The following is a 57,671-nucleotide window of genomic DNA, read 5'->3' as shown; positions in this document are numbered from 1 at the left end:
ACTGCCAAGTCTTTCATTCATATTTAAGCGATCGATTTGATCCATTTCCACTAAGCTTAGTTGAAAATCAAATATCTCTGCATTTTCTTTGATTCTTTCTGGATGAACAGACTTAGGAATTATAATATTTCCATGTTGCAGATGCCAGCGTAAAATAACTTGAACAGGGGTTTTCTCATGCTTTTTCGCAATATAATTAAGTGTCGGTTCATTTACTAACCGACCTTTGGCAATCGGCGACCATGCTTCCACTTTGATATCTTTTTTCTTGCAATATTCTCTTACGCTCTCTTGGGAAAGCCTTGGATGTAATTCAATCTGGTTAACAGTTGGCTTCTCATTTGCATTTGCAAGTAAATGTTCTAAATGATGTTCATGAAAATTACTTACACCAATAGCTCTAACTAATCCTTCTTTATATAATTTCTCAAGTGCTTTCCATGTTTCCACATATTTATCTTTTCCTGGCCAATGAATTAAATATAAATCTAGGTAGTCTAAGTCTAATTTTTTCAAACTCGTTTCAAATGCTCTTAAAGTGGAATCATATCCTTGATCATCATTCCATACTTTAGTAGTAACAAATAACTCATCTCTTTGGATAGCGCTTTCTTTTATCGCTCTGCCTACTCCTTCTTCATTCTTATAAATGGCAGCAGTATCAATAGAACGATAACCAAGATCCAAAGCAGTTTTTACTGTTTGGAATACGGTGTCTCCCTCTTCTACTTTAAAGACACCAATCCCTAATTGTGGTATTTCTACTCCATTATGTAGCGTCACTTTCTGTTCGATGCTATTGACCAAACAAAACACCTCCAAAAATCAGAATTATCCATATAATAACACTTATTTGAATACTTCTCTATAAATATGAATTATTCCTTTTAAAAAATTGCCTGCTTCCTAATATATTTTTATTTTAAAATATATAGAACGATTTTCTCCCACCACTTCCATGGCACAATATGCTTGAAAAAGATTGTACCTTTTGTTCCTTTTCCAACTACATAACGTAATCTTGGATGTTTTTTCTTTGCAATAGAAACTACCTTTTCAGCTACCAACCTTGGATCTCCATTTTTTTTGCTGCTATTATGTAAATATGTATCGAGCTGTTTCATATACGAATAATAAGGTGAAGAAGACAAGGTAGATTTTTCAGCAATTTGCTTCCCTGTTGTCCAAATATTTGTTTGAAAAGAACCAGGCTCTACTAGAACGACTGGAATAGAAAATGGAGCTAACTCCAATCTTAAGGCCTCACTCCATCCTTCTAGTGCAAATTTAGAGGAAACATATGGGGATAAGCCTGGAAATCCAATTTCGCCACTTATGCTGCTTATATTAATAATCATTCCTCTCCGCTGCTTTCTCATAAACGGAAGAACACATTGCGTTACACGAATCGCTCCAAAAAAATTCGTATCCAGCTGACGTTGATATTCTTCGATTGATATCTCCTCTGAAAAACCGGCTCCTGCATAGCCGGCATTATTTATCAGTAAGTCAATCTGGCCTATTCTCTGTACATATAAACTTAAGTTTTCTACTGATTGCTCAGAAGTAATATCTAAAGAAACTATGTCTATATTAGAGATTATCCCCATTTTTGTTGCTTCTTCTACCAACTGCCTACTTTTATTCCTATCTCTCATCGATGCTATAACTGTATAGTTCGCTTTTGCAAATTCTATTGTCATCCATTTCCCAAATCCACTATTTGCTCCTGTTATGAGGACTACTTTTTTCTCCACTTTTTCCCCTTTTCCTGCCACATATTCTCATCTTCACATGGACATTATATTGACTGTTGTTCTTATTAACGCTTCTTTTCTATATTAAAACTTTTTGATTCACAGAGTGGATTGGACTTGATCTTCCCCTCCTAATAAGGAATCTCCTTTCTTCTCGATAATCGTATTATTAGTTCCTGTAATGTCCATTGTAATATATAGAACTTGTTTATGGGATTCTGTTCTCTTCCTATAAGCCATATCTTTCTCGAATAATAATAATTTCATCATTAACAGTGGCTCTCCTTCTTATTTGGACATTTTGCTATTACTTTATTATATATAGAATTGGACACAATATTAGGATAGAGCTATGAAAAAGCACTCAATTTCCTGGAGAAAATTATTAAATTAATGAAAATATTGTAAAAAAGTAATGTAGTTTTCTTAAAAGTTTGTAAACCAAATATTAAGTTTTTGTAAATTTCTTTTCAAAATACTATGCTATTCGACAACTTTCCTATAAAATATGTAAGGCTTAGTCATAATTTGTTATATATTAATGGAGGTAACCATAATGGTTTTTAAAAAACAAGATAAGTTTGCTGTTATGTTAAAAAATATCGCTTCAAATTTAAAAGAAGGAGCAGACTTTTTTGCTGACTATAAGCTAACAAATGTTAGCGATTTAAAAACTTTTTCTGAAACAATGAAGGAAATTGAAACAAAAGGTGATACATATGTTCATGAAGTTATCACAGAATTAAATAAAGCCTTTATTACGCCGATTGAAAGAGAAGACATTCTAGCTCTTACAATGAGTATGGATGATGTTTTAGATGGTCTTGAGAGTACTTCTGCACTTTTCGAAATGTACAATATCATTAGTGCAGATGAATATATGCTGCGTTTTGTGGAAGAAATCAAAAACTGTGCAGTAGAAATTGATAAAGCAGTAGATTTACTTACAACTAAAAAATTACCTAAAATTAGAGAATATGCAATTAGAATTAAAGATCACGAATCAAAATGTGATGGCATTTTACGACAATCGATTAAAAACCTTTTCTCTGTAGAAAAAGATCCGATTCGTATTATCCAATATAAAGAAGTGTATGAAAATCTTGAGGATATCGCTGATTACTGTCAAAGTGTTGCCAACACACTTGAAAGTATCATTATGAAGAACGCATAAGGAGTCTTTTTCCAATGAATACATTATTAATACTTACAATTTTAATCGTTGTCTTTGCCTTAGCATTTGATTTTATTAATGGCTTTCATGATACAGCCAATTCCATTGCTACTGCAGTATCAACAAAAGCACTAAAACCAAAGCACGCCATTATTATGGCAGCATGTATGAACTTTATTGGTGCGATGACCTTTACTGGTGTGGCAAAGACAATTACAAAAGGAATCGTAGATCCTTTTCAATTAACAAATGGTTCTCTCGTTATCCTTGCAGCATTGATTTCTGCTATCATCTGGAATTTAGTTACTTGGTATTTTGGAATACCGAGTAGTTCTTCCCATGCAATTATTGGATCAATCGCTGGAGCAGCAATTGCTTCTTCTGGTTTCTCCTCCCTTAATTATACTGGGTTTATTAAAATCATTGAGGCATTGATTCTTTCGCCTATCATCGCCTTTATTGTTGGTTTTACTATTTACTCCATTTTTAAATTCTTTTTTAGGGATTTAAATTTAACAAAAACAAATAGACGTTTTCGCTATTTCCAAATATTCACAGCAGCATTGCAGTCTTATACACATGGTACAAATGATGCTCAAAAAGCCATGGGGATTATTACGATGGCTTTATTAGCTAATAATTATGTTTCAACTGGTGAGGTGCCATTTTGGGTACAATTTGCCTGTGCTACTGCAATGGGACTAGGGACTTCTGTAGGTGGCTGGAGAATTATCAAAACCGTTGGTGGAAATATTATGAAAATTCGACCAGTAAATGGGGTAGCAGCTGATTTATCAGGAGCAATGATCATTTTCGGATCGACCTTAATTCACCTTCCAGTTAGTACAACCCATGTTATCTCTTCTTCTATTCTCGGTGTTGGTTCTGCGCATCGCTTAAAAGGAGTTAAATGGGGAACAGCACAACGAATGATTATTACATGGGTTATTACATTGCCAATTTCAGCAAGTATCGCTGCAATTTGTTACTATATCCTGCATTTCTTTTTTTAAGTAAAAAATTATCATATACGGCTTAATAAATGGCCATAAGAAACATCTTCACCTAATTGGGTAAAGATGTTTTTCTTATTTAAAGCGACCCTTTAAAAGTTAAAAAGTGCTGGAAGAGAACTGATATCTAAGAAAAAAAAGCCACTTTTAGTTACTTTAAATAGTTCGTAGCTTTTTGTGTGTATTTTATGATGAGCTTGTGCACATTCTTTGATTGAACACCTTTTTTTCTTGCAGCCGAGCAGTTTTTGGCTTTCATTCTCTTTATGAACACCACTTTTTCTTACAGCCGAGCTCTTTCTGGCTTTCATTCTCTTTATGAACACCACTTTTTCTTACAGCCGAGCTCTTTCTGGCTTTCATTCCCTTTATGAACACCTTTTTTTCTTGCAGCCGAGCAGTTTTTGGCTTTCATTCCCTCTATGAACACCACTTTTTCTTGCAGCCGAGCTCTTTCTGGCTTTCATTCCCTTTATGAACACCACTTTTTCTTACAGCCGAGCAGTTTTTGGCTTTCATTCCCTTTATGAACACCACTTTTTCTTGCAGCCGAGCTCTTTCTGGCTTTCATTCTCTTTATGAACACCACTTTTTCTTGCAGCCAAGCTCTTTCTGGCTCTCATTCCCTCTATGAACACCACTTTTTCTTGCAGCCGAGCTCTTTCTGGCTTTCATTCCCTTTATGAACACCACTTTTTCTTGCAGCCAAGCTCTTTTTGGCTTTCATTCCCTCTATGAACACCACTTTTTCTTGCAGCCGAGCTCTTTCTGGCTTTCATTCCCTTTATGAACACCACTTTTTCTTGCAGCCGAGCAGTTTTTGGCTTTCATTCCCTCTATGAACACCACTTTTTCTTACAGCCGAGCAGTTTTTGGCTTTCATTCCCTCTATGAACACCACTTTTTCTTACAGCCGAGCTCTTTCTGGCTTTCATTCCCTTTATGAACACCACTTTTTCTTGCAGCCGAGCAGTTTTTGGCTTTCATTCCCTCTATGAACACCACTTTTTCTTACAGCCGAGCTCTTTCTGGCTTTCATTCTCTTTATGAACACCTTTTTTTCTTGCAGCCGAGCAGTTTTTGGCTTTCATTCCCTCTATGAACACCTTTTTTTCTTGCAGCCGAGCTCTTTCTGGCTTTCATTCCCTTTATGAACACCACTTTTTCTTGCAGCCGAGCTCTTTCTGGCTTTCATTCCCTTTATGAACACCTTTTTTCTTGCAGCAAATAAATGCTCGCAATCTTCTGTTATTTTATTTCGCTAAATCACCAGTTTATAGAATTTAATAGCAAAAGTAGTACTTTTTCCTATCTTACTTCTAACTTCCATATTCCCAATTGCTCGATCAATTTTCATCCTGCTTGTCCGATTAAGTTCTTCTATGTTCGCGTTTTTAAACATATGTATAAGATGAGTGGACAAGGAATAGATAGGATGATGTTTAGTGATAGAAAAAATAGCGGCGATATTTGTAGGGAGCTTATTAATAGGCATTGGGGTAAATAGATTTTTAGTCCCTCATCATCTGTTAGATGGGGGTATAATTGGAATCGGCCTTATTCTTCACTATCACTACGAGATTCCCACAGGTCTGTCTATGATTCTTTTAAGCATTCCATTATATATTGTGGTGTGGTTTTATAATAGAAAATACTTTATTTATGGCATAATTGGCTTCCTTGCTTCCTCCATCTCTATTGATTTCCTATCTTTTTTACGTGATTTATTTTCACTGAAGCTTGTATTAAGTGCCATTTTAGGTGGAGTGATTATCGGCATAGGGATTGGCGTAATGCTTCGATTTGAGACCAGCACTGGAGGGACTGATCTCCTTGCCCAAGTCCTATCAAAGATCCTTTCTATTCAGGTAGGCTTCATCATTTTTCTAATAGATGGGATCGTTTTAGCCAGCGGCTACAAAATAGTTGGGCCGACAACTTTTTTAGCTTCTTTCTTAACTATTTTCTGTGTGGCTGTGTTTACAACTTTATTATCTAAAAACTCCCCTATAAAATAAGGAGAGGTAGCTATTACCTCTCCTTCCACTTGCCTTTAAAAGCGACTCTTTCACTCTTTATCTTGTTCTGGTACTAATACTTGGCCCACTTTCCCCATCTTTAATAAGGTTTGCATAATGGTTTTAGAAAGTTGGCTAGTTTGATATGGTTTTACGAGATAATCCAGCGCTCCTAATGATAATCCCTTTTCTTTCTCATCTAATGCAGATGATACGATAACCGGAATATTTCTGAGTTTTTCTGATTTTTTGATATGATTCAAGATGTTCCAACCATCAAAATTTTCATCTTCAAGCATGATATCAAGCACCAATGCATCTGGCGGATTCTTTTCTAGCATTCGAATTGCCTCTTGACCATTTTTATAATACACGACTTGGAAGCCGTTATCTTGCAATTCATGAACGATTAATTCCCCCAAGCTAATATCATCTTCTATGACCATGATCGAGTAAGTATGCTTATTTTCTTTAGATGCTTCATCTGAAGTCTCCATTTTATGGACAAGGGGAAAAATAAGTATAAACGTACTTCCCTTCCCATAATCTGATTCTACTACCACTTGGCCATCATGGGCATTCATAATTTCTTGAACAATAGAAAGTCCAAGGCCAGTACCACCAATCTTTCTTCGGTCCGTATTATCGACTCGATAAAACTTCGTAAATAATTTATTGATCTCTGCTTCTGGGATTCCTAAGCCTTCATCTTTAAAAGATACTCGCAGCTGATTATTCTCTTTATAGACATTAATCTCTATTGTCCCTCCATCAGGGGAATACTTAATAGCATTACTTAAAAGATTCGTCAGCACTTGTTCAATCTTCGCTTTATCACCAATAATCATGGTTTCCTCTATCAATTGGTTTATTTCGATTCGATGGGAACTAGTATTAATAGATAGCTTTTCCTTGACTCTCTCTACTATTGGCATTAGATCAATGTATTTCTTCTCATAGGTTTGCTTTCCTGCTTCCATTCGTTGAATGTCTAAGAAATCATTTATTAAGGAAGTGAGCCTCTTCGCTTCACCATATATCGTTTGTAAGTATTTCCTCTGCTTATCCACTTTTAACTCTCGATTAATCATTAATTCTGTAAATCCAAGGATGCTTGCTAACGGTGTTCGCAGCTCATGACTTACTGTGCTTACGAACTCAGACTTCATTCTATCCACTTCATATTCTTTTGTTATATCCCTATAAACAAGGATTGTTCCGAACTTAGTGTTTCCTCTAAAAAGTTCCTCCGCATAAATATTAACTACTCGTCCATCTTTCATGAAAGCACTATAAGAATCCGTCTGTTTTTCCTTAATGGATGCTTCTATATACTGGAGCAATCCTTCCTCATCCATAAAATGAGCTGTTAATGGATGCTTCCATTCATCCCATCCACAGCCAGGATAAAATATTGCTTCCTTCGTGTCCCCAATCATTTCTTCAAGCTTTTCATTCACAAATATTATTTCACCTATTCCACATACTACCTGGATACCCTCTTGAATGGTATTTAAGATATCGTAGTTTAATACACGATCATTTTCTGTTTGCTCAAATAATTCAATTTTATCTAAAGAAATACTAATTTGTTTTGCCAACGCAATAAATTCTTCCTTATCAAACACCGAGAAAGGATCACTAAAACGACTCAGCATCATTACCGCAGCAATTTCATCCTCCGAATTATAGACAGGAATATACAGATCATGTGTAAATCCTTTTTCAAGGTGATAGCCTTTTTCAGCCAATACCATTTCTCTTGTAATAATAAATGGGTCTTTCTCCTTTTTTAGTCGATCAAGCACTCCTTGCCATACATAATTTTTAAATTGCTCTGCTCCTTCTTCGACAATTCCGTAGGATGCATATGCTTGATCCTTTAATAGTAAGATAATTCCTCTGTCTGCCTGTAGAATTGCTGCTAGATGGGTAATAATACTCTCTAACACTTCATTTTTATCTAATGAATTCGAAATACTATTAATTAATTTATTTCTTCGCTTTAATGATTCCCTATTTGCTCTAACTGTCTCTAAGACCTCTTCTAATTCTATTTGTTGTGCATGAAGTTCATCCTGCTGTGCAAGTAATTCCTCATTTTGCGCCAATAAGTTTTGTTCTTTATCTTGAACACTTTGATACATTTGATAAAAAGCAACAGAAAGTTTCCCTATCTCATCAGCTCGCTTCGTGTCTACCTTTATCTGTGCATCATTTCCTTTCGCAATTTCATTTGCCGCAACTGATAAATCGGCTAACGGTTTGCCAATTTTGTTAAATCCAGCCCGTCCTATAAAATAAATAACCATCATAATGAAAATAATATAAACAAGAAAACAGATTTGAAAAATGATGATATTTTTATTGAGTTCATTTACCTTATCATTCAGCTCATTTGTCATCGAGTGTAAATAGTTATTTAACGAACCCTTTATATGATTTATTCGATCTGTTCCCCCATCATCTGAGATTTTTACCACTTTGTCGACTTCTCCTTCATCAAAGTAGTTTAGTGCTTTGGGGAGAATATCTTGAAAATAATAAGAATGAAAATTCACTAATTCTTCTACTAACACTGCATCTTCATCTGTTGTAGCAATAGCTTTTAGCCGTTGAATCAGTTTATTAGTCTTAGCATCCATTTTTAAAGCGGATGATCGCATCTCAGGATTATTAAACGCGAAGTATCCTCTTGCTTCTGAAAGAGCAGTTTCTAGCTTATCTTGTAACTCTCTAGTGATGGATATTTTTTCAAGGATCACTTCTCTTTCTTCTGCATAGCGATTATTCAATTGCTTTTGACTAAGTGCAAGAAAGGCACAGCCAATAAGGAAAAGCAAACTGAAAAAAAACAGTAAAGCTACAAACTGTCTTGATATGCTTTTACCAAAATAATCTTTAATCTTCATTCAATATTTCTCCCACTGTGTCTAATAAAGCAAGCGGACTAAATGGCTTTGCCATAAAGTAATCTGCTCCTGCTCCCTTAATTTCATGTTGCTCACTCGCTTGGCTTTTGGCAGAGAGCATCATAATTTTAAGATGCTCTCTCTCTTTATCTGCTCTTACTTTTTCAATGACTTCTAAGCCTGTAATAATTGGCATCATATAATCAAGGATCAGTAAATCATATTGGTTCTCATGAATTAACTGCAATGCCTCTTCCCCATCTTGCGCTTCATCAACAATATACTCATCTTCCAATGTATCAACTATTAACATTCTTAATACTTCTTCATCTTCTGCTAATAAAATTCTTTTCACCTTTTAATCCCCCAAATTTATTTCTGAAAAGGCATCCTTTAAGAGGTAATATGAAGCCCTTAGGCGTTCATGGTAAGCTGGCATCTCCCATTCCTCCCACGTATACCATTTAGTATCAGCAGCTAGGATTTCATTATATCTATTAAGCTTGGGAAAGGAAGATATTATTTCCTTCTCTCTTTCCATTACTGCTGCGATTTGGATTCCCTTAGCCTGTACACTTTCCTCTAATCCCTTTTGCCACAAATCAGCCATTATCTCCTTCCGGCTTGGATCTTTAATATTCAATAAGGCCCAAGGTATCCGGACTTCAATCGTTTTTTTATCCTTGCTCACGCTTATATCGGTTAAGCTATTAAATTCTTTACTAGCAGGATTTCCATTGCCAAACAGAAGTTGTCCAGTTATATAAGATTGAAATGGTATTTTAGTATCTGGTAGCTCTAATTCCTTATTTAAGGTCAGCCGAATAGGATGAAATACTCCATTATCCTTTTTCTTTGCATAAGCTTCTTCCCTGATCATATGCAAGATAGATCCATAATGATAATGGAAAGAATCATAATAACTATCCACTAATATTTGCGAATTGTGTTCATTCGCTATTTTGACAAGAAAGTCAGCGCCAAATGTTGATTTAATTGTTTCGTTTTTAAGTGAAATCGTTTGTTGGCCTTGCTTCTCAATTGTATTTAACAATAGATAGGTTGTATCTGTTTGTAAGTCTATTGGCTGTTGATAATCAATTCTTAAATTGACCTGCTGTTCATCACTAGTTACATAAATAGATTTTATTCCCTTTTGTGTCATTCTATCTTCATATAAAGGAGAAATGCCGAGTTTTTCCCAGTCCTTTTTCTTTCCATCTATATAAATGGGTGACTCATATTTTCCAGGATCAAAGCTAAGTAAGCCAAAATGCTGTTCATTTGTTTGCAGATTGGACCAATATGGTCTTCTATCAGGATTATCATAATCCATCGTATTCCATGTTCGCTTGAACCATTCATCCTGCCAAGCAAATAGTAGCCCACCTGCATAATTTTCATCGACAATCATTTGAAACATTTCTTTATCGAAATTTCCTTGTTCTTGTTCAGAAAGAAATCCTTGTGTCATTCCATTTACATTCTCATGCGTTTTTCCTCTCGCTGCAGGTACACCAAATTCAGCAATTAGAACTGGCATATCATGCGCTTCTCTTAACTCCTGTAAATAAGCTCCATAATTACTTTGCTTCCCTTGTTTATTTATATAGCTTTTATACGCAGGCTCATAGTTTAAGAAATCTGGATAATACGGATAGACATGGTAGGAAGCAAGGAATCCTGCATGAAAATTCTCTGTTGTCTTTATATGATTGGGATTTACGATAGCCATATCTTCTTTTGGATTCGGCTCATAACGATGTTTAAGCAAGTCCGTTGTTACCCAATTGGTAAAGCTCATTGTATGCTGCCAGTCATATTTATCAACCTCATATTTCACCGTTTCATCCATCTTCTGCGCAAGCCAACTTTCAAAAGGAGAAGCATCTTTTGTTTCAAAGTAAGTGCCATCATAAGAAGCTATGCGTTTATGTTTCTCGTTTGTATTCTTTACTACCTCTGGATCCCATTCGATTCCGATCATAATGCCCAATACATATTTGGATATATCATATGTATACTCACCGGAAGCATGGCCAGGGGCAGCAGCTATAGATGCATTCCCATGAATGATATCTATCATATTCTTCAACTCTCGATCAAAATCATTATCCACTTCCTTCGCGTAAGCATCCTGTTTGTCTAGGAGAGTCTCTTCATTAATCCATGCACCATGAAAAAGATATAAAGGCTCCTCTGCCAACTGATTATACTCATACAATGCTTGATAGAAAGCGGGTGGATGCAAGGTATACACCCTAATTGCATTGGCATGCAAGGCGCCAATATCTTTAAACCAGCGAAAATACTCATCCTTCGTTATCGCCGTTTCTCCTGGAAAACTTCCTGGCTTTGCAATCCCCATATTAACTCCTTTAACAAGGAGATTTGTCCACTTATTATCTTTTAACACTTGAATATACGTATCATCTGTTTTCGTATTTATCTTCAAATGATTCACAGTTGTTATTTCCGCATTCGTACTAGCATGATCTTCGGCATGTAAACCGTTCTTTAAAATCCCTTTCATAATAGGTACATAACTGTTCCAATAAAAGGAGTGGCGATAAGTAATAGAACTTTTCCACATATCTAACCCGACTGTTTTATAAATAGCTGGTACCTCTGCTTCATCTGCATAGTCACCCGCAAAATAATAAGATGTGTATTGTTTATTCTTGTATTGAATGACTGCTGGAAACTGCCTAGGTAAGCCATATTCTGATAAGACTGCTTTCCCTTTTTTATTTACTGGGAGTGTATATGTAGCAAGAATATCAGTTTTATCCTTTGCAGCAACAATATCAAACCAATAACCATAATTCGATATAATAGGTTGATTGAACAAACCCTTTCCTTTATCGGTAGTCGAAAATTGAACCGCTCCGCTATTAAGTTCTTGATCTGACAATACAATGAGATGATCATCGCTATTAATCAAGATTAACCCTGATCCTTTAAATGACCACTTGTCATCATAGATGCGCTCATATCTTTCTTTGACCCATATAGGAATTTCCTCACTTTCCATGTCAGAAAAATATCTGCCAATCCAGCCACTCCATGAAAGTTGGAGAAGATTTGTTATTTTTTCACGAGCTTGATCACTAGTTGGATCTGCAAAGGTATTAAATTCAGCAATCAATGTTTTATTGGTGTTTTGAAGCAAAGCTGACTCTACCCTTTCAACATCTTCTAACGCTAATCCGCCTTCCATATGCTTCGAATTTATTCTGGAAGCATCTTTCTTATCGATTCCATATTGATCTGTCATATATATCACATCATAGGAAGATAAATCTTTTGGCAAATGGGTTAATTGCTTGTGTTTTTCCTTTAGGGGATTAAATCCGACATAATCACGTTGTTTGCTATAAGGAGCATGGTTAGTTTTCACATATTTTTGATTATTCAAGACCCATATCAATCCCGCATGTTCCCGATAGGAGGAATCCGACACTGTTTTATCCATAATTAAGACATTTAATTCCTTTGAATGCTTTAACTGCCAAAGCCAAAAAGGACTTGTTAAAAGTCCTACAACAAAGAGAATAAGTAAAAAGAAAATAATCGATTTATTCCATTTCATTCGGATACTCCTTTACGGCTCATTTCCCCCCAACTCTTATCTCTTCTTATTAATTGCCAAATGCCCTCGCATCGCCAAAAAACAGTTAACGGGCGGTACCAAAAAGATTCTGTCAACGAATAGAAGAACAATGAAATGATATGGGAAACCTTCGGATATTTTCGTAAACTCCATTCTTCTAATAACACTGCTGCCATTGAAAAAATAGAGCCATAAATACAGGAAAGTAATAGAATTAAGATAGCAAATTCTAAATATACGCCTCCAAAAAACAAGGCAATAATCGTATAAACATATCCTAAAAATTCAATGATGGGGCCAAAAAACTCAATTAGCCAGAAGTATGGAAAAGATATGAGCCCGATATTTCCATATTTCGGGTTAAGCGTTAGCTTTCTATGATTCCAAAGACTTTCATATAATCCACGATGCCACCTTCTTCTCTGTCTTCTTAAATATTTTATTTCTTCCGGAACTTCTGTCCAGCAGACTGGGTCTGGCACATAAACAATTTTCTTTTTTTCCTTTGTCTCTTTTAATAAACGATGGATTCGTACAACGAGTTCCATATCTTCGCCGACTGTATTTGTTTGATAGCCTCCAGCCTTTAGGACCCATTTTTTTGAAAAAACACCAAAAGCTCCAGAAATAATTAATAATAAATTATGTCTACTTAATCCAATTCTCCCCATCAAAAAAGCTCTTAAGTATTCGATTATTTGCATAATAACCAAGGGATGGCGAGACAATCCTATCTCGAGGACTTGTCCGTTCTTAATCTTACATCCATTAGCAATGCGTATACTTCCACTTGATGCTATCACTTCTTCATCACTATCCATAATAGGCTTCATTACCTTTAAAAAAGCATCTCTTTCTAAGACTGAATCTCCATCTAATGAACAAATATAAGGAAAATGAGAAAAGTTCAGTCCTGCATTTAAAGCATCTGCTTTTCCGCCATTTTCTTTATCGATTAAATATAATTTTGGCAGCAGCTTTGATTGGTAAATGCCTTTAATAGGCTTTGTCGTAAGTTGTTTCCTGACAACCTTTTCTATATGAACCATCTCATACTGTTCCATCATTTTCTGCAGTGTTTGGTCTATTGATCCATCATTGACAACAATAATTTCGAATTGAGGATAATTAATGCTCAACAAGGACCGTACACTTGGAATGATTCCAGCTTCTTCATTATAAGCTGGAACAATGATAGATACAGGTTTCGTATACCATTCATTTGAAACATCATCAAATGTATCTTCTCTATTTAATTTATATTCCTTTCGAAGCTGAAGCATGGAAATGAAAAGAATAACAGTATAAAACAATATAATGATTATCATATAAACAGCAATAAACGAGGCAAAGATTTGTACAGCAATTGACCACCATTGATAAACCATGCTAATAAACTCCTTTATTTAACCATTCCCTGGCCATATCCTGAGCAAACTTATCCTCTGATTCGTTAATGACTTCTAATAAAATCTCTCTGCCTTTTTTAAAGCTTAGGATGGATTCAGCTGCTTGAGATCGCACCCACCAAGAAGAATCATGAAGAAGCTTTACTAACAAAGGAATATATTTATCGAGGCTACTTCTAGATCCTAATAGTTTGGCAACCATCATTCTTTCCTGCCAAACTTCAGACTCTGCCAAGAGAACGTAATCTTCCATATTTCTCACATAGCCTATTGCAGCTATTGCCTTCAAAGCCCTTAATCTAATCTCTTCCTCATACTTTGCGAAAACATCCTCTAAAAACTGAATGTACTCTACCTTCTTTTTCATGCTTATTACGTCTAAAGTTGCTAATTGTAACGCTTCTCGACAATAATAAAAAGGTTGAATAAGTTTCCTAAAACTCTCAGGCTTTAATCGGAGCAGTATACTACGGTAATTCTTTTCCGTAAGCTCTTCATCCTTATTTATAAGGCTCCAAATGTTATCATATTGAAAGGCTGCTAAAATCCGATAGATTTGGATTTTCTCTTCTTTATGACAATTTCTTTTAGATAATCGACTAATCACCTGGTGTGTCATTTCCTTCATATGAAAATCTTCTATTTTATAAAGTACATTCATCCGTTTACTCCAATATCTAGACTTTATTTCTTTCCGATATTTATCTTTCAAGTAAAAGTCAGCAAGTTCGTGAAGCCGTTCTTCCTCCTGTTCCCCTTCTATTCTCTCAGAAAAATCAGTGAGAACCTGTTCAATTGCCTGCTTGTCTATTCTTGATTGCATTATATCCTTCACTCTTTCCTTCCCCTCCCGAAGATAGGAAAAAATTGGTCCAACCAGCTGCTTTTTTCGCTCATTAATATGGTTATTTTGTCTATTCTCTATTACTTTCCTAATGACTAAATAAGTTAATAAGCATAATAAAGTAGCAAATAAGATGATACTAACAATTTGTAATACTCTTACCTCTTGTTCCAAATTAAATCATCCTCATAATTAACCTTGTTATTCTTGCCTGTAACTCTTTAATACTGAATGGTTTTGTAACATAATCATCTGCACCTAACCGTAATGCTTCCGCAATATCTTGTTCACTTTTTCTGCCAGTCAACATTAAAATATGAGCATTATGCTGATAAGACGTCTTTTTAACAATTTGCAGGAGCTCTAGGCCATCCATTACAGGCATCATTCCATCCAAGATGAGAAAATGCATCCCATTCTCTTGTAATCGCTTGGATTCTAAAAATTGAATCCCATCTTCATATTCTGCGACATTTATGGTAAGGTTATTTATCTCGATGGAATCTAATATATTTTTTAAAATGGAACGAATGAAAGAATCATCATCAACAATCGAAATATTTAATAATTTTTTATTCGCTGCTTCCTTTCTTTTATTGGTGCTTCGAATGCAAGCACGTCCATCTTCCTTGGCTAAATAAAGCGCCTCATCTGCCTTCTCAAGTGCTTTATTTAATGGTATATCATTTGAAATGACTTCAAATACACCAGCAGAAAAGGTCAAAGAAAATTTGCCACCACTTTCTTCGAATTCTATTCCTGAAAAACGCTTCAGCATTCTATTTAATACATCGATAACTTCAGATTCTCCCGCTCGTTGAAAAAGAATGACAAACTCTTCTCCACCAAAACGAAAAAGAGTATCTGTAGTTCGAATATTTATTTTCAAGAATTGGGCAAAAGCTTTTAATACCTTATCCCCTGCAACGTGACCATATGTATCATTGACTCGTTTAAAATAATCAATATCTACAATAGCAATCGTACCAGAAGTTTTTGTCCGAACTGTATCACTAATAAAACGAGTATACGAATCCTTTAAAAACTTGCGATTATATACTTCTGTTAATTCATCAATTAATACAGACTGGTCAAAGATTTTCTTTCGCTCGATATGTCTCTCAATTCGAATCAGAAATTCTTCCATATCGAGTGGCTTTTCCATATAATCATCTGCGCCCTTCTTATATGCAGCTATTCTCTTTTCTCTTGAAGTATCAATACTGCATATAACCTTTGGAACAAATGAGTGTTTTGTATGCATCTGAATATCATCTAAGATATCTAAACCAGTTTTAAATGGCAGGTTAATATCAATAATGATACAATCTGGCTGCATTCTGTAAAATTGCTCAATCGCCTTCTCCGCATTAGAATTTGCCATTACCATCCAGCCTTTACGTTCCAGCATTTCCTTTAAAAAAATCAATAAAGAAACATCATCATCAATTAGCTGAATAAGCGGTACGTCAATATCTCTAAAATCAGGAATTTTATTAATCTCTTCGTGAAAATGCTCGTATTCCTCACAAATATCAAGTAACTCGCTTAAAAAGTTCTTTAATTCAGATTGAATCCAGTCTCCTTCTCTCTCTTCCACCTTTGCCATTAACCCTGAAACTAAATGGAATAACAAATCCAAGTCTAATGTACCAGAAGTACCTTTAATCGTATGCAATAACCGATAGACTTCCTCATTTTTTATGGTCTCTGTTGCTTGTTTATTTAATAATTCATTTAACTGTTGTGTCATCCTCGTAATAAATATTGCTTTATATTTATCCAACACTAAATTCCTCCCGCTTCTTTAACCACACCATTTAAGACTGTTTTGATATTTTTCCCGACATATAAAAATTAATCATAAACTTTTCATCCTAATTATTAGGAAAACCAAAAGATTGCACACAAAAAAACAGACCATTAAACTGGTCTGATTGCTACAATAAATATAACATTTCGATAAATGTGTATAATTAAATTATATTCTTCTTCATTATGAAATTTTTCTTTTATATTATATAAAAGGAAAAAAGAATATAATAGTGAAACATTTCCTAATTTCTACTTTTATTACTTATTAATTTTCCTTCTTCATTCTGCGATTTTTGCGATCGCAGCTTTCCATTGCTGCCAAAATTGTCCCTCTAAATTGATTTTGTTCCAATGCAGTAATTGCTTCAATTGTCGCTCCACCAGGTGTGCATACTTCATCTTTCAATATTCCTGGATGCTTACCTGTTTCTAAGACCATTTTTGCTGCTCCTAAAACAGATTGTGCAGCTAACTTGTAAGCTTTCTCTCTCGGTATTCCACTGCGAACGCCGCCATCTGCCAATGCTTCAATAAACATATAGACATAGGCTGGAGAAGAACCACTAATCGCTGGAATATAGTCCATTAAGTTTTCTTCCACAACTTCTACTTGCCCAAATGCTGCAAACATTTCTATTATAAAAGCAATTTCTGGCTCTGTAACTCTTTCATTTGCACAAAATACCGTCATCCCTTCGCCGACAAGAGAAGGAGTATTTGGCATGGAGCGGATAACCTTTGCATTTTTTGATAACTGTGATTCTATGTATGCCATCTCTATTCCAGCTGCCACTGTAACAATGATTGTTTCATTCTTCACATAGGAGAGAATTTCTTGTAAGACCTCTCCATATAAATGTGGTTTTACTGCAACAATAAGTACATCTGCGAAGCTTGCTACTTTTTTATTATCTAATGTCGTTTCTATATGAAAGGTTTCCCTTACCATTTGCGCGCTTTCCACAGACTTTGTACTAGCCAAAATATCTTCTCTACTCAAAAAAGAAGACTGCAGCATTCCATTTACCATTGCTTGAGCCATTTTTCCACAGCCAATGAAACCAACTTTTCTTTTTTCCACTCTGATCTTCCTCTCATGTTTGTCCTTTTACTCTTACATAGTATGAGAAGAAAATCAACCAATCCATCTAAGCTATTGAGTGTTTAGAATGATTAGCACATCATTTTCGGACCATTTTTTCTTTGATAATACTGCTTAATTTGATCAATTCTGATTGCTTCTTCCATGCATAAATTCCCTTTATCTGCATGAAAAGATATTAAACTAATACCATATTCGATTAAGGAAACAAGAATAATCTCCATTTCCATTCCATCCAGCTTCAAACTACTGTCATTACTGGTTGTTACTTTTTCCTTTACCATTTCTAAAATGAATAGAATTCCTCTGGATGCATTTCGTATACTAAAATCCAATGCTTCTTTTATTAATAAAAGATTTTCCTCGGTTACGTATATTTGCTCCTTCACTTTAAGCCTCCTAATTCACTTGAAATTCTACCCTTATCTCGAACAGTCTTTTACCTTTATATAATCTGGAAGAAAAATCTCATCTGGTGTTTTGGAAAAAATACTAGATATCTGTACTGCTTGCTCATAAGATAATCCTCGTTTACCATTTTCTATTTGCCAATAATAAGACTTTGTAATTCCTAACTTATCAGCCATCATCTGATAGGTATAGCCATATTGCTTTCTTATGATACGCAGCTTATTCCGATGCATTTTTTACACCTCATCTTCCCCATTCTCATTTTTTTCCTTATTAAAATTATACGGTAAACAAGTGGTTTACTTCAATATATAATTCCGAATTTGTTAACAAAAATTCATTATTTACTGTTAGCTAAACGTTAACTTATAATAGAAGTAACGAAATTAGGAGCTGGTTTAGATGAATTTTCCAGAAAGATTGAGACAATTGCGGAAATCTGCCAACATTTCTCAACAAACGCTTGGGAATGCAATGAATGTAACAAAAGTATCTATCTCAGGATACGAAACAGGTAATCGAAAACCTGATACAGATACCTTACAAAAATTAGCAGATTATTTTGATGTAAGCACTGATTACCTCCTAGGTAGATCAGAAGCAAAGGAAACTCGAGCTAGCTATCATAGTAAAGTATCGGATAATAGTATGACGAGTGAAGAAGCAGAGCTGCTAACTCAATTGCAGAAATACCCGACCCTATATAACCATCTTATTAGCAACCCAGAAAAGGCCGTTTCACAGCTATATAGACTCTGGCGTTTCTTAGAGGACGAAAAGCAAAATAAATAAGAGCTTATTAACTTAACAAATTTCTTATAAGAGCGTATAATATACATAATTCTTATAAGAAAGGTTGGTTTTGATGACTAATCTGCTTAAAACAATTCCAGTACCATTAGTCCGAACAAATCAATGGACTATTTTTCTATCTGTATTACTTAGTTTAGTTTTTCAGCAATACTGGATCATGCTAATTCCACTTATCGCAGGACTCTGTGGATTATTATTTCAATGGAATCCTATTATGAAAGCAGCGAGTATCTTTCTAAAAAAACCCATGAAGGAATATCATCAAGAGGATTGGGATCAGCAGCAATTTAACCAGATAATTGCTGTAGTATGCTTGGCAATAGGTTCCCTTTCCTTTTTCTTAGATTGGAATGTTCTTGGCTATATCTTTTCTATTATAGTTGGGCTTTCTTCGATTATTGCCATACTAGGTTTTTGTATTGGTTGCTTTATCCGGTTTCAATGGAAAAAATATCAGTATAAGCGGAGCTTATAATATAAAGGGGATTCAATCAAATTCGATTGAATCCCCGATTTTTATAAGCTTCTTTCTATTATTTGCATTTCGATCATTTGTTTAAACGCTTCTAAAGTAAAACCTTTTGACTGCTCTTCTCCATATTTTCTCACATTTACAGCATTTTGTTCCTTTTCTTTATCCCCTAATACAAGCAAATAGGGAATCTTTTGCATTTGTCCTGCCCGGATTTTATACCCTAACTTTTCATTGCTGTCGTCTATCTTTACTCTTACTCCTGCTTCTTTTAAAACCGCTTGAACTTCTAGACAATAATCTAGATGAACATTGGATACCGGAATAATTTCCACCTGCACTGGTGCAAGCCAAATAGGAAAGGCACCTGCAAAATGTTCAATTAATATGCCAAAGAATCGATCAAGCGACCCATAGATAGCACGGTGAATAACAACTGGACAGACTTTTTCATTGTTTTCGTTGATATAGGCTAAGTTAAAGAGCTTTGGCATTTGAAAATCAAGCTGAATTGTTGCACATTGATGGCTTCTTTTTAAAGCATCCTTTATATGAAAATCAATTTTCGGACCATAAAATGCGCCATCACCTTCATTAAGAATATAATCTATTTTTAGCTGTTCTAAAACATTTCTTAATGCTCCCTCTGCTAATTCCCAAATGTCATCCCCATCCAATGAATCTTCTGGTCTAGTAGACAGCTCTACAGTGTATGCAAATCCAAAAGTACGGTAAACTTTATCGATTAACTGAAAAATGCTTTTAATCTCTGCTTCTATTTGATCTTCTCTTACAAACAGATGGGCATCATCCTGGCAAAATGTACGAACACGTAACATTCCGTTTAGTGCACCACTATATTCATGACGATGTACCTGCCCAAATTCCGATAAGCGAATCGGCAAATCGCGATAGGAATAGAGACTATTTTTGAAGATAAGCATATGTCCTGGACAATTCATTGGCTTTAACGCAAACTTTTGTTCATCCACTTCGGAAAAGTACATGTTTTCATGATAATGATCCCAGTGGCCTGATTGCTTCCACATTCGCTCATTCATCATTAAAGGAGTTCTTACTTCTTCATAATCCGCCTCGCCTTGAAGCTCTCTCGAAAATTGCTCTAATTCATTGCGAATGATTTGTCCTTTCGGTAAATAAAACGGCATGCCAGGCGCTTCTTCTGAGAACATAAACAGCTCTAATTGCTTTCCTAGCTTCCGATGGTCTCGTTTGGCTGCTTCTTCGATCATTTCTAAGTAATCTGCTAATTGCTGATGACTAGAAAAGGCAACACCGTACACACGTTGCAATACTTCCCTCTCACTGTCCCCTCTCCAGTAGGCACCAGATACACGCATTAATTTAAAAGCTTTAATAAAACCAGTCGAAGGAAGATGAGTGCCACGGCATAAATCAATAAACTCTCCCTGCTGATAAAGGGAAATCGATTCATTGCTTGGTATAGTCTCTAAGAGCTCCAATTTAAATATCTCTTCTTTCTCTTCAAAAAGCTGTTGCGCTTCCTCGAACGATACTTCTTTGCGAGTAAAAGGAAGGTTTTCCTTGATAATTTTCTTCATCTCTTTTTCAATGGCTTGCAAATCATGGGAAGTTAAACTGTGAGCAAGCTTCATATCATAATAAAAACCATCCTCTACCACTGGTCCAATTGCTAACTGTACATTGGGATACAATCGTTTGATTGCTTGTGCCATGACGTGGGCGCTGGAATGGCGCATAATCGATACCCCTTCATCCGAATCTATTGTGATGATTGCTAAATGTACATCCTCTTCTATTTGATGACTCATATCTACAAACCATTCGTCATTGATCTTTGCTCCAACTGCTTTCTTCTTTAAGCTCACACTAATAGACTCCGCAATTTCCGCGACTGTGCTTCCTTTTGGATATTCCTTCATACTCCCATCCGCTAATACTACCTTAATCATTTTGTTCACTCCTTATAATTTTTGGTAACAAAAAAAACACTCGTCCCTACTGAAAGGGACGAGTGTTTTAACCCGTGGTTCCACCCAAATTCCCATAAAAAAACACAGTGGTTTTCTTATGGCTTGGTGCAGTAACGCTGCATACACGATATTGACTACTTCTCGTTCACCAATATAGCTCAAAGGTGGTAAATTATTTTCCTTTGCTAGGAAGTTCACACCTATTCTTCCCTCTCTGATAACAGTAAAAATAATTCATGTCCTTTTCATCGCCTATTATGAAATTGTAAAAACAAAAAACGCACTCATCCCTAATGAAAGGGACGAGTGCGTTTACCCGTGGTTCCACCCAAATTCCCATGAAAAATACACAGTGTTTTTCATGGCTTGGTACAATAACGTTTGCATCTACGGTATTGGATACTATAAATTCCCCAATACGGCTCAAAGGTGGTAAGATACTTATTCTGCGTTAGGAAGTTTTCAGCAATTCTTCCCTCTCTGGAAACCGAAATAGTAGCTCATGTCCTTATCAAAGCTTTTTATAATCAATTTTTTAAATATTCTATTACAAAGTGTAAAATTATGCAACCTTATTTTTTATTTTATTTATCTCTTTATGCTTTCCTCTTTCGTTTACAGGACTTTTTGAAGCGAGAAAAATCGCTATATGACAAATGTCATATAGCGAGCATGACATGTATGTCTGCCAATTTAATTGGTACATATTTATACTATAGATATCCATTAAGAGAAGGGAAATTAAAAATGAATATAAAAAACTTAAAACAATTAAGAACTGCTGTAGCACCATTTGAGAAATCCACTGTAAGTATTAGCATCTTGCAGCTTACCAACACTATTTTGCCCTTTGTTTTACTTTGGTTTGCTGCATATAAAAGCTTAAGTATTTCTTATCTGTTAACCCTTGTGTTCGCAATTGCCGCCGCAGGATTTTTAGTAAGGATTTTTATCATTTTTCACGATTGCTGTCACTTTTCTTTCTTTAAAAACCGTAAAGCCAACAAGGTTTTAGGAACGATTACTGGTATCTTAACCTTATTCCCCTATAGCAAATGGCAGCATAGCCATTCTATTCACCACGCAACAAGCAGTAACCTGGATAAACGAGGAGTCGGCGATTTATGGATGATGACGATAGAAGAGTACGAAAATGCCTCTTTAATGGTAAAAATCCAATATCGTTTGTACCGTAATCCGTTCATCATGTTTATACTAGGACCAATTTATGAATTTCTTTTAGCAAACCGCTTCAACCGTAAAGGAGCCAGATCGAAGGAAAGACTAAATACGTATATAACGAATATGGCGATTGTATTATTGGCTGTGCTTCTTGGCAGTACACTTGGCTGGTCATCTTTCTTGCTTGTACAGCTGCCGATTTTTCTTATATCCGGCTCTGTTGGCGTTTGGCTGTTTTATGTACAGCATACTTTTGAAGACACGTACTTTGAGGAAGATAAAAATTGGGATTATGTAAAGGCTGCTGTAGAAGGAAGCTCCTTCTATCACCTTCCAAAATGGATGCAGTGGCTGACTGGCAATATCGGCTATCACCATGTTCATCATTTAAGTCCAAGGGTTCCTAATTACAATTTAGAGCAGGTCCATAAACAGACAGAGCCTCTGCAAAATGTTCCAACGATAACATTTGCAAGCAGTCTTCGATCTTTAAAGTTCCGTTTATGGGATGAAAAAGACAAAAAATTTATCAGCTTTTATGAATGGAAGAAGCAAAAGAAATCCCTTGCCATGTCTGCAAGATCAGAAATGCAATAAATAAAAGCTTCTATCAGCCGGGTCCACTATAGATTCCGTTTGCATTAAGCAACTATCTGAGCAGCAATTAGGCCATTAATTGCTGCTCCATTATGTTAAAATGAATAAATAACAGTCAATAAAACGAGGTTAGAAACTGATGATGAAAAGATTAGAGGTTTTAAAAAAAAGCACGGGGATCTCTCCTTATATTTGGACATTGCTTACCATTTTGCCATTTTATTTCATATTCCATGCCTCTTCTGCAGTTGATGTAATATCAGGCATCATCCTTACCATTTTATTTTTTATTTTTTATAGAATTGCTTATCTGTCAAAAGGCTGGACAATCTATTTATGGCCGTCCTTATTAATCGGAATCTCTACCTTTGCTATTTATACATACAGCTATGTGTATTTTTCCTTTTTTCTTTCCTATTTTATTGGCAATATTAAAAAGCGGATTCCTTTTTTTATCCTTTATTTTATCCACTTGGCAGTTACTACATTTGCCATTTACTTCAAAATTATAATAGGCGATGCCTTGCTGATAAAGCAGCTGCCTTTTGTACTGATCATCTGGTTCGGCGTAATTCTATTGCCATTGAATATTCAGAACCGCAAAGAGAAAGATCAGCTACAGGAACAACTAGAAGATGCGAATAAACGTATTTCACATTTAGTTAAACTCGAAGAAAGACAGCGAATTGCCAGAGATCTTCATGATACTCTCGGCCAAAAGCTATCTCTTATTGGCTTAAAAAGTGATTTAGCAAGAAAACTTATCTATAAAGATCCGGAACAAGCCCGCATAGAACTGAAAGATATTCAGCATACTTCACGATCAGCGCTGAACGAAGTCCGAAAAATGGTCTCTGAAATGCGCGGCATACGATTAAAAGACGAGCTTCTTCTTGTCCAAAAAATATTAGGTGCGGCAGAGATAAGCCTGACATGCGATATAGCTTCCAATCTAAGAATTTCATCGATTGCAGAAAATATTATCAGCATGTGCCTAAAAGAGGCTGTTACTAATGTGGTTCGACATAGTAATGCCACCGCTTGCTCTATAAGCATCAACCAGAATAAAAAAGAAACAGTCATGGAAATTAAAGATAATGGAAGCACTCCTTTTCAAGAAGAAAATATGCACAAAGGAAACGGACTAGCGGGCATGAGAGAAAGATTAGATTTTATCAATGGTACTTTAGAAATTAGTGCCGAGGAGGGAACGATCGTAAAAATTGCGGTTCCACGGGATGGAAAAATAATAGAAAAGGAGGAATTAATATGATCCGCATTGTCATTGCCGAAGACCAGCGCCTGCTTTTAGGTGCTTTAGGTTCATTGCTTGATTTAGAAGACGATATCACGGTTGTCGGCAAAGCAAACAATGGAGAAGAAGCTATTCAGCTAGTCAAGGAAAAGAATCCAGATATTTGTATAATGGATATTGAAATGCCTGCTAAAACGGGTTTAGAAGCAGCGGAAGAACTTATGAGCCACCCTTGCAAAGTCATTATCTTAACTACTTTTGCAAGATCTGGTTATTTCCAGCGCGCATTGAAGGCTGGCGTATCTGCCTATTTGCTCAAGGACAGTCCTAGCGACGATTTAGCCAATAGCATCCGCAGTGTAATGGAAGGAAAAAGAATTTACGCACCAGAATTGGTTGATGATGTTTACAAAGAAGAAAATCCTCTTACTGAACGGGAAAAAGAAGTTCTGATGCTTGTTGCGAACGGCAAAAACACAAAAGAAATCGCCCAAGAGCTCTCCATTAAAACAGGCACTGTAAGAAACTATATCAGCATGATACTTGATAAACTCGAAGTAAAAAACCGCATAGAAGCTATCACTAGATTTAAGGAAAAAGGATGGTTTAAATAGAAAAGGACTGGCTTTCCAGTCCTTTTCTATTTAAAGTAGATTTCTATCCATAGCCAATTTACCGAGCAAGAAACTTAGGCAGCTGATCTTCACGTTTATCGAGCATAATCTGTTCTGGCTTGATGCCCTGTTCATGCAATACTTCAATGTTCTGCATCAAGAAGTCGTCGCTGCCAACAACATAGAATAGACCATCCCTGTCTGCAGCTAAATTTTTCACTTCTTCATAATAATCATTACGGTTATCGACAAACTGGGCTTCAAACTTTTTGTCAGGTACAGATGTAAAAATATCTGTAAATAAAAAGGCTTTTGATGAATCAATATTCAAAGAATGAATGTGAGTGACGTTGTCAGCGCGTTCCAAATAATCCAGTACAATCGGTCTAAAAGTTGCCAGCCCAACACCTGAGGATAGCAGATAAACATTTTTGTTTTCTCTTTTAAGCGGTAAGTTTGAATGTGTTTTAAAGATTGCGACTTCATTGCCTACTTCAAGATTTCTTAAAATCGATTTAAATTCTGAGCATTGCTCTCTAATGCGCGTTGTTATGCCGATTACATTTTCCTGTGGTAAAGAAGAGATAGACATATGACGAATCAAACTGCGATTTGGTTTGTCTCCGGCATTGAAACCTCTCAAAGCGAAATGTGTGTGGGAACCTTCTTCCCATGTAAAGTCTTGCGGACGGTCAAGCAAGTAAGTTTTAACCTCTGGGTTTTCCTCAACAATCTTATTTATTTTCGTCCAGTATATTTGCATGCTATATTCTCCTCTACATTATCGGTATCGTACTATCTACTATACAACAAATGATAATTATTCTCAATTATAAAGAGAACTTTTATAAAGAAAAACAAAAATCCTTACCCGATTGTCATAAATAGGACCGGATAAGGATTGGTAAGATGAGAACATTATTAATTTTTCACTGCATGTATATAGTGAATGGTTTCAAATGCTTGCAGGTTATCATCCCGATCAGAAAAAAACTGCTGTTGAATTTCTTGTGGTGATAGATGTTCATAAATTAATAACTGCTCATTAGCAAGTAAATCTTCTAATTCTGCAAGAGAAGCAGCAAACTTCATTGGTTCTCCGGCAGCTTGTGCCATCTGGACCATATTTTGCACACGATTAAAAATACCAGGTTCTGTAAACAAACCCTCATCGGCAAAATCAAAAATAATTGAACTTCCTTTTGAAAGGTCTTTAAAGAAGGCATGCAGCAACTGTTGAAGCACATCTTTTGTTAAATAATAAGATACCCCAAGTAAACTAAAAACTGTTTTCTTAGACAGGTCCAATCCTGCCGCAGCTAGTTTTTCTAACGAAAGCTCTTTCGTGAAATCCATTGCTACAAACTTTAAATGGGAAGGAATTTCATAGCCTGCTTGCTCTAACCGTTCTATCTTAAATTTTTGTGTGGATGGGTGGTCAACTTCATATACAGTAACATTTGGTAATGTATCATGACGCCAAGCAAAAGTATCTAAACCTGCACCCATAATGACATATTGTTCCGCCCCGTGCTGGCATTCGTTCCGTACAACATTTTCTGCGTAGGCCGCTCTAGCAAGTGGTGTTGGTGATAGTTGAATTTGTGTAACCCACTTTAATATTGCGTCCTGATCACCTTTAAATTTTTCAGCCATTTCAGAACTAAAAAAAGTAATGCCATTAGACATATTTGCTGCAATGGCTTGATATTCTTCTGGTGATAAGAAATCTTGCGCTATATAATCATTGAATATAATCGGGCAGTCCTCTTTCACATGATATGCTCGACTAAATGCTGAAACTAAAGAAGTTAAACTTGATTCATTATTCTTCATCGCTAACACCCCAAAAAAAAAAGATTCCCCCCGGCCAGGAGAATCTTATTATATCAGCAATGTTTATTATTGTGAATTATAGCACAAATTGATTTTTTTGTCAAATATTTCAACTTGTTTTATAACTACTTTCCAGAAAATACCTTTAAAACAAAAGAAGTAAATAAAAGTGCGCATCTCATATACTACTTGGATTTAGACACTTCTTTTAGTACTGACCTCTCATTCCCAACGCAGACAAGGACTTTTCCAAACAATAGAGTTTTGTTTAGCACTTTTTTATACGCCGTTTTATTCCTAACTCTCAAAACTATCCCATTAGCTTCCCGGCTTTTTCTCCCCAATAATTACAACATCTGCTTCAAAATTATGCATTCCAATAACGGTTATATTATCTTTAAAGGAAACATGCGCTTCTGCAAATCTTCTTTGCTCTAAATCTATTATGGTGAATTCATAGTTTTCTAATAGCTTATTTAATTTCAAGGTAGTGTTAACCGGCATATAAATAGCTATCTTATTTAAGCCTGCAGTACTCGCAACCCTAATTTCTTCTGTATTTTTTAACACAATATCCAATGGCTGCAGATCATGGAGACTAAATAATTTAAATATTTTTTTTGCAAAAGCATAATCCCACGCACCTTCAAATTTCACTGCGTCTCTCCAATCAAAAGGCTTATCAAATGCCTCACCAACTAAGCCAAATCCTTTCCCTTTCTTGTGCCAGCTCCATATACCATGGGCTCCGTATGTAATCCCTGCTTCTGCTCCTGATAATAAACTTTGCCACGCTGCCTTTCTCACATCAAATCTAGTAAATCTTCCGTATAAATTTCTGCTATAACCCATTTGCTCGTAACATGGTTCTGAATTAATAGAAGGTCTTTTTACCGGCTTATTACTAAACTCTTCTGCGAGCTGGTAAGACATACTTTGAAACTGAATATTATGACCAGATTGAAACATATAAAAATCCAAATTATCACTATATAGTAGCTCATCAGGTATTTCCATTAGTCTCCCTCTAACATGTAAAGTAGTTAAACATTGAGGGCTTAACTTTTTAATGGTATTTAAGGCTAAAGAATAATAGGTAATAGTAAGTTCAGTGGGAAAATCAGTATCCCCACTTACTAAATAAATAGGATTATACTTAGAAAATTTTCCATCGACGTATGTTACGTAATCTTCGACTACATCTAAAGGCATATTATTCACACTACTAATTTCTGACCCCCAAGTTTCTGGTACATAGTTACACCATAATAAAACCAATGCAGGAACAAATCCTTTCTCAACTGCCATTTGCACCATTTTTTCAGCTCGCTCAAAGTATGCTTCATTTCTCTTGGAAAAGTCGAATGATCCATCTTTTTTATATTCGAATGGCTTCATATTTAACTCAGTTTCACTCGCATCCCACTGTTGAAGAATATTAATTTGAAGTACATTAAACCCTTGAGTCTTTCTAAGCTCAAGATAATCATTCCACTCTTCTAAAGCTGCATTAGTAAAGGCACTCCAAACCGTATCTGCCAGATAAAAAAACTTTTCCCCATTGGTTGTTTCCAAGCATTTTTTATTCTCCGCAACTCTTAATTTAAACAATTGATTCCCCTCCAAATTAAATAGTAAAGAGAAAATAGTTTCATTACTATTTTCTCTCTCGACTTTGTTAAATCGCAATTCTATTACCCTACTAAATCCATTTTATATGATTATAGATTACTCTCACTGGTTACTGCAGACTTCTCTTTCGCTGGTTTAGTACTCACTTTTTTGGAATAGCCAAATAAGAAAGTTAGTACAAAAGCGGTTACTAGAGCTGCAAGCAACGAAACAGCAAAGCCATAAAATTCAGAACTGATTCCGTCTGGATCAATAAACATCGGTATCCCAAAAACTCCCCCTGATGCAAATCCTCCATACATCTTTGCACTAAAGAAGCCAGCAATTGCACCACCAACGCCACCGCCGATACACGCCATAATAAACGGCTTCTTCAGTGGTAAGTTAACTCCATAGATGGCAGGCTCTGTAATTCCTAAAAATCCTGAGATGGTGGCAGTGGTTGATAACGATTTCATTTTTGTTTCTTTTGTTCTTAAGGAAACAGCTAAAGCTGCTCCAGTTTGAGCAAATACAGTACAATACAGTAATGCATTTATAGGATCAAATCCTAATGTAGTGATATTATTGATAAATATTGCGATAAAGGCCCAATGCAGTCCAAACATTACTGCAATTTGCCAAATTCCCGCTAATAGTAATCCCGCAATAACAGGGCTTAATGAGTATACAACCATCGCTCCCTTAGCTAATAATTCACTTGCATATACAGAAACTGGTCCAATTATAATAAAAGATAATGGAACAATTATGACAGTAATAAATAAAGGAACAAATATCAATTGCAATGATTTAGGAATTACTTTCAGCAGCACTTTTTCTAATTTAGCTGTTAAAAACGAAGCTAGTATGATCGGAATAACCGATTGCGTATAATTCATAAGGATAACGGGAATCTGAAGAAAACTTAATGCTTCCCCTGCATTATAGATTTCAATCATTGTCGGATAAACAAGAGCTGCACCAATAGTTGCTGTAATATAAGAATTCGTTTTAAACACTTTACCAGCTGAAAAACCCAACAGGATAGGCATAAAATAGAAGAATGCATCAGATGCGGCGAATAAGATCTTATATACTCCCATTTCTTCATCTATCCATCCAACCACCGTCAGCGCTACCAAAAATCCTTTTAGAATCCCAGCAGCTGCCATCGCTCCCATTACAGGCATAAATATACCAGAAATAAGGGACACAAATTTGCTAAACAAACCTTTTTTTTCTTCCGATTCTTCCGTAGCCTCTACATTTTGAGAAGTTCCTCCCCCAATTAAATTGACCACTTCTGCATATACAATAGGAACTTGATCACCAATCACTACCTGGTATTGCCCTCCGCTAATAACCACGGTCATAACACCATCCATATCTTTGATGACTTCAGTATTTGCAAGTGATTGATCCTTTAGATTAAATCTTAACCGTGTTACACAGTGTATAACACTATTGATATTTTCTTTCCCGCCCACCTCTTGAACAATCTTCTTAGCAAGTGCTCCATAATTCATTTTTTGGCCTCCAATCAACATTATCCTAACTAGTTAATTAAATAACATGCATTTAAAAATTGGGGATACAACAAGAACCTCAAATAGATTGTAAGAGCATTCACCTCCCTTACATAAATTAAAAGCGTATTCATTTACAAACTTATTAGATTAAGAGAGTGTGCACCGCTTTCATCCATTCCGCATAATACCGCTCGCTCGTTTCTCTATCCATTTTCGGGCTATAAATACGTTTTTCATTATTTAACTGAGATATTTCTTCAACTGATTTCCACATATTCATTCCAAGACCACCAAGATAAACAGAACCTAGTGCTGACAGCTCAGAAACATGTGAAACAATGACTTTGACTCCTAATAAGTCAGAAAGAAACTGCATTAGAAATTCGTTTGCTGTTGCACCGCCATCCACCCTTAACTCTTTTACCACTACGTTTGTTTCCTTATATATTAATTGAATAATATCTTTTACTTGGTAAACGATACTTTCTAACCCCGCTCTTACTAGATGTGACTTGTTTGTGTTTCTGCTCATCCCAGTAATTCCTGCCTTTGTATTGGGACTCCAATACGGTGCACCTAATCCTACAAAAGCAGGAACTAAGTATACTCCTTCATTATTATCTAGTGTATCTGCCAATATCTCGGCTTCTTCAAAAGTTGTGAATAGAGTAAGATCCTCTTTCATCCAGCGGATAATATCACCGGTTGTATTAATAATCCCCTCTAAAGCATAGTGAACATTGCCATTGAATCCCCAAGCTATTGAAGTAACTAACCCTTCTTTTGCTTGAACATATTCATTTGTATACACCATTACAGAAGTACCTGTGCCAAAAGTAGCTTTTGCCATCCCTTTATTAAAACACCGCTGCGCAAATAAAGCTGCTTGTGAATCGCCTATTACTCCCGCTATCGGCACCTTATGTATTAATAGTTCACTGTCCTCGACCATTCCAAATATGCAATCAGAAAAATTTACTTCAGGGAGCATTTCCTTTGGTATTTCAAAAATCCTCAGTAATTCATCATCCCAACATAAAGAGTGAATATTAAATAAAAGTGTTCTACTTGCATTCGTTACATCTGTGGCGTGAACCCTTCCATTTGTCAATTTCCAAATTAACCAGCTATCAATTGTCCCAAGCAGAAGCTCTCCCTTTTCTGCTCTTTTTTTGAGACCTGGGACATTTTCTAAGATCCATTTTGCTTTCGTTGCCGAGAAATATGGATCTATCTTAAGTCCTGTCTTCACATAAACCTTTTCTTCACAGCCCTTTGCTTTCAAAGAAGAGCACATAGACGTCGTTCTTCTGCACTGCCACACAATCGCGTTATATACCGGTTCACTCGTATATTTATCCCAAATAACAAGAGTCTCACGCTGATTCGTTATTGTAAGGGTCTTCATTTTTCCCATTAAAGATTTATTTGAATCAACAATACTATTTATTACTTTCTTCACATTATCATATATCTCAATCGGGTCATGTTCCACCCAACCCGACTGAGGATATAGCTGCTTATGACTTGTCGTTTCTTTTGCAATGATAGAACCCTTTTCATCAACAAGTAATGCTTTTGTGCCAGAAGTACTTTGATCTATTGCTAGGATGTAACTATCGCTCATCGCTATCTCCTCCTATTGACCAAGTAATTCTCTAGTGATACTTGAAATATTCTCAGGACTAATTCCATAATGTTGAAACACTTCTTTCGTGGTTCCTGCTACTGCTGGTTCATCTGGAATTCCTATTATTTTCACGGGAACAGGACATTTATTGGAAGTCACTTCTGAAACCGCAGAACCAAGCCCGCCATATACGCTGTGTTCTTCGATTGTAATGATGTATCCCGTTTCTTTAGCTGCCTTGATAATCGCTTCTTCATCTAGTGGTTTTATCGTGTGCATATTTAGGACCCTGCAGCTAATCCCTTCTTCCTTTAGCAAAAAGGCAGTATCAAGCGCAACACGTACCGTCTCACCAGAAGCAATAATCGTTAAATCATCACCCTCATGCATCGTAACAGATTTGCCAATTTGAAAGTCGTACTCTTCACTTTGATAAGAGTCTTCTACTGGATTTCTACCAATTCTCATATAAACAGGTGTATCATAATCCACTAATGCTTCAATCATTTTTTTCGTTTCATGACGATCAGCCGGCATCATAACATGTAAGCCTGGTATCGCTCTTGTCACCGCTAAATCTTGGACAGAGTGGTGAGACATTCCAAGCGCTCCATAGCTGATACCACCGCTGATTCCAATTAGTTTCACATTTGTTCTTGAGTAAGCTATGTCCACTTTAACCTGTTCTATACTACGCATACTGAGAAAACAAGCTGGAGAAGCAACAAATGGTATTTTTCCAGAAGCAGCCAATCCTGCTGAAATCCCTACCAAGTTTTGTTCAGCAATTCCTACTTCCACTAACTGTTCTGGTAATGCATCTGCAAAAGGAACCATTGAAGCCGAACCTCTAGAATCACTTGTTAAAACGAGAATGTCCTTATTGTCCATTGCTAAATCTAATAAAGTATCGCTTACCACTGTCCGGTTTGCAATTTTATTGCCAGTATTTTTTTTCAGTATGACGTTATTCATGCTAATACCTCCAAACGCTTAGAAAGTTCCTTCATTGCCAGTTCATATTCTTCTTGAGATGGAACATGATGATGCCAGCCAGCCTCATTTTCAGCGAAAGAAATTCCTTTTCCCTTAATTGTATTTGCGAGTATAATAGTAGGCTTCCCTTCTGTCTTCGGGATTGAATGAAAGACTTGCACTAATTCAGCTATATCATTGCCATCTACTTCGATAACGTCCCAGCCAAAGCTCTCCCACTTTTTATCAAGAGGTTCATTGCTCATTACATCATCTGTACTGCCCGTAATCTGCAATCGATTTCGATCCACTATTCCTACTAAATTATCAAGCTTATATTGCGATGCTGCCATAGCGGCTTCCCACACAGAGCCTTCCGCGAGCTCTCCATCACCCATTAATGTAAAAACTCGATAATCCTTATGATCCATTTTGGCCGCTAATGCCATTCCTACGGATATGGATAAACCATGTCCTAATGCACCGGTATTCATTTCTACGCCCGGAACTTTATTGTTTGGATGCCCGATAAGCCTTGTATTGAATTTAGAAAATGTCTTTAATTCTTCTTTCGGAAAGTAGCCTTTATCCGCTAAAACAGCCCAATAGGATTCAACAGCATGACCTTTACTCTGAATATACCGATCTCGTTCTTCCCAGTTTGGATTAGCCGGATCATTCTTCATTACCTCATAGTAAAGAACAGTTAAGATATCTGTATTGGATAAGGATGAACCGGTGTGTCCAGTGCCAGCCTCATAAACCATATCAATCACTGCCATTCTAATTTCTGCGGCTTTTCGTTCTAATTTTTTTATATCTATCATAATTATCTCCTCCATTGCATCAATAATTTATGTCACTGCCTCGCAGCCATGCGCGAATTTCCTCTTCAGTCGGATCAACTGGGTCGGGAGTCAATCCAGGAATATACTGACATGCTTCATAGATTATTGGTATTACATTGGCATGAATGCCTGTAGAATGGTGAATATATGGTCCCTTCACTAATTTTTCTTCCCAAAGCGGCCAATCATTTACTTCAACCCACACGTAGGAGCCTCTTGAATACGGTCCTTCTATCCCTCTTGCCTTTCCTAAAAAGATGGAATATTCCCCATTATCACCATCAAAACGAGCAATGGTCATTTCGCCACCTTTTATCTCTCCTTCATGTGTACCAGGTGAATGGTCATCAAATAAAAAGTGTTTATTCAATTGCGGTTTTTCTTCCACACTTAAAGAAACCGGGAAATTACCACAATGGAATAACAGTTCTCCATTTGGATTTTCGGGATGCCTAATCGTAATATCCGCAAAAAAGGTTGGCAAAGTATTTAGTGTTGCTGCTTGCACCATGATCGAAGTAATCGCGCCATGAATATCGGTTTCACAAGTAACAGGTATTTGCTCATCTGTCAAAATCGCATTTGCAAGGCAGGGCATAATTCCAATAATGTCTTGCAAAGTGGACCAGCATTGAATAGCAATAGCAGAACTGCCTGTTTCTTCCGCATATTGTTTCATACCAACTTTTAGTGCAGCAATCCGACGAACATCTTCTTCCTTAACCGTACTCCAATCAAGTGATTTTTTAATATAAGCTACTGCTTGCTCAAGTTCAGCGCCGCCCTCTTTTTCAATCTTAAGTGTTTTCTGTTTAATCTGATCTAAGGTTATCGGGTATATTTGAATTCCAAATTTCTCTAACAATTCTCCTTCATTACAAATGACCGACCAAAAATCAGAAGGTCTTGTGGAGATTTGAAGGATTCGAAGTTTCCTAAAATGCTTAACAACATTTGCAGCCCCTATAAAGTTCTTAAAACCTCTCGCAAAAACTTCAGAGTCAACACTACTGTTTGTTATGTAAGTAAATTTGATCTTAAACCTGCGCAATACCTTTCCTGTCGCAAAAATTCCACATTGCGTATCCCGTAGCCTCATTCCATTTTCCAAAGGAGCTTCATCTCTAGGACCCCAGATTAATACAGGCTTATCGATAGCCTTAGCAATTTTAGCAACAAGATCTTCGGTACCGAAATTACAATGGGGAAAGAATAATGCATCAACATCTTCCCTTTTAAATCGTTGAATGATTGCCTGTTCATCTGCACGATTATATAGTAATCCTTCTTCATTGATTCCTTCTAAATCTACAATCTCCATATCCAGGCCGAAACTTCTTATCTTCTCTTTTATTAGTTCTTTATATTTGTAAGCATCCTCTTTACTAAACACAAATCTCCGTGTTGGCGCAAAACCTAATTTAAACTTTTCCATGATATTCCCCCAATTGGCATTCACTACTAAACTTTCTAAACTATCCTAAACTTTTCTAAACCGTTATAAACTATACAAATACATAATCAGTTTTGAATTATTTCTCGGTATTAGATTAACCCCAAACTAAATTAAAGTCAATAATTTTATATAAACTTTATTTATTTTTTATCATTTTGAAAACGTTATTTTTAGTTAAGTTTAGTGAATTCATGTAAAAAACCTTAATAAAATAAGCATTATAGTAATCATTTAGTAGTTTACTAGTTTGACACAACTAAACTTTTTAACTAAACTAATATATATACTCACTGGAAAATTTTTATTTACTTATATAGGGTGGAGGATTTAAATGAAGATAGATGATATTGCACAAATAGCGGAGGTATCCAAATCAGCTGTTTCTTTGGCGTTAAACGGAAAACCGGGTGTTAGTCAAGAAACGAGAGAAAAAATATTAAAAATCGCAAAGGAAAATGGCTATAACCCAAGAACTTTTTCAAAAGGGAAAAATACTTCTCCAACTAAAATATTTCGTTTTGTAGCATGTACCCATACTGGTATCGTTACTGAACAATATCAGTCGCAGTCTTTTTTTATGGAATTAATCAATAATATTGACCAGTCTATCTCATCAAAAGGATATTCCTTAATCATCTCATCTATAAATATAGATTCGCTTGAGCAAGAAATAACGAATCTTGAAATGCAGCAACAATCTTCTGGTATATTGCTGTTAGGAACGAACCTGACTGAAGAACAGATTAAAACAGTATCAAAGCTGCAGCCAAATCTAGTTGTTTTAGATACTTGTTTTGAAACCTTGGATATTAACTTCATTGTGATGAATAATATCATTGGAGCTTACCAAGCGGGGGAATATTTAATTGAATTAGGTCATAAGGTAATTGGATATGCAGAATCGGTTTCACGCATGTATAATTTTGATGCGAGGAGAAAAGGATTTCAAAAAATAATGAGTGAAAATGGATTAACTATTAAACCTGAACATATTTTCAAAATGTCTCCAACCGATCTTTCTGCGCAAGACGATTTCAAACAAAATATAATGGAGTTAAAAGATAACCTACCATCCGCTATATTTTGTGAATGTGATTACATGGCAATTAGTATCATTAAGTCACTCAATGAATTAAATATCCATGTACCGAAAGACATATCCATCATTGGATTTGATAATATTGTTGAATCTCAAATTGTCAGCCCAGAACTCACAACTATTCATGTCAAGAAAGACAAGATTGCATCACTAGCTGTTGAGAAGCTTATTCGAGAAATAGATGAAAACGAAGAAGATAAAATGAAAATATTTATAGATACAGAATTAGTGAAACGGAAATCTTGTGTAAAAGTTTCAAATCACAAAACGATACTAACCTAATAACTAAAAGCAGAATCTAATTAGACTCTGCTTTTAGTATATTTACGAATATCAAACTCCAGAATACGAAGAAAATCCTCCATCAATCGGCAGTGTCATGCCTGTTATAAAGCTTGATGCTTTGTCACTGGCTAAAAATAATAATCCACCAACTAACTCTTCGGGTTCTCCGAATCGATCCATTGGCGTATTATGCAATATATTTTCCGCTCTTGGCGAAGGGCTTCCATCTTCTTTATATAATAAAGATTCATTTTGCTTCGTTACAAAAAATCCCGGTGCAATCGCATTAACTCGAATACCTGCTTTTGCAAAATAAACAGATAACCATTGTGTGAAATTGTTTATCGCCGCCTTTGCCCCACTATATGCCGGTATTTTAGTTAATGGTGTGTAGGCATTCATCGATGAAATATTTATAATGCACCCACCCTCTCTCTCAGTCATCGCTTTAGCGAAAACTTGAGATGGTAGAAATGTTCCAAGAAAATTAAGTTCAAAAACAGATTCAACACCTTCTGATTCGAGATCAAAGAACGTCTTATATTCTGGATGATTTCTTGCTTTTTCCCTATCAAAAAATTCATCATCTGTGGTTCCAAGAGGATGATTTCCTCCCGCATTATTAACGAGAATATCACATGCTCCTAACTTATTCTCTATTAACTCTCTTGCCTTCTCCAGTGAATCTCGTTGGAGAACATTTGCCGCTACTCCTAATGCCTCTCCACCTTCCTCTATAATCTCTCTCGCAACCTGATCAGCGGTATCCTGATTACGACCAAGAATAGCAACTTTAGCCCCACATCTTGCTAACGCTTTCGAAAAGTATGAACCTAATACTCCATTACCACCTGTTACTACAGCAACTTTATTTGATAAATTGACTTGTAATGGAATATCCACATTTAATTCCCCCTAAATCTTTCTATTTTTATTTTCCGCTTCCCATAATCCGAGGAGGTAAGCAGCTCCTAGCGCACGGTCATATAAACCATAGCCGGGTTTCCCTGTTTCTCCCCAGATCATTCTGCCATGATCTGGACGAATCGGCCCTGAGTAATTAAACTCTTTTAATGCATGTATTACTTCATACATATCAATAGAACCATACTCTGTCATATGGGCAGATTCCTGAAATGATCTGTTCCCTGTCAACTTAATATTTCGGGCATGTACAAAGTGAACTCGCCCCTTGTTACCAAAGTATCGAAGCATTTGAGGGAAATCATTAGCTGGTTCCGCCCCCAGAGAACCGCTGCACATCGTTAAGCCGTTAAAAGGGCTGTCAATAATAGAAAGTAAGCGTTCTAGATTAGCTTTATTTGTAATAATCCGCGGTAACCCAAAAATATTCCAAGGGGGATCATCTGGATGAATCGCCATCTTTACATTTGCTTCCTCAGCTACTGGAATTATTGCTTTTAAAAAATACTCAAGGTTTTCCCATAATTTTTCTTCCTTAACATTCTTATAATGATCAAAAAGCTTATATAAATCATCTTCCTTATAACTCGAATCCCAACCCGGCAGTGACAATTCTCCAATCAAAGGATCCATCTGTTCAACTACTTCTTCTTCAAAAATTAATGCTGTCGAACCATCTGGCAGAACATAGTCTAGGGATGAACGCGTCCAATCAAATATTGGCATGAAATTATAGCAGACTACCTCGATTCCAGCCTTTCCTATATTCCGGATTGTTTCTTTATAATTTTCAATATATTGATCACGGGTAGGCAGTCCAATTTTTATATCTTCATGAACAGGGACGCTTTCAATGACGGAGATATACAGTCCTACTTTTTCCACTGCATTCTTCAATTCTATTATTTTCTCTAAAGACCAGACTTCCCCTACAGGAATATCATAGATTGCCGTCACAATTCCTTTCATGCCAGGAATCTGTCGAATGTACTCTAATGGTATGGAATCATTTTTCCCGTACCAGCGAAAACTCATTTCCATTTTTGTTACCCCCTATTAGTACAATTGCAAAGAATTTACTAATATTTATATTGGTTAATCATTCATCCTATACATCATTTAAAAATAGTTTTTTATTCTTATCATCACATTTTCTTACTAGATTGCAATTGTTAGTCTACCAATCTTATTATTTGTTTGGAGATAATACGTTTTCCCCTTCATTACTGATGAAAAATTGATATAATGCACCATAAAGATTGGCATCGTTTTGAAATTTGCAGGCAACAACTTTCGGCGTTGCCATATGAAACGGATTCATTTTTTTTATTTCTTCAATAGCCCACTTTATCCTTTGCAGCAACACTGGCTGAGCACTGATCCCTCCACCAATTGCGACAACCTCTGGATCCAAAATATAGGATAAATTTAATATTTGTGTAGCTAAGTGGAGACAGTATTCATCAAAAATTGCTGCTGCTTCTGGATCCTTATTATTAATGTAATTGAACACAGCTACCCCATCTGTTATATCTTCGATTTTCTTTATTGCAGCAATTCTTTTTACCATTTCCACCGCAGAACAAATTAGCCCAAAATAAGTTGCTTCTTTTGTTTGCAGATTTAGCCCATTCATAACATAACTTATTTCCCCAGCAGACAAGTGCACACCGCGATGAACCTTTCCATCGATAATAATCCCGCCTCCTACGCCGCTTCCGAGCACAAGTACGACCGAGTCTTTATAGTCCTTTACACTTCCAAGCCACAACTCAGCTAAAGCAGCACACTTTGCATCATTTTCTATTGAAACTTTTATTCCATATTTCTCTTCTATTCTTCTTTTTAAATTTACCTCATGCAAAAAAGGAAAGGAACCACCATAATAAACGATTCCAGTATCAGTATCGATGGTTCCTGGACAACTGATCGCAATTCCTTTTATAGACGATAAATCGTGCTCTTCAATAAGAGTAAAAAGCACATTTTCAAAATCTATTAAATTTGTTTTGGGTGTAGTCATTTTTGCTTTTTTTATAATCTGTGCTGCTGAATTCATAAGTGCATACTTAACAAACGTTCCTCCAATATCTATAACTAAATACATAAACTATCTCCTTTAAAATAAATAGATTCTAAAGTGACATACAAACCAAAACAGTAAACATTAGTCCTTATAATGAAAATTAGGAATAGCTGTCCAGCGCCTTCTTAATTCATGTGCAATAGACTTCGGCTTGCGATCACGCGTGAAAATTCCTTTCTTATTTCCTTGAACACGAATAATCCCTTGAGTCGTTGCAAAATCCGCAAAGTTCCAAACCTGCTCTCCAATGAACTGATCAAACTCATCAAACACCTCATGGTTCGCGCGATAGAATTCTATCTGATATTCTTCTGTAAACATAATTGGTTCAACATCATGTAATCCGGCGACTGTATCTGCCCCATATTCTGTCATCATAAAAGGTGTATTAGGACATCTTTCAAGCCACCCATTTAATTCAGCACGTAACTTTTCTTTTGCCGACAGTAAATCCCCACCATCTACATACCAGCCGTAATAACGATTAAAGGCAAGTATATCTACCAATTCTGCCACTTTGTCTTTTTTAGGGGTAGACTCAATTTGAGTCACAATAGTTATCGGACGTTTCTGTGGATCAAGATCTCTTGTTAGATCAACCAATGGCTTGAAGTATTCATATGCGCCTTCCTCCTCTGATGCAGGTTCATTAGCGATATTCCACATTACAACGGAAGGATGATTCTTGTCTCTTTCAATTAACTCTTTAATCACCTGTTTATGATGTTCGAACGTTTTTAATTCTTTCCAAGTATTCCGAAGGTTTCCGCCACTATGTAGTACCATCATATTTAGATGCAGCCCTACTGCTGGTACTTCATCTATAACAACAAATCCTTCTTTATCTGCAAGACGCATAACTTCCTCTGAATATGGATAATGAGCTGTGCGAAAAGAGTTAGCTCCAGACCACTTCATGAGATTGAAATCTAATACATTAGAAGCCTCATCAAACCCTCGGCCATGAATGGGAGTATCCTCATGTTTACCATAGCCTTTAAAATAGAATGGCTTATTATTAATAAGGAACTTTCCATCTTTTATCTCGACTGTTCTTACTCCAAATGGCTGCTCATAAACATCCAGTATTTCATTTTGATCTTGCAATTCGATTCTGAGTTTATATAAGTATGCATTTAATGGTTCCCAAAGCTTTACGTTTGGGATTAAAATGGTATTCGAAATCCCTTCTGAGGAACCCACAACCTTACCTGATTCATCTATTACCTTTGCGATAATATTGGATGAGCCAGCCATATCAATTGAATAGTGAACCTTTCCATCTAATTCCGTTAGAATTGTTATATCTCTGACGTACGTTTTCGGTGTAGTATATATTTTTACTGGCCGATGTAGACCTGCATAGTTGAAAAAATCAAAATTAGGCTGATTTCGGATTATATGTCTATCTAGTGCAGTCTCTTTTTTTGTCACAAACCCAACTGGTAAGGTAGTTTCATCTACAATGTTATTAACTGCAACTGTCAATCGATTCTTACCTTTTTGAAGATAGCTATTAATTTCTGCTTCAAATGGTAAAAAGCCGCCTTTATGTTGAATAACAAGTACACCATTTACATACACATTTGCTAAATGCGTAGCAGAACCAAATCGCAACACAATTCTTTCTTCCATCAATATATTAGGTACAGTTAATTCGCGCTCATACCATACCCAGCCAACATGATCACGAATAGCTGCTTTTACCCCCATATCATTGTATGATCCTGGCACAGCCATACTAATAGGGTTGTTAAGTTCAGCTTTATGCCACTCTTCTTGAAATCCAGCACCTAAATCTAGCTTAAAATTCCAGATGCCATTTAAATCTATGACATTTCGTGTTTCCGAGATAATTGGATATAACATGTATAAATCGCCTTCCTTCTTCTAAACTATAGAAATACAAATCCCTCTTAAAAATCAAAGTAACTTGAACTACCCCTGCCCGTATTTTCAAGCAGGCTTACTTGAATTTTTTTCACTTCTTTTCCTTTCTAAATCGCTTACAAGTTGTGTTGTCCGCTTTTTATTAAGTGGATAAAGAAAAGCGAAACAAATAAATACTAATAAAAGACCAAGCGCAGGTATTAATGTAGCAAGCCTATGAATGCCATCTAGGGTTTCTTGTGTTTGAACTTGAAGAGTAGGATTATAGCCAGCTGCAGCTATTGCCACTCCACCAATGCCTCCTGCAACCGCCTGGCCAACTTTACGAGAAAAAGAATAAATAGAGTATATGGTTGCATCCTCCCGTAATCCTGTTAGATACTCATGGTAATCAACCAAATCTGTGATAAATGCCCAGCTTATTAAGTTAAAAAGAGCATAACCAAATAATCCGACTGATAAAATACAAATGAATATTGTTGCTGTTACATTAGGCAAGAAATATAACACTAAATAGGCAAGTGTAGAAAGTAAAAATCCCGCAGATGCAACTTCTTTCTTACCGAATCTTGCTACCAATGGCTTAGCCATTGGCATGCCGATAAAAATTGTTGCTGATTGAACCATACTGAATACACTTAGTAGCTTTGCATCGCCAAAATAATCCTTAAATAAATACGTATTTACAGAACCAATTAACATTAAATTTATTAAGAATAATAGTGAACCAATTAAAAACACAATTAACGGTCTATTTTTAGAAATTCCCTTTAATGTTTTTGCTAAATTAATATTCGGCTGTTCATCCTCGTTCCTTACTACTCGTTCGATACTTAGCTTGTAGCATGCCATATAACTGGATATAGAAAGAATACCAAAAATTATTGCTCCTACTAAAAATTGATTTGCATCCGCTTTATTATCAACGAATAATATCAAAGGTCCTGCAACCCCAACTATCAATTGAGCAAGTGCCGCTCCGAGAGATCTCCAAGTTGACAAAGTTGTTCGTTCTACTGGATCGGCTGTGATAACGGAAGCCATTGATCCGTATGGAATGTTAACCGTACTGTATAATGTTCCCCATAAAATATATGTTACATAGGCATATGCAGTATAAAAACCATTAGACATACCTGGAATATGAATAAACATTAAAACACCTGAAATAACAAGAGGAAATGACATTCTATAAATCCACGGCTTGAATTTTCCATGCTTCCCTGCTTTTCTAGTATCTATAAACCGTCCCCATGTAATGTCCGCAATAGCATCCCATAAACGCGCTATTAGGAATAAGCCCCCTACAGCAGCCGGATTTAAATGAAAAACATCTGTATAATAAACCATCAAAAATGAACCAACTAGAGCAAAAAAGAAATCGTTTCCAAAATCACCAAACAAGTATCCAAATTTGTCTTTTATCCCAAAAGGACGCATACCATTCACCTCAAAAATATTTTTTTTATAGAGATTACGAATGAAAAATTTTGTAGATTAATACTTTCTTGACTTTTGAATCCGATTACATTTATTTTATTTATAAAATAAATGATTAGATTATTTCCCTCTAGACTTTTTAAATAGGAAAATAATCTTTGATAACGTTATCACTTATAGATAAATATTTTTGAAATCGATTTCTAAATATGAGTATAAATTCTCATCCTAAGAAATTATGGTGTTTTTTACAGAATAATAGTGAAATTCACATATTTATTTTAATTTCATTTTGTCTGGAGGTACTATTTATGCAATCTATTAAACAAATAACTGATTTAGAATATATTTGCCATCTAGCTTACAGTATGTTTAAAATCCCTACTTATTTTTTCAACTCTGTAGGGGAGCTTATCCATAAAGCAGTAGATTCCAATTTTCATCATAATCCCATATACCAATCTAATGTGGACATTATTATTGAGCTATTTTCTAAAATGGAAAAACAAAAAGCTATCCCCATCCTAAAGGAGACAGCTTTTTTAGAAAAATACGTATCACTAAGCATTTATTCTAATAACCGTTTTGAGGGAAATATCATTGTCGGTCCTGTAATCAATTTCCGAATGACTGATGAAACCATCACTAGTAGTTTAAGAGATATGGATATTAGAGTGGCGAAAGAAGAAATGCTCCATTATTACTCTAATCTTCCTATACTAAGCAATCTAAAATTTATAAAATTCAGTATGATGATCTATTATATGATTTATCAAAAACAATTGAATATATTAGATATTGTGCAAACTAATAAAGAAATAGAAAAGGAAAATTTAAATATTGAGCCTATAGATAACCAAATTATTGAGAGCCGTCAAAATAAAAATGTGCATACAGATATTTCTCTCGAAAAGAAATTCTTAAATTATATTAAAATAGGAAAAAAAACAGGGTTATTAGAAAGTTTTCATGCTATCAACAAACAAGGTAAAAAAGGGATTCTTTCCAAAACTAGTTATTTAAGAAGTCAAAAAAATATTGCAATATCTCTTATTACACTTGCAACAAGAGCTGCAGTGGAAGGAGGCCTGTACCAAGAAATTGCCTATAGTCTTAGTGATTCCTATATAATCAAGCTTGAAGAATTATCTAACAGCAGAGCAGTGGACCAACTTATCGAAAATGCTCTCATAGATTTTGCAGAGCGAGTAGAGAATTCAAAAAAATATAAGTACTCGAAACCCATTAATATTTGTCAAACTTATATTTTTAACCATCTTTATGAAAATATAACCCTTTCTGAACTTGCTAATTTAACTGGATTAAATCCAAACTATCTCTCTAACCTTTTTAAAAAGGAAGTTGGAATTTCTATAAAGGCATTTATCCAAAAAACTAAGATAGACGAAGCAAAAAACTTATTAAGCTATTCCAATTATTCCTTAACAGAAATCTCAACATTATTAAACTTTCATGACCAAAGTTATTTCACAAGAATATTCAAGCAGGTTACAGGTATCACTCCTAAACAATATATAAACAAAAATTGCTAAGCGTAAAAGTACGTTTTAATTTGGATGGTTCTGATAAGCTTTCCGTTATCAAGATATTTGTTAATTTTCATACAATGCTTGGAATGAATGAGGTAAAACATCTGTGAGATTAGGGCACAATCCACCCCAGGAGCGAAAAAAGCAACATAATCAAGGACATCCCCTATCTAATCAGTTTATACTAATAAAAGAGTAATAAAGGAAGGAGCTAAACTTTATGACAACGAGAAAAGAAATTTTTTCTTATGCAAAAGAAAAGTATGGTACAAATCCAGAGTATCCGTGGAAAAAATTCCAAAATTATGCTGTGTTAAGACATGTTAATCAGGGCAAATGGTATGGGTTAATGATGAATGTTCCTAAAAACAAACTAGGATTATCAGGAGAAGAAGTAGTAGATGTCTTAAATGTAAAATGTGAACCAGAATTAAAAAATCTACTTCAGAAAGAAGAGGGAATCTTACCGGCATACCATATGAATAAGGAACACTGGATTTCTATCATACTTGATAGCCCATACCCTAAAGCTGACATCTATAATTTACTAGATACTAGTTATTATTTAACAAAATAAAATATGTTTATTATAACCTTAAAAGGTTACAAAGAGATAATTTGCATTTCAATGAATTCGTCCATAAATCTACAGTTCTCTCTTGTTTATAACATCTACATTTGTAATATCATAATAAAGGACCCTGCTTTAAAAAAAGGAAGAGTCCTTTATAAAACCCTAAATCTAGCTATTCAATATGGCAGGAGATAAAACCATTTAAGCTGATTATGAAATTAATCTGTGTATATGAACAGCAATATGAACTATTTCCTTAATGTTGAATGTGCCATTCCTAGCTTGAGATACAAACTAGCAATCTGTCAAAAAGCATATTATCTATATCCTTCACTTAGCCAACACTTTACATTCCATGAAAAAATTAGATCATTTTAACAGTCTCATTTTATAAAGAACCACTCTTATAAAAAAGCAATCTCCCTCATTGCTATAAGTATCCCTCCATCTAATAACTACTTACCAAATCCTTTTTTTTCTTAGTAATTATTTTAGTTTCGGAAACGAAAAGGCCAGTTAGGGTCAACAATGTACCAAGAGCTGCCATCCAAGTTAAAGGCTCTTTTAAGACTATCATAGCCGTGATAACGGTAATTACAGGAACAAGATAGATATATACACTTGCTTTAATTGCCCCTAATTTCTTAATGGCTAAATTCCAAGAAACAAAGCAAACTGCAGATGCGCCTAATCCTAGAAAAATGATATTAAATAAGTAGATCGGTTGGGCAAAACGTTCGATTCCTAGTTTAAAGTCAAATAAATATAAAACAGGGATCATAAATAAAATACCGTATAAAAAAATCCGCCTTGTAGCTTGAATCGTATTATATCCATAACTACTAATTTTCTTCGTAATAACGGAATAGATTGCCCATATTAGAGTTGCTGCGACAGCTAGTAGATCACCTAATGGATTTACTTTAAAATTAGCAGTGCCATTAAAACTAATGAGAAAAATTCCTATTAAAGCTAGAATAAAACCAATGAAGAAATTTAATCGCAAAGGTTCACTTTTCAAATAATAATAAGTGAGAATAGCAGTAAAAAAAGGCACCATCGCACTTATTACTCCTACATTAGAAGCAGTAGTAAAGGTCAAAGCAATATTTTCTAAGAGATAATAAAGTGTTACCCCACATAACCCCGCAAGTAAAAATAAATAATGTTGCTTTCTATCTTTCATTTTTAGCCGATATGGATAAATGATGCTCAAGGCTACAATTCCAATGACAAAACGAAAGAATAATACCTCAATGGGAGTAAAATCAGTTAATAATATTTTTGTAGATATGTATGTTGTCCCCCAAATCATTATCGTGATAATTGCTGAAATATGTCCAAAATTCATCTTATTCGCCACTCTTTCCTTCTAGTTGAAACAATTTAATTTACACTATCTATATAAATATTTCGATATTGTCCAGGCGTTAATCCAATAAAGTCCATAAAATAATGACTGAAATGGCTTTGATCCACAAAACCAGTCTGAAACGCTACATCGGTTGGTTTCATCCCTTGTTCTAATAGCTTCTTTGCTTTGTTGATACGCACTGTCTGTAAATAACGATAAGGAGTAATACCACGAATCCGCGCAAACGAACGTAATAAGGTGTATTTATTCATATTGCATACCCCCACCAAATCATCAAGAGAAATCGGATCAACATAGTGCCTTTCAATAAATTCACAAACCTTTGATATTTCCTTGGCCATCTTATCCAATTTAATGTTTTTCTCTATGGCACTATATTCTTCAATCAATTGTTCCATTAAGAAATAAAAAGTTTCTTCTTTCTCCAGATCTCCTAACTCAGCCATGATCATTTGATGCAGGCGCTGTAATAATTCTGCATGTTCACTACGGAAGACGACTGGATCTTTAAAGGAAGGCAAATAGTCTTTACCAGTTATTTCTTCTACCACTTTTCGCATTACTTCTGGTGTAATATTTAAACAACGATAATCTAAGGGCTCATCATCCATTTGTTCACAAGCATGATTATCAAAAGGATTAAAAAAGATCAGATCTCCACTATTAATAACATAATCTTTGTTTCTACATGTCAATTTTCTTTGACCACTCTCGATAAAGCCAATAACGTAGTATTCATGAAAGTGATTAGGAAACTTTTGCATAATCCCGTGAAATCGATAGGCTTCAATTTGCAAATCTTCATCAAAACAAATTTTTCTTTCTTCCCTTCTCATCTGATACTGTTCCCCCTTGTCTTCTGTTTAAATAGCTTAGCATACTTTTATTAGTTGTTCTTGTAGGATATTGACTAAAAAGCTTTAAGCAAATAAAAAAAGCGTCAAAACCATTTATCCTGGTAATAGACGCTGCTAAGAAAAAAATTGCCGCATTTTTTCCATAGCTTAGTTCAAACTTATCTTCAAAATTTTTTCCTATAATCAAAGAATCATTCTCCGCAAAGATGCTCTTCTGCTTTTATGGTTAGCCTAAAGAGACTAGCTTTATTACATTTCGAAGAAGTTATCTCTTTCTACTTTGCACACTCTTAGCGCAAAGCTCTGGTACCACTCTTTTTTTCCTAATTTCTGCGCAGCAAGATGGACGGAATTTTCCTTCCAATTCTTTATTGCCTCTAAGGAATCCCAATAGGAAACAGTAATGCCCAGTCCCTCATCACGTGCACTTTCTACACCTAAGAAACCTTCCTGCTGTGAAGCTAACTCTACTATTTTTTCCGCCATTTTTCCGTAGCCTTTGTCACCTTCCGTTCGCTGGGAAGAAAAGATAACCGCATAGTAAGGTAGTTTAGGAGTTTTAGCAATCCCATTCATTTTTAGTTCCTCCAATACGTCTTATTTTCCAATCACTTTTAATAGATGATTATAGCATCGTTTTACATTTAGTCTGGTAAATTGCTATTTAACAATTGATTATATTCACTCCAAAACTCATCATACATATTTTTATCAAAGTCATCAGAAATTCGTTTCTCTTTTGAAGAACGAAAGAATTCCCTTGCCTCTATCGCAAATTGACAAACTTGAAATTTATATTCTTTTCTACTAAGCTTAACCTTTAAATCAGGATAGTAGATGCTGCCTGATTCCTTGTTGGTACTAGTAAACTTAACAAAATCTGAAAGAAATACGTCATCCCCACAATGTTTTACTGTCCAATGAATGGAAATAGGACAACTCGTCATCAATATTAAACCACATCCATGGAGAATTAACCCTTCATCCTCCTCGGGAGCACAAAGATAATCATTATCTAATGTTCGTAATAAAGCTAATGCCGATTCACTAATCCCCCATTCTTCATCTATTCCGGATTGAGTAATAACGGTGTCATTAACCTTTAAATATATTTCTCCATGAGAGCATAGATCCTCTTCTGAATCAGTTGATCCTAGCCAGTATTGTTTCTTGAGATTGATTTTAAACAGTTGCATTGTTTAACCCCTTATAACCCATTTCTAATTTTATTCAAACTTTTAATTGCTGTTATTACTACGTCTGGACGATCAAGATAAATAGAATGACTAGAATTCTCAGCAAAAATTAATTCACTATCTTTACTAAGTCTAGCCTGTTTCATAATAAGCTCTTCCCACTTATCTTCTAATTTTCTCATCTCCCACTCGGGCAGTCCCTCCGTAATTCCCAATTTAATGTTATATTCTTTATCTCGTCCAATAACTATTAGAGGCAAATTAGGAAAAGCCCCCAACCTCTTTATTCGTTCTCCATCCTTCTTCCAATTACATATTTCCTCGTATATCGTTTTATATAAAGCAGGACTTGTCTGAAATTTAAGAATAAGCTCTTGGAGATGAAGTGGTAGATTTTTTTGTTTATCCGTAAGAGTAGGTTTTACTATTTCTTTTAGTTCAGCTGGTTTCATTAGCGAGTAAGAATGGCATTTCTCTAACCAGACCTCATCCGTACCAGTCTCATCTAGCACTGGTAACTCTAATTCATCTAATTCTTTTAAGTCAACAGAAGTGGAATCAATCAATACGATTCCGGCAATTTTTTCTGGAAAAACCTTGGCATAATGCTGTGCACATAAACCACCATAAGAATGACCAACTAAAATAACGGGCTCAAAAATATTTAATCCGATCAACAATTGACTTAATTCATCTATAACTGCGTTCGTATTACGTATCTCTTCACTTAATGGACTAAGCCCGAGTCCTGGTCTATGAAACATAATGACTCTATTTGATTTCGCTAATGATTTTGTTACTTGATACCACTCATAAAACGAACACCCCATTCCTGTAAGTATAACAATAGGAATTCCTTTACTGCCTATATGTAAAAGTTCTATTTTCTTCTCTTCTACCATTATAAATTGGTTAATCTTATTCACCTCTGCTTTGGAATAATAGTTCTATCTCTTCTTTTTCCAATAACTTACTTATTCTATATAATCTTGTATATTCCTTCTTCTCTTCCATGCCCTGATAGTTTATAAATCATCGTTGTTTTTTATGATGATTACTATTTTAGTGCATTAGGATAATAATAAAAAACGTCTAATTCCTCAAGAGATTTTAGACGTTTATCCTGTTCTTCTAATTTTTTTTTGAATACGTAAGGAACTAATTGCTTACTTAAAGTAAACTTCCCAATTCCTTATATCAATTTACTCCAATCTTCGCTATTAATATTTCAGCTCGAAGTGTCTATTAAGATAATCAATCACCAAACTTCCATTATGAGCAATATCCATTCCAAAAACACCATCTAACTTAAAAAAAACCGCCAGATCTGTTAACGTCTCTCTCACGTTTTTTAAAGTAATAGATTGATTTTTATCTAAGTAGACAGGGAGAGTTTCGATAGTATCTATTTCTCTTTCTTTTACATCACCTAAGCCGCCAGAAAATTTAATGGTTTTGTCTATTTTAAGTTCATCGATTTTAGAAAGAAGCGTTTTTCCAAAATGAGACTTATTTGCACCTGTATCTAAGCCAAAATACAAAGGAACTTGTTTTTTTCCTTTTACTTTTATTATCGGGTATCCACAAAAGAAAAGATTGTTCTTTTCCCCAGCTTTTTGTCGATACTTCTGAATTATAACTTTTTCTTGTCTATAATCGATCTCGAGGTGTAGATATTGGATAATATCCCATCCTATTATGCCGTCTATCTCCATAACTTTTTCTGAATGAGGAATTGGTATCTTTAATAAATCGCTCGCTAATACTAATGTCGACTGATTTAAAATTGTCAGATCATCAATAACAATGGTATCAATGATTGCCAAATCTGAATTGAAATTTTGGTTTGTGGAATTGCCAACTTCCAAGTCTTCGTTTTTTATAAGGGCCATGCCACATTCTTTCACTATAGAATCAGAAATAACTGTCATCCCCGCTCCTGTATCTAACCAAAAGCATTTCTTCCTTCCATTAATCATTACATCAATGGTTGGTGAACCAGATATGCTGCGTTTCATTGGAATACAGATTTTGTCATTAGAAAAGGAGAAGGTTGCCTGTTCAAACTGTCTTAAAGCTTTTGCAATGACTCGATTACTTTTATCAATGCTTTTCTCTTCCAAGAGGCCTAATATCTCTAATTCTTTCCATTCAGAGTTAATGAAATAGAGCTCGAACAATATCTTGGCACAGCTACTTTGTAAGGAAGGATCATTTGACTCCATATACAATTTTTTTAAACAATCCATACTTAAGTCTTCTTTTCCTTCAGTCAATAACTTTAAGGCAGAGACAAACACTTTTTGTTCATCATTCATTCCTGATTCTGCAAAAATGAACTTTCTTAACTCATTGAATATTTCCACTTCTCACCCCTCCAATAAAAGCTTAAACATTCATTTTATACTAGTCAAGACTAATTATATTGATTATTCTAAATATTACATTCGTTTTTTATTAATTCATCTAACATGTACTTTTCTAATGGACCGAGCAGCATAAAAACACCGCCAAATCATTAAATCAACAAAAAAAATCTTCATAAGCATTTTCCTTTCCGTAGTTATTTTGATTATTTCTGCATTATTGACATTGATATACATACTACCTAAACAAGAATGTTATGCTTCTGCTTCCTTCTTCTCTAAAACTCTTTAGAGACAAATATAAATAAAGAAAACGTCGTATCAAGGTATTAGACGTTTCTTCTTAGCACATTTATTCACAAAGTAATCTTTTTTACAGGTCATTTAGTGGTAGTCCCAGGAAAATACGAATTTACAACGTTAAGCAAATTCAACCATAAAAAAGTCGAATTCCCTGTCCTTTAAGGAAAACGACTTTTTTATACGACTTCTTCAAGTAAATCCCCATTAACCTTTTTTTAGGCACTATTTGTAATCTCTGCACAGTGAAATTATACCTGCGCTAGCCCGCCATCCACGAACAATTCAACACCCGTCAAGTAACTGCTTTCGTCTGAAGCAAGGAAAGATACAGCGTTTGCTACTTCTTCAGGTGTCCCAACTTTTCCAGCTGGAACAGTATTTTTGCTATTTTCCATTACTTCTTCAAGTGCATCACCAAAAAGCTCATCATATGCAGGTGTAAGAATAGCTCCTGGACTAACCACATTTACACGGATTTCAGTACCTTTTAGGTCAAGAATCCAGTTGCGAACTAGTGCTCTTAATGCTGCTTTAGATGCTCCATATACACTAAACGCTGGGTTGCCAATTGATCCAGCAGTAGAGCCTGTTACAATAATAGAACCTACTTTGTCCGGGAATAGTGATAACGCTTTTTGAACAGTAAAGATGGTTCCTTTAACGTTAATGTCGAACGTTCTATTAACCTGCTCTTCAGTAATTTCACCTAATGGAAGGAAGTTGCCGATGCCTGCATTAGCAAAAAGAATGTCCAACTTACCTTTTTCCTGCTTTATAATGTCATATAGTTTGTCTAAGTCTTCAAGCTTAGAAATATCACCTTGAACACCGGTTATGTTCTTGCCAATTTGGTTAACAGCTTTATCAAGTTCGTTTTGTCTACGTCCCGTGATATAAACATATGCACCTTCATTTACAAATTTTTGTGCTGTAGCAAGACCAATCCCACTTGTTCCACCCGTTACAAGCGCTATTTTACCTTCAAATTTACCCATACTTAACACTCCTTTAGAATTAATTTTATTTTATGTCTAGTACCTTAAGTACTTGAAGAACAACTTACAAGATATAGTATCCTTCAGTAAGCACATTATCGGAAGTACCCACTTTTTTGTGATATAGTAACTAAAAAGTAATAAATGTGGAATGGAGAGCTTTAGACATGAAAAAATTTAGTTGTGGGTTTGAAGTGACAAAAGAAGTTATTGGCGGAAAATGGAAAGGCCTTGTATTATACTTTTTAATGAATGGACCAAAGAGAACGAGTGAATTAAAGCGCATTATCCCAAATATAACTCAGAAAATGCTGATTCAAACACTTAGAGAGCTTGAAGCCAGTGGACTTGTGAGCAGAAAGATGTATAATCAAGTACCGCCGAAGGTTGAATATTCATCCACTGAACTTGGAGAATCTCTTAAACCTATCTTGCAGGAGCTCTGTCAATGGGGAAGCCATTATGCGGAGCAAGAGTATGCAGAAGGTGAATATGAAATTGTACAACCAGAACAAGGTTCATATCAAGATAATATAATTTCATAGAGATCTAAAGGGATTAGTCAACTTAATCAATACCTTCAGAATAAGGTTTAGGAATACTTGAACGCACTATAAAGATATAATTACATAATGTAATACAGCATTACCTAAAAACACGGAGCTACTTTAGGTTAGATGATTCTTATTATTATTTTAACTTTATAGTTTGGTATCTGATATATTTTCTAAAATTACAAAAAGAGAAACACAATATATTAAAAACTAGTCTAGATAAACTCGGCTAGTTTCATTGTTTAAACTTTCTCTTGTTATTCAATCATCCCCATTAGTTCAATAAAAAATGCGATACCCCTGTCCTATATTAAGACAGGGGTCATAAAGTTGTTGTTAACTTGTTTAGAAAAAACATTATTGGATAATATTTTTCACCAGAAAGTTACTCCTGCATTATCTGAATAAGGTTGCCGCAAGTATCGTCGAAGACAGCTATTGTTACTTCGCCCATTTTTGTCGGCTCCATTGTAAACTTCACGCCGTTTTCCAATAATCGTTCGTACTCTTTATGAATATCAGCAACGCCAAACATTGTTACCGGAATGCCTTCGGTAAACAGTTTCTTTTGATACTCTTTAGCGGCCGGATGGTTATTAGGTTCGAGCAAAAGCTCGGTACCTTCTTTGTCTTCGGGAGAAACAAGCGTTATCCACCTATATTCTCCTGCTGGAACGTCATGCTTTTTTACAAAGCCCAAGGTTTCTGAATAAAACTCTAATGCCTTGTCTTGATCTTGTACAAATATACTGGTAACAATGATTTTCATATTTCTTTGCCTCCTTTGATATTGCCATGTATGTTGCTCTAGTCTCATTAACTATTTGTTTATATTATACTATTAAGAGCGAATAATAAAGTTAGCTCAATTTTTGGGAGAAGCAATGGTTCTCTCTACAATAAATACCTGACCCTATAGTTACATAAAAAAATACTCATTTGCCAGTTAGTGTACACTTGTAGTTTCCTTCTTTTCATCCGCTTCTTACATTAGATAGGAATAAATGTAAGAATTACGGCCCGATATTTTGTGAAAATCTCAACAAATACCCATCTGGATCTTGAACCAAAAATTCTTTTTGTATGTATTCACTATATTCGTTTATCATAACTTCCTTAAATAGCAGAATATTATGTTTCTTTATTTTATGTAGAATCTCCTCTATATTCTCTACTTCAATTTGAAAATTAATGCCCCGTCCATATGGGTAATTAAGTTCACCAGTTTGCCAAAAGCCATTATATTGCTCAATCATCATCTGTGCTCCATTTAGTGAAATAAAAGCAAAGTTATCTTCCTTACGTTCATATTCGAGTTTAAAACCCAATATACCTAGATAAAATTCCTTTGATTGCTGAATATTCTTAACTGATAATTCTGGTATCAATTTATTAAAATTCATATAATGGCTCCTTTTAACTTCTATATTTATACAAGTATATTATAAATCCACAACATTTTGAATTATTGTACTTACTCTAACCTCCCTCGATAGTGATATTAGAAAAACCTTTTTTTAACAAAAAGAAGCGTTAATCCTTCTCAACCTAAATTATGGTTTAAAACAGTAAAAGTCTAATTCTATTATATTCACACGAATATTCGCTTTATTTTTGACTGTATTTATCTTGGACATTGCCTATTCCTATTTTCCCTTCTCTATAACTTTGTTAAAATACTGCAACACTATAACACTTTCCTATTATAAGTAAAAAAAGCTTATATCATTAGGTTAGGAGTTTACTAATATTTTCGAGTGTATTTACATGTATATTTTTTCTTCTTGCTTCATCAAGAATTAATTTGGCACTGCGTCCAGTTATAGTATTATTTCCTTCCATTAAAGATCGTGCTGTACTTCCACTTTTAAAGATAAACTTGGACATTATAATCCCTATAATTTTTGGTGATATCGTTGAAAGTAAAGTATTTAAAGCATCATAACTCATTCCTCGCTCCTTCATTATAGGCTTTAGCTGTCTAAGATTGATGGAAATGTTTCCTAAAGCATCGATAGAATCCATCAATCCTATAAAACTCCCTTCTTTTAAAACTTCTATTTCAACAGCTACATTTAAGAGGAAGTGGTTCAATAAGAACTTTTTAAAGTTAGTCTGCCTTTTAAGGCTGAATTCTGCTTGCTCAAATAATGTGTATACTTGCTGAACTCGTTCTTTCGAAGCCTTCCCTATATCACCTATCATAATAATAGAAGAAAACGCACCATTAATTGTGTTTGTCCCTACTGTTCCCCCGCCAGCACCAGGAAACCCGAATATAATTTGAGTTTGTGGTAATATTTCTGTCTGCTTGATTGGATCCTCCCAAAAGTTATTAAAAAACAGTACAGTAGCGTTATTCACCTTATTATTCAATGTTTTTACAACAGAACTGATTTGTTCAATATTGACGCTCACAAAAATCAAGTCATAGTTATGATTTTGTGGAATTTCATATATTAAGTTAGTTTCCCACGATACATTAATCTTTTTAGACTTCCGTTTCCTCCGATCGTCTAGCTGTAAGTTCAGCATTGGCGTATACTTATCTATTGATTCTGGTCTAATATAAAAGTCAATATTATTTCCATTTTCTTTAAAGATCCAAGCATATTGAGTAGAAATCACCCCACGCCCAATAACTAAGATATTCATTAAATCCCCCTCCAGTTCGTTAATTGAACAGTTGTTGATTTAATAGTATCATTTGTATTACAGGAAACAATCATCAAAAGCCATGATATGTTGATTAATGAACATCATCCTAAAATTGTTGAGGTGTGGAGATGGAAAGAAGAAAAAGGAGAACGCAAAAGCTAATAATAGACACTTTTTTCTTATTACTTAATGAGAAACCGTTTGATAAAATCACAGTAAATCAAATTACAACATTAGCTGATATTAACAGAGGCACTTTTTACCTTCATTATCAGGATAAATATGAATTACTAGAAAAAACCATTAAAACCTATATAAATCAAATGGACCAATACTGTCTTCATAATCAAGAAATGACTATTAACTCACTTACTTTAGCTTTTGATTACTTAAAGGAAAATTACAATTTTATTGAACCCTTATTGAGGAATGAAGGGTATCAACTATTCCAACACGAACTCAAGTCATCTATATCTTCCTTTATTGAAACTTCCGATTTATTTGATCTCCGCGTTGTTAGTATTTTGAAAAGAAGGGCTATCATATCAACTATTCTAGGAACTATTGAATGGTGGTTAGCTGAAGATGAATTGAACACAGATCCATCAGAAATTGCTGCTGAATTAAAAGATATAATCTTTTCCATCATTACATAAATTTATTATATAATCTTGGTTTAAATATGGGCTGCTTCTCTTGGGGAGTATCGATAGTAAGAACACGAAATACCATTTCCTTTTCTAAAGAGATATTGTTGATTTTTTCGTGATTAACAGCTTTAAACTTTTTGAAAGACTTTTAACCTAACAAAATTCTGTGTTAGTAAGTGCGTAATCATAGTTACTGTCGTGTTTAGTAGGGGATTTATAATCGTGCTATCCGATAAAAGGCTATTAATAGCTTTTCGCCGCAAATTTAATTATCTTGTAAAACTTGAAGCTTTCTCCCCTACTTTTCATTAACACTAGAACCGTTATTTACATTTTTCGCCTTAACTCCTCCAGCTTGTTTTAAACAATTGCCTGATTTTATTATTTTATAACGTTTAAGTTCAACTTCTTTATTACACACATTGCAATAGCTTTTCGGTCAAAAGAAACCCTCTATAACAGGGCGTTGCACCAAATATCTCCATTAAATATACGGTTATTATCTACCAAAACAACTCTTAAGTTCCCAGAAGAACTTAAACGTAATTTTTGTTGATAATACCTTAAAAGTTGCTGCTGCGTACGATTATCGCTTTTATAGTGTAAAATGACTAAACTTTTATTTTCTATCTCTACCAAGCTTCTGAACATTCCATTTATATGGCCATCATCTCCGTTAAAACCATAACCAATCACACATACTATGTCTGATTCAACAAAATGATCATAAAGATTAACATACTTTCTTGACATACTGACAGAAGTCAAAGGTTTAACACCACTTTGAGTAAACATAAATGGTACAAGAATTCTTCCTTGTCTCTCCTCGGAAGAAGGTTCTGTTAAAATTTCATTTTTGTATGGATCATAGTATTCATTTACACTTCCATTTAAATGATACACAGGTGTTTCTGCTAATTCTGTCCCTGCTAATACCTGTTGTACAAAATTGTTATAATTGGTAGTTCCCACAGCTTTAATATGAAAATAATTTCTTAAATTTATTAAGTCGTGATAATATCCGGGACCATCTGAAATTCTTGTTTCATCAACATGGACTTTGTTAGTAATATATCTTTGAACAGTATGAAGGAATATAGCAATCCGACTAAATTTAGCCCATTGCGCTTTAGGATTATACAGGTATCTAAAATGACTATCTATTAAAGCTTGGTAATCCATTGCTTGGCAATAAATTTCTTCTAATATGCTTCTACCAAGTTCTCTAAACACTGTAAGTCCGTCTGTATCTTCCTTTAAATCAATAGAGGTTTCTTCAATTACAATTTCCATTCCAGTTTGTCCAACACCTTGATAATTCAAAGAAAAAACCCCCGATAAATCATCAAATACGTTTAATTCATCAGGTGCTGCAGTAAACAATTCTTCGTTTAGCTGCGAAACAAGACTTTGACCAATTGCTCCAACCAATAATTCCAAAAAAGCCCTTACAATTCTTTTCAAATAACGATCTGTTGGATATTTTTCTAATAATCTTAAGAATGCTGAAAAATAGTCAGATTCAAACAGCAATACACTGGAAGCAAGCTTCTCATTTAACCGAATTGCTTGATTATATCTCATATCACCAATTTGTTCGCCTGTTTCGTTTGTAAACTTATCACGTATTATTGTTTCATTAAACTTCCATTTATTTAACAACTCAGAAACGTTTTCATCAAAACGATCCAGATAATCCAAAATGTTGCTTCTTCTATTTTCCAAACTAGAGGCAATAAGGCCTTCAAACTCTCCTTTTCCAAAAACATTTAATCTCTTACTCGCATAATTATCTGGAAGCCATTGAGTAGCAATCTGTGACCTAGAGTCTAGGCTTTGAATCTGGCTTCTAAATATTTCTTTATCTTCTTCATTTGAAACTCTAAATATTTCTAATGCAAACTTCCCTCCAGAAGGTAAACCATAGCCTATTTCTGCACCTGCTCCGAAAAATACTGATAATGTTGGTAAACTCAAGCATTTTCACCTCATCCATTTATTTTT

General features: G+C 35.1%; 51 protein-coding genes and 2 other annotated features (1 of these 53 running past the window's edge). Of the genes, 13 read left to right on the top strand and 38 right to left on the bottom strand.

The genetic code is table 11. From position 1 onward, the window contains the following. From NiCM35_RS11595 to NiCM35_RS11585, 3 genes are all read right to left on the bottom strand, one after another. Nucleotides 1–807, bottom strand: partial view of an aldo/keto reductase gene (locus NiCM35_RS11595; RefSeq protein ID WP_095330174.1) — the 5' portion only. Its footprint begins 24 nt before the window's first position; the window shows 807 of its 831 coding nt (coding positions 1–807); it begins with the start codon at nucleotides 805–807; its stop codon lies off the left edge, out of view. A gap of 110 nt (nucleotides 808–917) precedes the next feature. After that, nucleotides 918–1,757 (bottom strand): oxidoreductase, encoded by an 840-nt coding sequence (locus NiCM35_RS11590; protein ID WP_123259214.1) that lies wholly within the window; start codon nucleotides 1,755–1,757, stop codon nucleotides 918–920. Nucleotides 1,758–1,856: 99 nt separating this feature from the next. Then, nucleotides 1,857–2,027 carry a hypothetical protein gene (locus tag NiCM35_RS11585; RefSeq protein ID WP_433779579.1) on the bottom strand — a complete coding sequence of 57 codons (171 nt, stop codon included), beginning with the start codon at nucleotides 2,025–2,027 and terminating at the stop codon, nucleotides 1,857–1,859. A gap of 286 nt (nucleotides 2,028–2,313) precedes the next feature. Here NiCM35_RS11585 and NiCM35_RS11580 point away from each other — a divergent pair, with 286 nt between their 5' ends. The 3 genes from NiCM35_RS11580 (at nucleotide 2,314) to NiCM35_RS11570 (ending at nucleotide 5,962) form a co-directional block, all read left to right on the top strand. Then, complete coding sequence (locus NiCM35_RS11580; RefSeq protein WP_047942753.1) at nucleotides 2,314–2,931, top strand: DUF47 domain-containing protein; 618 nt, start codon at nucleotides 2,314–2,316, stop codon at nucleotides 2,929–2,931. 14 nt (nucleotides 2,932–2,945) lie between these two features. Continuing rightward, complete coding sequence (locus tag NiCM35_RS11575; protein ID WP_095330175.1) at nucleotides 2,946–3,944, top strand: inorganic phosphate transporter; 999 nt, start codon at nucleotides 2,946–2,948, stop codon at nucleotides 3,942–3,944. Nucleotides 3,945–5,389: 1,445 nt separating this feature from the next. Next, nucleotides 5,390–5,962 carry a YitT family protein gene (locus tag NiCM35_RS11570; protein WP_433779577.1) on the top strand — a complete coding sequence of 191 codons (573 nt, stop codon included), beginning with the start codon at nucleotides 5,390–5,392 and terminating at the stop codon, nucleotides 5,960–5,962. Between the two features lie 50 nt (nucleotides 5,963–6,012). Here NiCM35_RS11570 and NiCM35_RS11565 read toward each other — a convergent pair whose 3' ends face one another. From NiCM35_RS11565 to NiCM35_RS11525, 9 genes are all read right to left on the bottom strand, one after another. After that, the gene (locus tag NiCM35_RS11565) at nucleotides 6,013–8,874 is read right to left on the bottom strand and encodes an ATP-binding protein (protein WP_433779575.1); all 2,862 of its coding nucleotides are present in this window, start codon (nucleotides 8,872–8,874) and stop codon (nucleotides 6,013–6,015) included. Further along, nucleotides 8,864–9,229: a response regulator gene (locus tag NiCM35_RS11560; RefSeq protein WP_095330180.1), complete on the bottom strand. Its 366-nt coding sequence runs from the start codon at nucleotides 9,227–9,229 to the stop codon at nucleotides 8,864–8,866. The genes NiCM35_RS11565 and NiCM35_RS11560 overlap by 11 nt, the downstream gene beginning before the upstream one ends. A 3-nt stretch (nucleotides 9,230–9,232) precedes the next feature. Next, nucleotides 9,233–12,466: a hypothetical protein gene (locus NiCM35_RS11555; protein ID WP_095330181.1), complete on the bottom strand. Its 3,234-nt coding sequence runs from the start codon at nucleotides 12,464–12,466 to the stop codon at nucleotides 9,233–9,235. Beyond that, nucleotides 12,463–13,875 carry a glycosyltransferase family 2 protein gene (locus NiCM35_RS11550; RefSeq protein ID WP_095330182.1) on the bottom strand — a complete coding sequence of 471 codons (1,413 nt, stop codon included), beginning with the start codon at nucleotides 13,873–13,875 and terminating at the stop codon, nucleotides 12,463–12,465. The genes NiCM35_RS11555 and NiCM35_RS11550 overlap by 4 nt, the downstream gene beginning before the upstream one ends. A 1-nt stretch (nucleotide 13,876) precedes the next feature. Next, nucleotides 13,877–14,914 (bottom strand): HEAT repeat domain-containing protein, encoded by a 1,038-nt coding sequence (locus NiCM35_RS11545; protein WP_095330183.1) that lies wholly within the window; start codon nucleotides 14,912–14,914, stop codon nucleotides 13,877–13,879. Nucleotide 14,915: 1 nt separating this feature from the next. Continuing rightward, nucleotides 14,916–16,526, bottom strand: a complete 1,611-nt coding sequence (locus NiCM35_RS11540) for a response regulator (RefSeq protein WP_123259213.1) — start codon at nucleotides 16,524–16,526, stop codon at nucleotides 14,916–14,918. Between the two features lie 294 nt (nucleotides 16,527–16,820). Then, the gene (gene proC, locus NiCM35_RS11535) at nucleotides 16,821–17,636 is read right to left on the bottom strand and encodes a pyrroline-5-carboxylate reductase (protein ID WP_095330185.1); all 816 of its coding nucleotides are present in this window, start codon (nucleotides 17,634–17,636) and stop codon (nucleotides 16,821–16,823) included. A 92-nt stretch (nucleotides 17,637–17,728) separates the two neighbouring features. Next, nucleotides 17,729–18,046 (bottom strand): hypothetical protein, encoded by a 318-nt coding sequence (locus NiCM35_RS11530; protein WP_095330186.1) that lies wholly within the window; start codon nucleotides 18,044–18,046, stop codon nucleotides 17,729–17,731. Nucleotides 18,047–18,079: 33 nt separating this feature from the next. Beyond that, complete coding sequence (locus NiCM35_RS11525; protein ID WP_095330187.1) at nucleotides 18,080–18,301, bottom strand: helix-turn-helix transcriptional regulator; 222 nt, start codon at nucleotides 18,299–18,301, stop codon at nucleotides 18,080–18,082. A 169-nt stretch (nucleotides 18,302–18,470) separates the two neighbouring features. On the opposite strand from NiCM35_RS11525, the gene NiCM35_RS11520 reads away from it, so the two are divergent. Then, nucleotides 18,471–18,860, top strand: coding sequence for a helix-turn-helix domain-containing protein (locus NiCM35_RS11520; RefSeq protein WP_095330188.1), 390 nt, complete (start codon nucleotides 18,471–18,473; stop codon nucleotides 18,858–18,860). Between the two features lie 73 nt (nucleotides 18,861–18,933). Then, nucleotides 18,934–19,356, top strand: a complete 423-nt coding sequence (locus tag NiCM35_RS11515) for a DUF4395 domain-containing protein (RefSeq protein ID WP_095330189.1) — start codon at nucleotides 18,934–18,936, stop codon at nucleotides 19,354–19,356. 41 nt (nucleotides 19,357–19,397) lie between these two features. Here NiCM35_RS11515 and thrS read toward each other — a convergent pair whose 3' ends face one another. Further along, nucleotides 19,398–21,308 (bottom strand): threonine--tRNA ligase, encoded by a 1,911-nt coding sequence (gene thrS / locus NiCM35_RS11510; RefSeq protein ID WP_433779569.1) that lies wholly within the window; start codon nucleotides 21,306–21,308, stop codon nucleotides 19,398–19,400. 51 nt (nucleotides 21,309–21,359) lie between these two features. Then, nucleotides 21,360–21,587, bottom strand: a binding site (T-box leader). Nucleotides 21,588–21,624: 37 nt separating this feature from the next. Further along, nucleotides 21,625–21,853: a binding site (T-box leader), on the bottom strand. A gap of 223 nt (nucleotides 21,854–22,076) precedes the next feature. Here thrS and desA point away from each other — a divergent pair. From desA to NiCM35_RS11495, 3 genes are all read left to right on the top strand, one after another. Then, the gene (desA, locus tag NiCM35_RS11505) at nucleotides 22,077–23,108 is read left to right on the top strand and encodes a Delta(5) desaturase DesA (RefSeq protein ID WP_433779567.1); all 1,032 of its coding nucleotides are present in this window, start codon (nucleotides 22,077–22,079) and stop codon (nucleotides 23,106–23,108) included. A 139-nt stretch (nucleotides 23,109–23,247) separates the two neighbouring features. Then, complete coding sequence (locus tag NiCM35_RS11500; protein WP_163186780.1) at nucleotides 23,248–24,381, top strand: sensor histidine kinase; 1,134 nt, start codon at nucleotides 23,248–23,250, stop codon at nucleotides 24,379–24,381. Continuing rightward, nucleotides 24,378–24,977: a response regulator transcription factor gene (locus NiCM35_RS11495; RefSeq protein ID WP_095330192.1), complete on the top strand. Its 600-nt coding sequence runs from the start codon at nucleotides 24,378–24,380 to the stop codon at nucleotides 24,975–24,977. The genes NiCM35_RS11500 and NiCM35_RS11495 overlap by 4 nt, the downstream gene beginning before the upstream one ends. Before the next feature lie 58 nt (nucleotides 24,978–25,035). Here NiCM35_RS11495 and NiCM35_RS11490 read toward each other — a convergent pair whose 3' ends face one another. From NiCM35_RS11490 to NiCM35_RS11455, 8 genes are all read right to left on the bottom strand, one after another. Beyond that, nucleotides 25,036–25,740, bottom strand: coding sequence for a ferredoxin reductase domain-containing protein (locus NiCM35_RS11490; protein ID WP_433779564.1), 705 nt, complete (start codon nucleotides 25,738–25,740; stop codon nucleotides 25,036–25,038). A 158-nt stretch (nucleotides 25,741–25,898) separates the two neighbouring features. After that, complete coding sequence (locus tag NiCM35_RS11485) at nucleotides 25,899–26,813, bottom strand: class I SAM-dependent methyltransferase (RefSeq protein ID WP_123259053.1); 915 nt, start codon at nucleotides 26,811–26,813, stop codon at nucleotides 25,899–25,901. A 318-nt stretch (nucleotides 26,814–27,131) separates the two neighbouring features. Continuing rightward, the gene (locus tag NiCM35_RS11480; protein WP_303985141.1) at nucleotides 27,132–28,424 is read right to left on the bottom strand and encodes a glycoside hydrolase family 140 protein; all 1,293 of its coding nucleotides are present in this window, start codon (nucleotides 28,422–28,424) and stop codon (nucleotides 27,132–27,134) included. 110 nt (nucleotides 28,425–28,534) lie between these two features. Beyond that, nucleotides 28,535–29,953, bottom strand: coding sequence for a PTS transporter subunit EIIC (locus NiCM35_RS11475; protein ID WP_371473395.1), 1,419 nt, complete (start codon nucleotides 29,951–29,953; stop codon nucleotides 28,535–28,537). Nucleotides 29,954–30,098: 145 nt separating this feature from the next. Further along, entirely contained in the window at nucleotides 30,099–31,583 is a 1,485-nt protein-coding gene (gene glpK / locus NiCM35_RS11470) for a glycerol kinase GlpK (RefSeq protein ID WP_433779563.1), read from the bottom strand. A gap of 12 nt (nucleotides 31,584–31,595) precedes the next feature. Beyond that, on the bottom strand, nucleotides 31,596–32,561 hold the full coding sequence (locus tag NiCM35_RS11465; RefSeq protein WP_433779562.1) for a transketolase family protein: 966 nt from the start codon (nucleotides 32,559–32,561) through the stop codon (nucleotides 31,596–31,598). Beyond that, complete coding sequence (locus tag NiCM35_RS11460) at nucleotides 32,558–33,388, bottom strand: transketolase (protein ID WP_371473402.1); 831 nt, start codon at nucleotides 33,386–33,388, stop codon at nucleotides 32,558–32,560. The genes NiCM35_RS11465 and NiCM35_RS11460 overlap by 4 nt, the downstream gene beginning before the upstream one ends. Before the next feature lie 19 nt (nucleotides 33,389–33,407). Beyond that, complete coding sequence (locus NiCM35_RS11455) at nucleotides 33,408–34,844, bottom strand: L-fucose/L-arabinose isomerase family protein (RefSeq protein WP_303985149.1); 1,437 nt, start codon at nucleotides 34,842–34,844, stop codon at nucleotides 33,408–33,410. Between the two features lie 352 nt (nucleotides 34,845–35,196). On the opposite strand from NiCM35_RS11455, the gene NiCM35_RS11450 reads away from it, so the two are divergent. After that, complete coding sequence (locus tag NiCM35_RS11450; RefSeq protein WP_433779559.1) at nucleotides 35,197–36,246, top strand: LacI family DNA-binding transcriptional regulator; 1,050 nt, start codon at nucleotides 35,197–35,199, stop codon at nucleotides 36,244–36,246. A gap of 51 nt (nucleotides 36,247–36,297) precedes the next feature. On the opposite strand, the gene NiCM35_RS11445 is transcribed toward NiCM35_RS11450, so the two are convergent. The 5 genes from NiCM35_RS11445 to NiCM35_RS11425 all read right to left on the bottom strand — a co-directional run bounded on the left by NiCM35_RS11445 (nucleotide 36,298) and on the right by NiCM35_RS11425 (nucleotide 42,589). Next, the gene (locus NiCM35_RS11445; RefSeq protein WP_123259851.1) at nucleotides 36,298–37,152 is read right to left on the bottom strand and encodes an SDR family oxidoreductase; all 855 of its coding nucleotides are present in this window, start codon (nucleotides 37,150–37,152) and stop codon (nucleotides 36,298–36,300) included. Nucleotides 37,153–37,164: 12 nt separating this feature from the next. Further along, nucleotides 37,165–38,214: a mannonate dehydratase gene (gene uxuA, locus NiCM35_RS11440; RefSeq protein WP_123259852.1), complete on the bottom strand. Its 1,050-nt coding sequence runs from the start codon at nucleotides 38,212–38,214 to the stop codon at nucleotides 37,165–37,167. Between the two features lie 148 nt (nucleotides 38,215–38,362). Beyond that, a complete protein-coding gene (locus NiCM35_RS11435; protein WP_123259853.1) occupies nucleotides 38,363–39,280 on the bottom strand; it encodes an ROK family protein in 918 nt (305 codons plus the stop codon). Nucleotides 39,281–39,340: 60 nt separating this feature from the next. Next, a complete protein-coding gene (uidA, locus tag NiCM35_RS11430) occupies nucleotides 39,341–41,128 on the bottom strand; it encodes a beta-glucuronidase (protein ID WP_123259854.1) in 1,788 nt (595 codons plus the stop codon). A gap of 87 nt (nucleotides 41,129–41,215) precedes the next feature. Continuing rightward, nucleotides 41,216–42,589 carry an MFS transporter gene (locus NiCM35_RS11425; RefSeq protein ID WP_095330199.1) on the bottom strand — a complete coding sequence of 458 codons (1,374 nt, stop codon included), beginning with the start codon at nucleotides 42,587–42,589 and terminating at the stop codon, nucleotides 41,216–41,218. Between the two features lie 497 nt (nucleotides 42,590–43,086). Between NiCM35_RS11425 and NiCM35_RS11420 the strand changes: the two genes are divergently transcribed. Beyond that, on the top strand, nucleotides 43,087–44,142 hold the full coding sequence (locus NiCM35_RS11420) for an AraC family transcriptional regulator (RefSeq protein WP_341160595.1): 1,056 nt from the start codon (nucleotides 43,087–43,089) through the stop codon (nucleotides 44,140–44,142). 217 nt (nucleotides 44,143–44,359) lie between these two features. After that, nucleotides 44,360–44,716 carry an MmcQ/YjbR family DNA-binding protein gene (locus NiCM35_RS11415; protein WP_095330201.1) on the top strand — a complete coding sequence of 119 codons (357 nt, stop codon included), beginning with the start codon at nucleotides 44,360–44,362 and terminating at the stop codon, nucleotides 44,714–44,716. 445 nt (nucleotides 44,717–45,161) lie between these two features. On the opposite strand, the gene NiCM35_RS11410 is transcribed toward NiCM35_RS11415, so the two are convergent. The 8 genes from NiCM35_RS11410 to NiCM35_RS11375 form a co-directional block, all read right to left on the bottom strand. After that, a complete protein-coding gene (locus tag NiCM35_RS11410; protein ID WP_433779554.1) occupies nucleotides 45,162–46,076 on the bottom strand; it encodes a DMT family transporter in 915 nt (304 codons plus the stop codon). A gap of 23 nt (nucleotides 46,077–46,099) precedes the next feature. Continuing rightward, nucleotides 46,100–46,924, bottom strand: coding sequence for an AraC family ligand binding domain-containing protein (locus tag NiCM35_RS11405; protein ID WP_433779553.1), 825 nt, complete (start codon nucleotides 46,922–46,924; stop codon nucleotides 46,100–46,102). Continuing rightward, the gene (locus NiCM35_RS11400) at nucleotides 46,893–47,132 is read right to left on the bottom strand and encodes a hypothetical protein (protein WP_433779551.1); all 240 of its coding nucleotides are present in this window, start codon (nucleotides 47,130–47,132) and stop codon (nucleotides 46,893–46,895) included. Before NiCM35_RS11400 ends, NiCM35_RS11405 begins: the two co-directional genes overlap by 32 nt. Nucleotides 47,133–47,194: 62 nt before the next feature. Further along, nucleotides 47,195–47,521 carry an antibiotic biosynthesis monooxygenase family protein gene (locus NiCM35_RS11395; protein WP_433779549.1) on the bottom strand — a complete coding sequence of 109 codons (327 nt, stop codon included), beginning with the start codon at nucleotides 47,519–47,521 and terminating at the stop codon, nucleotides 47,195–47,197. Nucleotides 47,522–47,589: 68 nt separating this feature from the next. Further along, nucleotides 47,590–48,141: a hypothetical protein gene (locus tag NiCM35_RS11390; RefSeq protein WP_433779548.1), complete on the bottom strand. Its 552-nt coding sequence runs from the start codon at nucleotides 48,139–48,141 to the stop codon at nucleotides 47,590–47,592. Nucleotides 48,142–48,152: 11 nt separating this feature from the next. Next, complete coding sequence (locus tag NiCM35_RS11385) at nucleotides 48,153–49,067, bottom strand: alpha/beta fold hydrolase (RefSeq protein ID WP_433779546.1); 915 nt, start codon at nucleotides 49,065–49,067, stop codon at nucleotides 48,153–48,155. Nucleotides 49,068–49,361: 294 nt separating this feature from the next. Beyond that, nucleotides 49,362–50,507, bottom strand: coding sequence for an aspartyl protease family protein (locus NiCM35_RS11380; RefSeq protein ID WP_433779544.1), 1,146 nt, complete (start codon nucleotides 50,505–50,507; stop codon nucleotides 49,362–49,364). 551 nt (nucleotides 50,508–51,058) lie between these two features. Next, nucleotides 51,059–51,805: an SDR family NAD(P)-dependent oxidoreductase gene (locus tag NiCM35_RS11375; RefSeq protein ID WP_171509396.1), complete on the bottom strand. Its 747-nt coding sequence runs from the start codon at nucleotides 51,803–51,805 to the stop codon at nucleotides 51,059–51,061. Between the two features lie 167 nt (nucleotides 51,806–51,972). On the opposite strand from NiCM35_RS11375, the gene NiCM35_RS11370 reads away from it, so the two are divergent. Continuing rightward, nucleotides 51,973–52,350, top strand: coding sequence for a winged helix-turn-helix transcriptional regulator (locus NiCM35_RS11370; RefSeq protein ID WP_171509395.1), 378 nt, complete (start codon nucleotides 51,973–51,975; stop codon nucleotides 52,348–52,350). A 394-nt stretch (nucleotides 52,351–52,744) separates the two neighbouring features. On the opposite strand, the gene NiCM35_RS11365 is transcribed toward NiCM35_RS11370, so the two are convergent. The 3 genes from NiCM35_RS11365 to NiCM35_RS11355 all read right to left on the bottom strand — a co-directional run bounded on the left by NiCM35_RS11365 (nucleotide 52,745) and on the right by NiCM35_RS11355 (nucleotide 55,014). Then, nucleotides 52,745–53,128: a VOC family protein gene (locus NiCM35_RS11365; protein ID WP_433779542.1), complete on the bottom strand. Its 384-nt coding sequence runs from the start codon at nucleotides 53,126–53,128 to the stop codon at nucleotides 52,745–52,747. A gap of 244 nt (nucleotides 53,129–53,372) precedes the next feature. Continuing rightward, nucleotides 53,373–53,762, bottom strand: coding sequence for a bleomycin resistance protein (locus NiCM35_RS11360; protein WP_433779540.1), 390 nt, complete (start codon nucleotides 53,760–53,762; stop codon nucleotides 53,373–53,375). Nucleotides 53,763–54,087: 325 nt separating this feature from the next. Continuing rightward, the gene (locus tag NiCM35_RS11355) at nucleotides 54,088–55,014 is read right to left on the bottom strand and encodes a ketopantoate reductase family protein (RefSeq protein ID WP_123259866.1); all 927 of its coding nucleotides are present in this window, start codon (nucleotides 55,012–55,014) and stop codon (nucleotides 54,088–54,090) included. A gap of 131 nt (nucleotides 55,015–55,145) precedes the next feature. Here NiCM35_RS11355 and NiCM35_RS11350 point away from each other — a divergent pair, with 131 nt between their 5' ends. Then, nucleotides 55,146–55,673, top strand: a complete 528-nt coding sequence (locus NiCM35_RS11350; protein WP_163188066.1) for a TetR/AcrR family transcriptional regulator — start codon at nucleotides 55,146–55,148, stop codon at nucleotides 55,671–55,673. A gap of 447 nt (nucleotides 55,674–56,120) precedes the next feature. On the opposite strand, the gene NiCM35_RS11345 is transcribed toward NiCM35_RS11350, so the two are convergent. Then, nucleotides 56,121–57,644, bottom strand: coding sequence for a hypothetical protein (locus NiCM35_RS11345; RefSeq protein ID WP_433779538.1), 1,524 nt, complete (start codon nucleotides 57,642–57,644; stop codon nucleotides 56,121–56,123). Between the last annotated feature and the right edge of the window lie 27 nt (nucleotides 57,645–57,671).

This window comes from Niallia sp. M35, from assembly GCF_050971705.1.
GTDB classification, from domain to species: Bacteria; Bacillota; Bacilli; order Bacillales; family Cytobacillaceae; genus Niallia; species Niallia circulans_A.
The sequence above is the reverse complement of the archived record's forward strand: the minus strand, read 5'-3'. Positions and strand labels throughout refer to the sequence as shown.

Excerpts from the sequence above, each read along its gene's own strand:
- NiCM35_RS11350 (WP_163188066.1), top strand. The coding sequence starts at position 55,146 with ATGGAAAGAAGAAAAAGGAGAACGCAAAAGCTAATAATAGACACTTTT.
- NiCM35_RS11575 (WP_095330175.1), top strand. The coding sequence starts at position 2,946 with ATGAATACATTATTAATACTTACAATTTTAATCGTTGTCTTTGCCTTA.
- NiCM35_RS11525 (WP_095330187.1), bottom strand. The coding sequence starts at position 18,301 with ATGCATCGGAATAAGCTGCGTATCATAAGAAAGCAATATGGCTATACC.
- NiCM35_RS11555 (WP_095330181.1), bottom strand. The coding sequence starts at position 12,466 with ATGAAATGGAATAAATCGATTATTTTCTTTTTACTTATTCTCTTTGTT.
- NiCM35_RS11405 (WP_433779553.1), bottom strand. The coding sequence starts at position 46,924 with ATGAGAAGGGAAGAAAGAAAAATTTGTTTTGATGAAGATTTGCAAATT.
- NiCM35_RS11360 (WP_433779540.1), bottom strand. The coding sequence starts at position 53,762 with ATGAATTTTAATAAATTGATACCAGAATTATCAGTTAAGAATATTCAG.
- NiCM35_RS11415 (WP_095330201.1), top strand. The coding sequence starts at position 44,360 with ATGACAACGAGAAAAGAAATTTTTTCTTATGCAAAAGAAAAGTATGGT.
- glpK (WP_433779563.1), bottom strand. The coding sequence starts at position 31,583 with ATGAGCGATAGTTACATCCTAGCAATAGATCAAAGTACTTCTGGCACA.
- uxuA (WP_123259852.1), bottom strand. The coding sequence starts at position 38,214 with ATGGAAATGAGTTTTCGCTGGTACGGGAAAAATGATTCCATACCATTA.
- NiCM35_RS11580 (WP_047942753.1), top strand. The coding sequence starts at position 2,314 with ATGGTTTTTAAAAAACAAGATAAGTTTGCTGTTATGTTAAAAAATATC.
- NiCM35_RS11565 (WP_433779575.1), bottom strand. The coding sequence starts at position 8,874 with ATGAAGATTAAAGATTATTTTGGTAAAAGCATATCAAGACAGTTTGTA.
- NiCM35_RS11460 (WP_371473402.1), bottom strand. The coding sequence starts at position 33,388 with ATGATAGATATAAAAAAATTAGAACGAAAAGCCGCAGAAATTAGAATG.
- NiCM35_RS11550 (WP_095330182.1), bottom strand. The coding sequence starts at position 13,875 with ATGGTTTATCAATGGTGGTCAATTGCTGTACAAATCTTTGCCTCGTTT.
- NiCM35_RS11500 (WP_163186780.1), top strand. The coding sequence starts at position 23,248 with ATGATGAAAAGATTAGAGGTTTTAAAAAAAAGCACGGGGATCTCTCCT.
- NiCM35_RS11370 (WP_171509395.1), top strand. The coding sequence starts at position 51,973 with ATGAAAAAATTTAGTTGTGGGTTTGAAGTGACAAAAGAAGTTATTGGC.
- NiCM35_RS11485 (WP_123259053.1), bottom strand. The coding sequence starts at position 26,813 with ATGAAGAATAATGAATCAAGTTTAACTTCTTTAGTTTCAGCATTTAGT.
- NiCM35_RS11520 (WP_095330188.1), top strand. The coding sequence starts at position 18,471 with ATGAATTTTCCAGAAAGATTGAGACAATTGCGGAAATCTGCCAACATT.
- NiCM35_RS11375 (WP_171509396.1), bottom strand. The coding sequence starts at position 51,805 with ATGGGTAAATTTGAAGGTAAAATAGCGCTTGTAACGGGTGGAACAAGT.
- NiCM35_RS11515 (WP_095330189.1), top strand. The coding sequence starts at position 18,934 with ATGACTAATCTGCTTAAAACAATTCCAGTACCATTAGTCCGAACAAAT.
- thrS (WP_433779569.1), bottom strand. The coding sequence starts at position 21,308 with ATGATTAAGGTAGTATTAGCGGATGGGAGTATGAAGGAATATCCAAAA.
- NiCM35_RS11465 (WP_433779562.1), bottom strand. The coding sequence starts at position 32,561 with ATGAATAACGTCATACTGAAAAAAAATACTGGCAATAAAATTGCAAAC.
- NiCM35_RS11495 (WP_095330192.1), top strand. The coding sequence starts at position 24,378 with ATGATCCGCATTGTCATTGCCGAAGACCAGCGCCTGCTTTTAGGTGCT.
- NiCM35_RS11420 (WP_341160595.1), top strand. The coding sequence starts at position 43,087 with ATGGAAAAACAAAAAGCTATCCCCATCCTAAAGGAGACAGCTTTTTTA.
- NiCM35_RS11355 (WP_123259866.1), bottom strand. The coding sequence starts at position 55,014 with ATGAATATCTTAGTTATTGGGCGTGGGGTGATTTCTACTCAATATGCT.
- desA (WP_433779567.1), top strand. The coding sequence starts at position 22,077 with ATGAATATAAAAAACTTAAAACAATTAAGAACTGCTGTAGCACCATTT.
- NiCM35_RS11390 (WP_433779548.1), bottom strand. The coding sequence starts at position 48,141 with ATGCAACTGTTTAAAATCAATCTCAAGAAACAATACTGGCTAGGATCA.
- NiCM35_RS11490 (WP_433779564.1), bottom strand. The coding sequence starts at position 25,740 with ATGCAAATATACTGGACGAAAATAAATAAGATTGTTGAGGAAAACCCA.
- NiCM35_RS11435 (WP_123259853.1), bottom strand. The coding sequence starts at position 39,280 with ATGTATTTAGTTATAGATATTGGAGGAACGTTTGTTAAGTATGCACTT.
- NiCM35_RS11585 (WP_433779579.1), bottom strand. The coding sequence starts at position 2,027 with ATGATGAAATTATTATTATTCGAGAAAGATATGGCTTATAGGAAGAGA.
- NiCM35_RS11365 (WP_433779542.1), bottom strand. The coding sequence starts at position 53,128 with ATGAAAATCATTGTTACCAGTATATTTGTACAAGATCAAGACAAGGCA.
- NiCM35_RS11425 (WP_095330199.1), bottom strand. The coding sequence starts at position 42,589 with ATGCGTCCTTTTGGGATAAAAGACAAATTTGGATACTTGTTTGGTGAT.
- NiCM35_RS11455 (WP_303985149.1), bottom strand. The coding sequence starts at position 34,844 with ATGGAAAAGTTTAAATTAGGTTTTGCGCCAACACGGAGATTTGTGTTT.
- NiCM35_RS11450 (WP_433779559.1), top strand. The coding sequence starts at position 35,197 with ATGAAGATAGATGATATTGCACAAATAGCGGAGGTATCCAAATCAGCT.
- uidA (WP_123259854.1), bottom strand. The coding sequence starts at position 41,128 with ATGTTATATCCAATTATCTCGGAAACACGAAATGTCATAGATTTAAAT.
- NiCM35_RS11475 (WP_371473395.1), bottom strand. The coding sequence starts at position 29,953 with ATGAATTATGGAGCACTTGCTAAGAAGATTGTTCAAGAGGTGGGCGGG.
- NiCM35_RS11395 (WP_433779549.1), bottom strand. The coding sequence starts at position 47,521 with ATGAATGGGATTGCTAAAACTCCTAAACTACCTTACTATGCGGTTATC.